At 71.2% G+C, this 56252-nt stretch carries 54 protein-coding genes and 1 riboswitch (2 of these 55 running past the window's edge); of the genes, 17 read left to right on the forward strand and 37 right to left on the reverse strand.

Annotated elements, in window-relative coordinates; translation table 11 throughout:
• The 3 genes from Acy02nite_RS26035 to Acy02nite_RS26045 all read left to right on the forward strand — a co-directional run.
• Window positions 1-1063 carry the 3' portion of a thiolase family protein gene (locus tag Acy02nite_RS26035; RefSeq protein WP_203745033.1) on the forward strand. It extends 134 nt beyond the left edge of the window, so the window shows 1063 of its 1197 coding nt (coding positions 135-1197); its start codon lies off the left edge, out of view; it ends in the stop codon at window positions 1061-1063.
• Window positions 1060-3123: a 3-hydroxyacyl-CoA dehydrogenase NAD-binding domain-containing protein gene (locus Acy02nite_RS26040; RefSeq protein ID WP_203745034.1), complete on the forward strand. Its 2064-nt coding sequence runs from the start codon at window positions 1060-1062 to the stop codon at window positions 3121-3123. Before Acy02nite_RS26035 ends, Acy02nite_RS26040 begins: the two co-directional genes overlap by 4 nt.
• Before the next feature lie 107 nt (window positions 3124-3230).
• Window positions 3231-4166: a hypothetical protein gene (locus Acy02nite_RS26045; RefSeq protein ID WP_203745035.1), complete on the forward strand. Its 936-nt coding sequence runs from the start codon at window positions 3231-3233 to the stop codon at window positions 4164-4166.
• Here the strand turns inward: Acy02nite_RS26045 and Acy02nite_RS26050 are convergent.
• From Acy02nite_RS26050 to dxs, 6 genes are all read right to left on the reverse strand, one after another.
• A complete protein-coding gene (locus Acy02nite_RS26050; protein ID WP_203745036.1) occupies window positions 4159-5391 on the reverse strand; it encodes a sensor histidine kinase in 1233 nt (410 codons plus the stop codon). The two genes, Acy02nite_RS26045 and Acy02nite_RS26050, sit on opposite strands and share 8 nt — an antisense overlap.
• A complete protein-coding gene (locus tag Acy02nite_RS26055) occupies window positions 5388-6050 on the reverse strand; it encodes a response regulator transcription factor (RefSeq protein ID WP_203745037.1) in 663 nt (220 codons plus the stop codon). The genes Acy02nite_RS26050 and Acy02nite_RS26055 overlap by 4 nt, the downstream gene beginning before the upstream one ends.
• Window positions 6051-6100: 50 nt before the next feature.
• A complete protein-coding gene (locus tag Acy02nite_RS26060; RefSeq protein ID WP_203745038.1) occupies window positions 6101-7390 on the reverse strand; it encodes a hypothetical protein in 1290 nt (429 codons plus the stop codon).
• Window positions 7391-7400: 10 nt separating this feature from the next.
• Window positions 7401-8744 (reverse strand): outer membrane protein assembly factor BamB family protein, encoded by a 1344-nt coding sequence (locus Acy02nite_RS26065; RefSeq protein WP_203745040.1) that lies wholly within the window; start codon window positions 8742-8744, stop codon window positions 7401-7403.
• Between the two features lie 23 nt (window positions 8745-8767).
• Window positions 8768-10090 (reverse strand): outer membrane protein assembly factor BamB family protein, encoded by a 1323-nt coding sequence (locus Acy02nite_RS26070; RefSeq protein WP_203745042.1) that lies wholly within the window; start codon window positions 10088-10090, stop codon window positions 8768-8770.
• 70 nt (window positions 10091-10160) lie between these two features.
• Window positions 10161-12086, reverse strand: a complete 1926-nt coding sequence (gene dxs, locus Acy02nite_RS26075) for a 1-deoxy-D-xylulose-5-phosphate synthase (RefSeq protein ID WP_239175215.1) — start codon at window positions 12084-12086, stop codon at window positions 10161-10163.
• A 138-nt stretch (window positions 12087-12224) separates the two neighbouring features.
• Here dxs and Acy02nite_RS26080 point away from each other — a divergent pair, with 138 nt between their 5' ends.
• Together Acy02nite_RS26080 and Acy02nite_RS26085 are read left to right on the forward strand one after the other, a co-directional pair.
• Window positions 12225-13607, forward strand: a complete 1383-nt coding sequence (locus Acy02nite_RS26080; protein ID WP_203745046.1) for a cation:dicarboxylate symporter family transporter — start codon at window positions 12225-12227, stop codon at window positions 13605-13607.
• 636 nt (window positions 13608-14243) lie between these two features.
• Window positions 14244-14326: riboswitch (ZMP/ZTP riboswitch) on the forward strand.
• 14 nt (window positions 14327-14340) lie between these two features.
• A complete protein-coding gene (locus Acy02nite_RS26085; protein WP_203745048.1) occupies window positions 14341-15210 on the forward strand; it encodes a bifunctional 5,10-methylenetetrahydrofolate dehydrogenase/5,10-methenyltetrahydrofolate cyclohydrolase in 870 nt (289 codons plus the stop codon).
• A gap of 63 nt (window positions 15211-15273) precedes the next feature.
• Here the strand turns inward: Acy02nite_RS26085 and Acy02nite_RS26090 are convergent, their stop codons facing one another.
• A complete protein-coding gene (locus Acy02nite_RS26090; RefSeq protein WP_203745050.1) occupies window positions 15274-16347 on the reverse strand; it encodes an alkene reductase in 1074 nt (357 codons plus the stop codon).
• A 98-nt stretch (window positions 16348-16445) separates the two neighbouring features.
• On the opposite strand from Acy02nite_RS26090, the gene Acy02nite_RS26095 reads away from it, so the two are divergent.
• On the forward strand, window positions 16446-16805 hold the full coding sequence (locus Acy02nite_RS26095) for a MerR family transcriptional regulator (protein WP_203745052.1): 360 nt from the start codon (window positions 16446-16448) through the stop codon (window positions 16803-16805).
• A gap of 810 nt (window positions 16806-17615) precedes the next feature.
• On the opposite strand, the gene Acy02nite_RS26100 is transcribed toward Acy02nite_RS26095, so the two are convergent.
• On the reverse strand, window positions 17616-18851 hold the full coding sequence (locus Acy02nite_RS26100) for a class I SAM-dependent RNA methyltransferase (RefSeq protein WP_239175232.1): 1236 nt from the start codon (window positions 18849-18851) through the stop codon (window positions 17616-17618).
• Window positions 18852-18994: 143 nt separating this feature from the next.
• Complete coding sequence (locus tag Acy02nite_RS26105; RefSeq protein ID WP_239175216.1) at window positions 18995-21040, reverse strand: APC family permease; 2046 nt, start codon at window positions 21038-21040, stop codon at window positions 18995-18997.
• A 114-nt stretch (window positions 21041-21154) separates the two neighbouring features.
• On the opposite strand from Acy02nite_RS26105, the gene Acy02nite_RS26110 reads away from it, so the two are divergent.
• Both Acy02nite_RS26110 and Acy02nite_RS26115 read left to right on the forward strand, forming a co-directional pair.
• Window positions 21155-21820, forward strand: coding sequence for a potassium channel family protein (locus Acy02nite_RS26110; protein ID WP_203745054.1), 666 nt, complete (start codon window positions 21155-21157; stop codon window positions 21818-21820).
• 1 nt (window position 21821) lies between these two features.
• Window positions 21822-22505 (forward strand): potassium channel family protein, encoded by a 684-nt coding sequence (locus tag Acy02nite_RS26115; protein WP_203745056.1) that lies wholly within the window; start codon window positions 21822-21824, stop codon window positions 22503-22505.
• Here Acy02nite_RS26115 and Acy02nite_RS26120 read toward each other — a convergent pair.
• From Acy02nite_RS26120 to dut, 4 genes are read right to left on the reverse strand one after another with little or no spacing between them, the layout of a single operon-like run.
• Window positions 22502-23275, reverse strand: coding sequence for a DUF3159 domain-containing protein (locus Acy02nite_RS26120; protein WP_203745058.1), 774 nt, complete (start codon window positions 23273-23275; stop codon window positions 22502-22504). The two genes, Acy02nite_RS26115 and Acy02nite_RS26120, sit on opposite strands and share 4 nt — an antisense overlap.
• Window positions 23272-23649 carry an OB-fold nucleic acid binding domain-containing protein gene (locus Acy02nite_RS26125; protein WP_203745060.1) on the reverse strand — a complete coding sequence of 126 codons (378 nt, stop codon included), beginning with the start codon at window positions 23647-23649 and terminating at the stop codon, window positions 23272-23274. Before Acy02nite_RS26125 ends, Acy02nite_RS26120 begins: the two co-directional genes overlap by 4 nt.
• Window positions 23650-23674: 25 nt before the next feature.
• A complete protein-coding gene (locus Acy02nite_RS26130; RefSeq protein ID WP_203745062.1) occupies window positions 23675-24322 on the reverse strand; it encodes a DUF3710 domain-containing protein in 648 nt (215 codons plus the stop codon).
• 29 nt (window positions 24323-24351) lie between these two features.
• On the reverse strand, window positions 24352-24804 hold the full coding sequence (gene dut, locus Acy02nite_RS26135; protein WP_203745064.1) for a dUTP diphosphatase: 453 nt from the start codon (window positions 24802-24804) through the stop codon (window positions 24352-24354).
• Between the two features lie 91 nt (window positions 24805-24895).
• Between dut and Acy02nite_RS26140 the strand changes: the two genes are divergently transcribed.
• Window positions 24896-25393: a DUF3093 domain-containing protein gene (locus Acy02nite_RS26140; RefSeq protein WP_239175217.1), complete on the forward strand. Its 498-nt coding sequence runs from the start codon at window positions 24896-24898 to the stop codon at window positions 25391-25393.
• Here Acy02nite_RS26140 and Acy02nite_RS26145 read toward each other — a convergent pair.
• Window positions 25359-26189 (reverse strand): hypothetical protein, encoded by an 831-nt coding sequence (locus tag Acy02nite_RS26145; RefSeq protein WP_239175218.1) that lies wholly within the window; start codon window positions 26187-26189, stop codon window positions 25359-25361. The genes Acy02nite_RS26140 and Acy02nite_RS26145 overlap by 35 nt on opposite strands.
• 108 nt (window positions 26190-26297) lie before the next feature.
• Entirely contained in the window at window positions 26298-26594 is a 297-nt protein-coding gene (locus Acy02nite_RS26150) for a DUF4193 domain-containing protein (protein ID WP_067689470.1), read from the reverse strand.
• 402 nt (window positions 26595-26996) lie between these two features.
• Between Acy02nite_RS26150 and Acy02nite_RS26155 the strand changes: the two genes are divergently transcribed.
• On the forward strand, window positions 26997-27545 hold the full coding sequence (locus tag Acy02nite_RS26155) for a LytR C-terminal domain-containing protein (protein ID WP_203745068.1): 549 nt from the start codon (window positions 26997-26999) through the stop codon (window positions 27543-27545).
• A gap of 106 nt (window positions 27546-27651) precedes the next feature.
• Here the strand turns inward: Acy02nite_RS26155 and Acy02nite_RS26160 are convergent, their stop codons facing one another.
• On the reverse strand, window positions 27652-28473 hold the full coding sequence (locus Acy02nite_RS26160) for an inositol monophosphatase family protein (RefSeq protein WP_203745070.1): 822 nt from the start codon (window positions 28471-28473) through the stop codon (window positions 27652-27654).
• Between the two features lie 276 nt (window positions 28474-28749).
• On the opposite strand from Acy02nite_RS26160, the gene Acy02nite_RS26165 reads away from it, so the two are divergent.
• Both Acy02nite_RS26165 and Acy02nite_RS26170 read left to right on the forward strand, forming a co-directional pair.
• Window positions 28750-30315 carry an RNA polymerase sigma factor gene (locus Acy02nite_RS26165; RefSeq protein WP_203745072.1) on the forward strand — a complete coding sequence of 522 codons (1566 nt, stop codon included), beginning with the start codon at window positions 28750-28752 and terminating at the stop codon, window positions 30313-30315.
• Between the two features lie 244 nt (window positions 30316-30559).
• Complete coding sequence (locus tag Acy02nite_RS26170; protein ID WP_014694059.1) at window positions 30560-30802, forward strand: DUF7455 domain-containing protein; 243 nt, start codon at window positions 30560-30562, stop codon at window positions 30800-30802.
• 431 nt (window positions 30803-31233) lie between these two features.
• On the opposite strand, the gene Acy02nite_RS26175 is transcribed toward Acy02nite_RS26170, so the two are convergent.
• From Acy02nite_RS26175 to Acy02nite_RS26190, 4 genes are all read right to left on the reverse strand, one after another.
• Window positions 31234-32817, reverse strand: a complete 1584-nt coding sequence (locus tag Acy02nite_RS26175) for a GGDEF domain-containing protein (RefSeq protein WP_203745074.1) — start codon at window positions 32815-32817, stop codon at window positions 31234-31236.
• A gap of 141 nt (window positions 32818-32958) precedes the next feature.
• Window positions 32959-34689, reverse strand: a complete 1731-nt coding sequence (locus tag Acy02nite_RS26180) for a DEAD/DEAH box helicase (protein ID WP_203745077.1) — start codon at window positions 34687-34689, stop codon at window positions 32959-32961.
• A gap of 94 nt (window positions 34690-34783) precedes the next feature.
• Window positions 34784-35398, reverse strand: a complete 615-nt coding sequence (locus Acy02nite_RS26185; RefSeq protein ID WP_203745079.1) for a trimeric intracellular cation channel family protein — start codon at window positions 35396-35398, stop codon at window positions 34784-34786.
• 7 nt (window positions 35399-35405) lie between these two features.
• Complete coding sequence (locus tag Acy02nite_RS26190; RefSeq protein ID WP_203745276.1) at window positions 35406-35630, reverse strand: DUF3039 domain-containing protein; 225 nt, start codon at window positions 35628-35630, stop codon at window positions 35406-35408.
• Window positions 35631-35746: 116 nt separating this feature from the next.
• On the opposite strand from Acy02nite_RS26190, the gene Acy02nite_RS26195 reads away from it, so the two are divergent.
• Window positions 35747-36697: a pseudouridine-5'-phosphate glycosidase gene (locus Acy02nite_RS26195; RefSeq protein WP_203745081.1), complete on the forward strand. Its 951-nt coding sequence runs from the start codon at window positions 35747-35749 to the stop codon at window positions 36695-36697.
• Window positions 36698-36700: 3 nt separating this feature from the next.
• Window positions 36701-37708, forward strand: a complete 1008-nt coding sequence (locus Acy02nite_RS26205; protein ID WP_239175219.1) for a carbohydrate kinase family protein — start codon at window positions 36701-36703, stop codon at window positions 37706-37708.
• 232 nt (window positions 37709-37940) lie between these two features.
• Here Acy02nite_RS26205 and Acy02nite_RS26210 read toward each other — a convergent pair whose 3' ends face one another.
• The 14 genes from Acy02nite_RS26210 to Acy02nite_RS26275 form a co-directional block, all read right to left on the reverse strand.
• Window positions 37941-38312, reverse strand: coding sequence for a DUF3099 domain-containing protein (locus Acy02nite_RS26210; RefSeq protein WP_203745083.1), 372 nt, complete (start codon window positions 38310-38312; stop codon window positions 37941-37943).
• Between the two features lie 59 nt (window positions 38313-38371).
• The gene (locus tag Acy02nite_RS26215; protein WP_203745085.1) at window positions 38372-38947 is read right to left on the reverse strand and encodes an HhH-GPD-type base excision DNA repair protein; all 576 of its coding nucleotides are present in this window, start codon (window positions 38945-38947) and stop codon (window positions 38372-38374) included.
• A 4-nt stretch (window positions 38948-38951) separates the two neighbouring features.
• Window positions 38952-39470, reverse strand: coding sequence for a GAF domain-containing protein (locus tag Acy02nite_RS26220; protein ID WP_203745087.1), 519 nt, complete (start codon window positions 39468-39470; stop codon window positions 38952-38954).
• Window positions 39467-39739, reverse strand: a complete 273-nt coding sequence (locus Acy02nite_RS26225; RefSeq protein WP_203745089.1) for a hypothetical protein — start codon at window positions 39737-39739, stop codon at window positions 39467-39469. The genes Acy02nite_RS26220 and Acy02nite_RS26225 overlap by 4 nt, the downstream gene beginning before the upstream one ends.
• A 20-nt stretch (window positions 39740-39759) precedes the next feature.
• On the reverse strand, window positions 39760-40806 hold the full coding sequence (locus tag Acy02nite_RS26230) for a methyl-accepting chemotaxis protein (protein WP_203745091.1): 1047 nt from the start codon (window positions 40804-40806) through the stop codon (window positions 39760-39762).
• Between the two features lie 33 nt (window positions 40807-40839).
• The gene (locus Acy02nite_RS26235; protein WP_203745093.1) at window positions 40840-41211 is read right to left on the reverse strand and encodes a response regulator; all 372 of its coding nucleotides are present in this window, start codon (window positions 41209-41211) and stop codon (window positions 40840-40842) included.
• Entirely contained in the window at window positions 41208-41483 is a 276-nt protein-coding gene (locus tag Acy02nite_RS26240; protein WP_203745095.1) for a hypothetical protein, read from the reverse strand. The genes Acy02nite_RS26235 and Acy02nite_RS26240 overlap by 4 nt, the downstream gene beginning before the upstream one ends.
• A complete protein-coding gene (locus Acy02nite_RS26245) occupies window positions 41464-43851 on the reverse strand; it encodes a chemotaxis protein CheA (protein ID WP_203745097.1) in 2388 nt (795 codons plus the stop codon). Before Acy02nite_RS26245 ends, Acy02nite_RS26240 begins: the two co-directional genes overlap by 20 nt.
• Entirely contained in the window at window positions 43848-44228 is a 381-nt protein-coding gene (locus tag Acy02nite_RS26250) for a response regulator (RefSeq protein ID WP_203745099.1), read from the reverse strand. Before Acy02nite_RS26250 ends, Acy02nite_RS26245 begins: the two co-directional genes overlap by 4 nt.
• Window positions 44228-45097, reverse strand: coding sequence for a CheR family methyltransferase (locus tag Acy02nite_RS26255; protein ID WP_203745101.1), 870 nt, complete (start codon window positions 45095-45097; stop codon window positions 44228-44230). Before Acy02nite_RS26255 ends, Acy02nite_RS26250 begins: the two co-directional genes overlap by 1 nt.
• Window positions 45097-45657, reverse strand: coding sequence for a HEAT repeat domain-containing protein (locus tag Acy02nite_RS26260; RefSeq protein ID WP_239175220.1), 561 nt, complete (start codon window positions 45655-45657; stop codon window positions 45097-45099). Before Acy02nite_RS26260 ends, Acy02nite_RS26255 begins: the two co-directional genes overlap by 1 nt.
• 85 nt (window positions 45658-45742) lie before the next feature.
• Window positions 45743-46789 (reverse strand): chemotaxis-specific protein-glutamate methyltransferase CheB, encoded by a 1047-nt coding sequence (cheB, locus tag Acy02nite_RS26265; RefSeq protein WP_203745105.1) that lies wholly within the window; start codon window positions 46787-46789, stop codon window positions 45743-45745.
• A gap of 13 nt (window positions 46790-46802) precedes the next feature.
• Window positions 46803-48386, reverse strand: a complete 1584-nt coding sequence (locus Acy02nite_RS26270) for a chemotaxis protein CheW (RefSeq protein ID WP_203745107.1) — start codon at window positions 48384-48386, stop codon at window positions 46803-46805.
• Between the two features lie 21 nt (window positions 48387-48407).
• Entirely contained in the window at window positions 48408-50345 is a 1938-nt protein-coding gene (locus tag Acy02nite_RS26275) for a methyl-accepting chemotaxis protein (RefSeq protein ID WP_203745109.1), read from the reverse strand.
• Between the two features lie 253 nt (window positions 50346-50598).
• Here Acy02nite_RS26275 and Acy02nite_RS26280 point away from each other — a divergent pair, with 253 nt between their 5' ends.
• Entirely contained in the window at window positions 50599-50928 is a 330-nt protein-coding gene (locus tag Acy02nite_RS26280; protein WP_203745111.1) for a hypothetical protein, read from the forward strand.
• A 68-nt stretch (window positions 50929-50996) separates the two neighbouring features.
• Window positions 50997-51419 carry a D-aminoacyl-tRNA deacylase gene (gene dtd / locus Acy02nite_RS26285; RefSeq protein WP_203745113.1) on the forward strand — a complete coding sequence of 141 codons (423 nt, stop codon included), beginning with the start codon at window positions 50997-50999 and terminating at the stop codon, window positions 51417-51419.
• Window position 51420: 1 nt separating this feature from the next.
• On the opposite strand, the gene Acy02nite_RS26290 is transcribed toward dtd, so the two are convergent.
• Together Acy02nite_RS26290 and Acy02nite_RS26295 are read right to left on the reverse strand one after the other, a co-directional pair.
• Entirely contained in the window at window positions 51421-52728 is a 1308-nt protein-coding gene (locus Acy02nite_RS26290) for a phospholipase D-like domain-containing protein (protein ID WP_203745115.1), read from the reverse strand.
• A 46-nt stretch (window positions 52729-52774) separates the two neighbouring features.
• Window positions 52775-53563 carry a sporulation protein gene (locus tag Acy02nite_RS26295; protein WP_203745117.1) on the reverse strand — a complete coding sequence of 263 codons (789 nt, stop codon included), beginning with the start codon at window positions 53561-53563 and terminating at the stop codon, window positions 52775-52777.
• Window positions 53564-53836: 273 nt separating this feature from the next.
• On the opposite strand from Acy02nite_RS26295, the gene sigB reads away from it, so the two are divergent.
• Window positions 53837-54769, forward strand: coding sequence for an RNA polymerase sigma factor SigB (gene sigB, locus Acy02nite_RS26300; RefSeq protein WP_203745279.1), 933 nt, complete (start codon window positions 53837-53839; stop codon window positions 54767-54769).
• A 46-nt stretch (window positions 54770-54815) separates the two neighbouring features.
• On the opposite strand, the gene Acy02nite_RS26305 is transcribed toward sigB, so the two are convergent.
• On the reverse strand, window positions 54816-56252 hold the 3' portion of the coding sequence (locus Acy02nite_RS26305) for a bifunctional acetate--CoA ligase family protein/GNAT family N-acetyltransferase (RefSeq protein WP_203745119.1). 1110 nt of this gene lie beyond the right edge of the window; 1437 of the gene's 2547 nt are visible here — the last part of the coding sequence; its start codon lies off the right edge, out of view; its stop codon occupies window positions 54816-54818.

Here is a 56252-nt window from a genome sequence, read left to right on the forward strand (position 1 = left end):
CCCGCAGCTCCCGACGGATCGGGTGGACGAGGTCGCGATCGCGGCCACCACCCAGACCGGCGACCAGGGCCTGACCATCGGCCGGACCGCGGCCCTGCTGGCCGGGCTGCCGAAGACGGTGCCCGGCTACGCCGTGGACCGGATGTGCGCCGGCGCCATGACCGCGGTGACCAACGTCGCCGGCGGCATCGCGATGGGGGCCTACGACCTGGCGATCGCCGGTGGTGTCGAGCACATGGGCCGGCACCCGATGGGCGAGGGCGCCGACCCGAACCCGCGGATCCTCACCGAGAAGCTGGTCGACCCGTCCGCCCTGGTGATGGGCGCGACCGCGGAGAACCTGCACGACCGGCTCCCGCACATCACCAAGGAGCGCACCGACCGTTTCGGGCTGAACTCGCAGCTGAAGACGGCGAAGGCGTATGCCGACGGCAAGCTCCAGCCGGACCTGGTGCCGGTCGCGATCCGCAGCGCCGAGCTGGGCTGGGGTCTGGCCACCGCCGACGAGGCGCCGCGCGAGACCTCGATGGAGAAGCTCGCCACGCTGAAGACCCCGTTCCGCCCGCACGGCCGGGTCACCGCGGGCAACGCGGCCGGCCTGAACGACGGCGCCACCGCGGCCCTGATCGCCGACGAGGCGACCGCCCGTGAGCTGGGCCTGCCGGTCGCGATGCGGCTGGTGTCGTTCGCCTACGCCGGCGTCGAGCCGGAGATCATGGGTTACGGCCCGATCCCGTCGACCGAGAAGGCGCTGAAGAAGGCCGGCCTGACGATCGACGACATCGGCCTGTTCGAGCTGAACGAGGCCTTCGCGGTCCAGGTCCTGGCCCTGCTGGACCACTACGGCATCGCCGACGACGACCCGCGGGTCAACCCGTGGGGCGGCGCGATCGCCATCGGCCACCCCCTCGCGTCCTCCGGCGTGCGCCTCATGACGCAGCTCGCCCGGCACTTCGCGGAGCACCCCGAGGTGCGGTACGGCATCAACGCCATGTGCATCGGTATCGGCATGGGTGGCACCGTGATCTGGGAGAACCCGAACTGGGAAGGCTTCGCGAAGTGATCGAGAACCCGAACGAGGTCGTCACCAAGGCCCTGCTGCGCTCGGTCCGGGTGCCCGGGCTGGACAAGCCGGTCGCCCTGATCACGCTGGACAACGGCTTCGACCACAAGAAGCCGAACAGCTTCGGCCCGGCCGGGCTCAAGTCGCTGGACGACGCGATCACCGCGGCCACCGAGGCGGACCCGGCGTTCATCGCGATCACCGGCAAGCCCTACATCTTCTGCGTCGGCGCCGACATCACCGGCATGCCGCTGCTCTCCTCCCGGGAGCAGGCGGTCGAGCTCGGCGAGCTGGGCCACCGGGTCTTCGCCCGCCTCAAGAACAGCACCATCCCGACCTTCGCGTTCGTGAACGGCGCTGCCCTCGGCGGCGGCCTCGAGGTCGCCCTGCACTGCCACTACCGCACGGTCTCCACCGGCGCGGCCGCGCTCGGCCTGCCCGAGGTCGCGATCGGCCTGATCCCCGGCTGGGGCGGCTCCCAGCTGCTGCCGAACCTGATCGGCATCCCCGGCGCGGCCCAGGTGATCCTGCAGAACCCGCTGACCCAGAAGACCCTTCGCCCGAAGCAGGCCAAGGAGCTGGGCGTCGCCGACGCGCTGTTCGAGGCGGCCGACTTCCTGGAGGACTCGCTGGCCTGGGCGGCCGGCGTGGTCAAGGGTGACGTCACGGTGGAGCGGCCGGAGATTGACCGCGACATGTGGGACGGCGTGCTCTGGTTCGCCAAGAACCAGCTGGACGAGAAGCTGCACGGCGCGGTCCCGTCGGCCAACAAGGCGCTGGAGCTGCTGGCCCTGGCCAAGGAGGCGTCCTTCTCCGACGGCACCGCGGCCGAGACCGAGGCACTCGCCGACCTGATCATGGGTGACGAGGCCCGGGCCAGCCTGTACGCGTTCGACCTGGTCCAGCGTCGCGCCAAGCGCCCGGTCGGCGTGCCGGACAAGTCCCTCGCGCGCAAGGTCACCAAGGTCGGCATCGTCGGCGCCGGTCTGATGGCCTCCCAGCTGGCCCTGCTCTTCCTGCGCCGCCTGCAGGTCCCGGTCGTGCTGACCGACCTGGACCAGGAGCGGGTCGACAAGGGCGTCGCCTATGTGACCGGCGAGATCGACAAGCTGGTCGGCAAGCGCCGCCTGGACGAGGGCACCGCGGCCAAGCTGCGCGGCCTGATCAGCGGCTCGGTCGACAAGTCGGTCTTCGCCGACGCCGACTTCGTGATCGAGGCGGTCTTCGAGAACCTCGACCTCAAGAAGAAGATCTGGGCCGAGTTCGAGACGATCGTCAAGCCGGAGGCGATCCTCGCCACCAACACCAGCTCGCTGTCGATCACCGAGATGGCGGCCGAGCTGCAGCACCCCGAGCGGGTGGTCGGCTTCCACTTCTTCAACCCGGTCGCCGTCCTGCCGCTGCTGGAGATCATCCGCGGGGAGAAGACCGACGACGCCACGCTGGCCACCGCGTTCGCGGTCGGCAAGGAGCTGAAGAAGTCCTCGGTCCTGGTCAAGGACGCCCCGGCGTTCGTGGTCAACCGGGTGCTGACCCGCTTCACCAGCGAGGTGTTCAAGGCGATCGACGCCGGCACCCCGCTGGACGTGGTGAACGAGGCGTTCGACCCGATGGGCCTGCCGATGCGCCCGATCGCGCTGCTGCAGCTGGTCGGCCCCGCCGTGGCGTACCACGTGGGCGAGACGCTGCACCGCGCGTTCCCCGAGCGGTACGTGGACAGCCCCAACCTCAAGCGCATCGTCGACGCCGGCCTGCCGCTGCTGGTCGACGACGAGATCAACGCCGAGGTGGTCAAGCTGCTCGAGGTCGGTGACACCGTGCTCACCGGCGACGAGGTGCGGGCCAGGGCTCTCGCGGCGCTGGCCGAGGAGATCCGGATCATGCTCGACGAGGGTGTGGTCGCGGAGGCGCAGGACATCGACCTGTGCATGATCCTCGGCGCGGGTTACCCGTTCCACCTCGGCGGCATCACGCCGTACCTGGACCGCAGCGGGGTCGCCGAGCAGGTCACCGGAAAGCGCTTCCTGCCCCCGGGCCTGGCGAACGTACGCCGCTCCTGAGCGTGATTCACCCGACGCCCCCGCCTGTCATGCTGGTGGGGGCGTCGCTTTTTGTCACACCGCGCGGATAGGCTGCGGCGCGTTACCCCTGATCCTGGAGTCCGTCGATGTCGCAAGACCCGTACTCGGGCCCGCCCTTCTCCGGCGCGCCGAATCCGAACGTGCCCGGGCCCGATCCGGCCCCGGCGCTTCCCCCGACCCAGCCCTTCCCACCGGCGTACGGCCAGCAGCCCGGTTACCCGCCGCAGCAATCCGGTTACCCGCCGCAGCAGCCGGGTTACCCGCCGCAGCAACCCGGCGCCTACCCCCAGCAGCCGTACGGGCAGCCTTACGAGCAGCCCCAGCAGCCGTACGGGCAGCCCGCCTACGGTCAGCCGGTCTTCCCGCAGCAGCCGCAGTTCCCGCCGATCCCCCCGGCCGCGCCGAAGAAGAAGTGGACGGTGCCGATCGTCCTGGTCTCGATCGCCATCGTCCTGGTCCTCTGCATCGGCGGCCTGGCCGTGATCGGCATGGTCAGCGACGACAAGGACGCGACCCCGACCGCCGGCGGCGGGACGGAGAGCACGCAGGCCCCGGCCGCCGCCGACATCACCGTGGTCGAGCCGGTGACGCTCGGCGGCCGGGCGAAGCTGGACACCAAGGAGTTCAACGCCGTCACCGAGACGATGGAGGACGGCCTGCTGACCTCCTACCCGGGCGCGACCAAGTCGTTCGGCGCGTTCTACGGCGCCCCGGCGAAGAAGAACATGGTGATGGCGATCGCGGTCGCCGCCCCGATCCCCAACCCGAAGCTGGAGCTCGACAAGAACTTCACCAACATGAGCCTGACCGGGCTCTCGGTGGACAATGTGGCCGAGGTCGACGCCGGCTCGCTGGGCGGCTCGGCCAAGTGCGGCAACAGTGAGACGTCCGGGATCGATCTGGCCGTCTGCGTCTGGTCCGACAAGGGCAGCGTCGGCATGCTGGTGTGGTACTACTCCTCGGCCGCCAAGGCGAAGGCGGAGTTCCCCGAGCTGCGCGCCCAGATGGAGCAGGTCAAGTAATCGCCCGCGGGACGCTGGCGGTCGCGGCCACCACCGGTGTGGTGTCCGCGGCCGGCAGCGAGACCGTGACCTCCAGCCCGCCGTCGGCCAGCGCGATCGCCGAGACCGTGCCGCCGTGCGCGTCGCACACCGCCCGGACGATGGAGAGCCCCAGCCCGGAGCCCCGCGACCCGGTCCGTTCCCAGCCGCCCCGGCGGAACGGCTCGAACAGCCCCGGCACCTCGGCCTGCTCCACCTCGTGACCGGTGTTGCCCACGATCAGCCGGGCCTGGCCGTCCACCGACGCGGTGCGCAGCCACAGCCGCCCGAGCAGGTGGTTGTAACGGATCGCGTTCTCGATGAGGTTGCCGGCGAGCCGGTCCAGCAGGCTCGGGTCGCCGACCACGGGCGCCGCCGCGAGATCGGTGGTGATCTCCAGCCGCATCCGCTCGGCCTCGTCCTTGACCGCCGACAGCGCGTTGGCGGCGCTGACCGCCAGGTCGGCCGGCACCTTGCGGACCAGCCGCCGGCCGGACTGCGCCTCCGAGCGGGCCAGCACCAGCAGCGCGTCGACCAGCCCGTTCGCCCGGGCCGAGGCGTCCCGGACGACCCGCGCCATCCGCCGGTACTCCGCGAGGTCGGCATCGGGGTCGCTGAGCGTCACGTCGATCTCGGTGCGCATCACGGCGAGCGGGGTGCGCAGCTCGTGCGACGCGTTCGCGACGAACCGTTTCTGCGACTCGAACGCCTCGGCCAGCCGGTCCAGCATCGCGTCGAACGTCCGGGCCAGCTCGGCCACCTCGTCGTCCGCCCCGGCATAGCGGATCCGCTGGTCGAGCGTCTCCTCGCCGAGCCGCTGCGCGGTCTGCGTGACGGTGTGCAGCGGCCGCAGCGCCCGGCGGGTCACCAGGTATCCTCCGGCGACGCCGATGATGCCGATCGCCACGAGCGCGCTCAGCCCCTTGATCAGCAGCTGGTCGGAGGCCGCGTCGATCGTCCTGGTCTGCCAGGCGCGCGCCTCCCGGACACTGCCGTCGTTGAGTGTCACCGTCGAGCCGGGCCGCAGCTCGTCGGCCGGGTGCAGCGACTCGTCGACCAGCAGCCAGGCCAGCACCACCAGCACCGCACCGGCCGCGACGAGCAGGATCCCGTTCAGCAGGGTGAGCCGCAGCCGCAGGGTGGGCCGGGCCAGCCGGCGCAGCAAGCTCGGCCGCTGCGCCTGTTGCTGGCCCTGGTAGACGGTCAATTGGTCACGACCCGGTAGCCCGCGCCGACGACCGTCTCGATGAGCGGCGGGTCCCCCAGCTTCTTGCGCAGGGTCATCACGGTCACCCGGACCGTGGTGGTGAACGGGTCGGTGTTCGCGTCCCACACCCGCTCCAGCAGCTCCTCGCTGGACACCACCGCGCCGCTCGCCTTGAGCAGCACCTCCAGGACGCCGAACTCCTTGTTGGTGAGGTCCACCGGCGACTCGCCGCGGGTCACCGCGCGGCGGCCGGGGTCGAGCACCAGGTTCCCGACGCTGAAGACGGGCGGGGCGGGCGGCGTGGCGCGCCGGCCCAGCGCCTGGACCCGGGCCACCAGCTCGTCGAAGGCGAACGGTTTCGGCAGGTAGTCGTCGGCGCCCAGTTGCAGGCCCTCGACCCGGTCGGCGACCGAGGCGCTGGCGGTCAGCATCAGGACCCGGGTGAGCGCGCCGGACTCGACCAGCGCGGCGCAGATCTCGTCACCGTGCATGCCGGGCAGGTCACGGTCGAGCACCACCACGTCGTACCGCGTGACGTAGGCCATCTCATGACCTTCGAGGCCGTCGTACGCCACGTCGACCGCCATCCCGTGACGACGCAACCCCCGGGCGATCGCGTCGGCCATCGTCCGCTCGTCCTCCACCACCAGCACGCGCATCGCAGACCTCCGTACCACCACCGCCCGGCCCCGGCGGCCGTAGCTGCAGGCTACCGAAGCCGCCAAACCCCGACGCCGGCATCGATCTTGCGGCAGATCAGCGAATCGTCCTCGATCAGGCACTCGTCGGTGACGCCCTCGGCCGCCACGAGCGGACGGACCCGCAGACGGCCCGGGTCGAGCACCCCGAACCAGACCCGGCCGTCCTCCCGGCGCCGCACGTAGAACGTCTCGCCGTCGCCGATGGTGAGCTGCCAGCCGTCGAGCTGACCGGCGGCCCGGCCGGTCACCGGGTCGGAGCGCCGGATCCGGGGTCCGGTGGCGGTCGGGTCGGTGGCGAACACGTAACCGTCGACCCACATCGAGTACGCCGCGTCCTTCACCGACCAGACCGGCGCCAGCGTCCGCCGGTCGAGCCCGGTGAGGCCGCCACCGGTGGCGTACGCGCAGATCAGGTCCCCGCAGTCGTACCCGGTCACGTAGTCGTCGAGGTCACGGTCGGCGTGCACCACCGGGACCAGGCCGCTCGCGGTGTCGAAGAGCGTCGTGCCGGTCGCGTCGCTGCCGACCAGGAGTTGCCCCTCGAGCGGCCACAGCGCCGACGCGCCCGGCCGCAGCCCGGGTTGCGCCACCTCGGCCGCCTTGCGCCCGTCCCGCGTGTCGTAGGCGGTCAGCCGCCCGGCCCCGAGCACGAACAGCCACCGCGGCTCGCCGCTGTAGCTGTCAGTGACGGCCTGCTCGCCGCGCGCCTTCCGGACGGTCCACCGGGTCGTCCCCGTCGCCAGGTCCACGCCGCGCCACTCGACCGGCGTCTCCAGGTCGTCGCCGAGGTAGGCGTCCGATCCGAACACCGCAGGACCACCGGGGGCGACACCGATCAGGACGCCGTCCTGCTTCCAGAGCGGCTCGGCGGCACCCGGCCGGACCGCGATGATTCTCGCCGCCGCGCCGGTGTAGCCACGCTCCTCGACGAGCACCAGGTCGTCGGCGACCGGCCGGACGTCGACGACCTCCCCGGTGACGGTCACCGCCTGCTCGAAGAGCGGTCGCACGTCCGGCAGCGCGTAGGCACGGATCATCTGCCGCTTCCCCGGCCCGCCGACCGGCCGCCCGGGATCGACCACGAAGAGCTTGTCCTCCCGGACCATCATCCGGCCGTCGATCGCGGCCGGCACGATCACCGGCGGCGCCGTCTCCGGAGGCGGCGCGGCCCCGCCGGGAAGCGCGGCCAGCACGACCGCCGCGACGACCAGCAGCGGACGAAGCCCGCGCCGCGGCGGGGGTGGGATCGCCACCGGCTCGTCGCGCACCACACCGAGGTCGATCATTGCCTCAGACACAAAGACAAAACTAGATGCGGTACGCCCACACGCGTAGCCCTCCGGACGACCGGCACACCAGATACCGGCCGTCCGAGTCGCACTCCCCCAACCCGGCGGCGGCCGCGCCGAGCCGGTGGATCTCGGCGTGACCGGGGACCACCGCCGCGAACGCCAGCCCGCCCTTCTCCCGGCGGCGCAGCACCAGCGGCTCGTCGGCCGCCCCGGCCACGTCCTGCGTCCAGCCGGTCAGGTCGACCCGGGTCACGCCGGTGCGCGGATCGGTCAGCCGCACCGGCTCACCGGACGCCGCGTCGGTCTCCAGCACGTACCCCGCGCGGACCGCCAGATCGACGTCCTCCTGCACCCGCCACCGGGCCGCCCCCGTGCCCGGGTCGAGAACCCGCAGGTCACCGTGCTCGCCGTCGCAGAGCACGCCCTGGCAGTCGGCCGGGTCGGCGACCAGCTCCGGCACCGTGCGCGTCCACAACCGCCGCAAGGTGCGGGCGTCGAAGGCGACCTGCCGGCCGGGGCTCTGATAGCTGATCAGCGCGACGTCGCCGAGCAGCGAGCCACTGGCCGGCCCGCGTCCGGCGAACTGCGGCAGCTCCACCTCCCGCAGCGTCCTCCCGGTGTCGCCGCCGACCAGGGTGAGCTTGCGGGACGAGGTGATCAGCACGGCCGGGCGGTCGCCGCGCACCTGATCGACGGTGACCGAACCGCCCGGCGCGACCGTCCACCGGGTCCGCCCGTCGCTCAGGTCCAGGCCGCGCACGTCGGTGCGCAGCGGCGGCTCCGTGTGCGGCTCACCGGTGGCCGAGAAGTAGAGCGGGCCCGGGGCGCCGGACTCCTGGTCATACTCCGTGCCGGGGCGGAACACCCGGTCGACGGCGACCCCGATGCCGCTGCCCGGCAGCACCGTCACCGCGATCGGTGAGGACCAGCGCACCTGCCCGGTGGCCGTGTCGACAGCGGTGGTCGCGACCCCGGCGGTCAGCAGCGTCACCTCGCCGGCCTGCCGGATCGTCACCGACGCGGCCGGGACGACGCCGCCCCGCGTGCCCGGCAGCCGGGTCGTCCACAGCTTGGCCGGCGGCGTCCGCGGGCTCCACGCGGTGACCGCCGGCTCCGTCCCGCCCGTGTCGACGGTGAACACCTGGCCACCGGCCAGCTCGACCGGCGCGTCCGCGCTCAGGGCAGAGGTGATCGCACCGAGGTAACGCCAGCGGATGCCGGCCGCGGGCGCGGCACCACCCAGCACCGCGAGCAGGACCACGACGAGCGCGAGACCCGTGCGACGGTAGGCGGAGATCGGGGGACGCGAGGCCGGCGGCGGGTCGAGGAAGGCGTCGCGATCCAGCTCGATCACCGTCACCCGGCACCCTTTCCCGTACGAGGTCAGCCCGCGCCCGCCGCCTCGTCGTAGGCCCACACCACGAGCTCGCCGGTCATCGACCGGCAGACCAGCCGCCCCGGCGCCGCCTCGCACTCCCCGGTGGCGGCGGGCAACTGGGCGATCGGGCGCAGCCGGCCGGACTCCCGGTCGGCGACGGCGACCATGGTACGCGCGCCGGGCGGCACCTCCCGGGTGACCAGCAGGTCGCCGGCACCGTTTGCCCCGGGCAGCGGCAGCCACCCGCGCAGGCCGACCAGCACCCGGCCGGTCGCGCCGTCCACCAGGCCGACCGGCCGGCTGATGTCGGTGTCCGGGTAGGCCAGCAGTGCCGGGCCACGCTCCGTGACGGTCTGCCAGCCGGGCCGGTCCCAGCGTTTGTCGCCGGTCGCCGGCTCGAACGCGTGCACGCCGTCCTGCCCGAGCAGACAGGCGAGCAGCCCGCAGGGGCGGACCTCGAACGTGCCGTCGGCGGCCTTGGTCCACAGTTCACGCAGGGTGACCGGGTCGTACGCGGAGACCTCCATGCCGGACGGGCCGGGATGCCGCAGCAGCACCACCCCGCCGGCGACCACCGGGTTCTCCGGGCCGTAGTTGGCGGCCGGCAACTCCCTGACGTTCAGCTCCCGCCCGTCGGCAAGGTCGAAGAGGCGGGCGGTGCGGTCGTCGCGGACCATCAGCATCCGCGGACCCGAGCCGGACGGGCCGGGCACGCCGAGCACCACGGCGGTGGACGGCACCCGGACCTGCCAGCGGCCGACGCCGTTCGCCGGGTCGAGCACCTCGATCAGGCCCTGCACCCGGCGGTTGGTGCCGGAGAGGCTGCGTGTCCCGGTCACCGCGAGCAGCGTGTCGCTGCCGGCGATGGTGATAACGCTGCGCGGGTTGTCCCACACCCGGGCGCCGGTGGCCATCGAGATCGCGGTGGTCCCGTCCGCGGCGCCGGCGACGGTCCACGGCTGCATCAGCACCAGTCCGTCACCGGTGCGCAGCCGGTAGACCGGGGTGGACCGGCCGGCCTGCCAGCGCAGCGTGCCACTGCCCAGGTCGTACGCGGTGATCTGGCCGTTGGTCTGGGTCAGCAGCCACCCGGTGGCGGTGATCAGATACGGGTCGGCCGGACCGAGCGGGATCCGCAGGAGCGCGGTGAACGGCGGCCGCGCCGGGGCCGCCGACGCCGCCGAGCTGATCAGCAGCAGGACGGCGAGCAGCACCGGCGTGAACCAGCGCGGCACAGTGGACCGCAACGGCCGGTCGTAGCTCTCCAGGGCACCGTGACCGGTCCCGAGGTCGATGACGACGGGCTCGGCGAACGCCTCCGCACCCATCCGTCAAAACTAACGGTTGGATAACAGAAGCGCTCGTCCAGCTTTTGTCAGAGTGCCGGCTTCCCTTCGGTCAGAGCGCGGGCTCCTCGACGGAGCTGCCGGCGTCGAGCCGGGACATCCGCTCGGTCACGTCCCGCGCGATGTCCTGCGCGGTCAGGCCCAGCGAGGTGAGGATCTCCGCGCGGGTGCCGTGCGGGTGGAAACCGGCCGGCACCCCGAAGTCGCGCAGCGGCACGTGCACCCCGGCGTCGCGCAGCGCGGCGGCCACCGCGTCGCCGACCCCACCGGCACGGATGCCGTCCTCACAGGTCACCACCAGCCGGTGCCCGGCGGCCAGGGCGGTCAGCTCGGCCGGGACCGGGCGGACCCAGCGCGGGTCTGCGACGGTCACGCCGTAACCCTGCTCGGCCAGGCGCTCGGCGGTCTCCAGGCCCAGGCCCGCGAACGAGCCGACCGCGACCAGCAGGATGTCCTTGCGCTCCGACTCGCGCAGCACGTCGACCGGGCCGACCCGGCGCACGGCCGGGGTGTCCGGGGCGACCGCGCCGGTCGGGAAGCGCAGGATCGTCGGGCCGTCGCCGACCGCGACCGCCTCGCGCAGCTCCTCGCGCAGGGTGGCGGCGTCACGCGGCGCCGCGATCCGCAGGCCGGGCACGGCGCCGAAGACGCTCATGTCCCAGATGCCGTAGTGGCTCGGCCCGTCCGGCCCGGTGATGCCGGCCCGGTCCAGCACGAACGTGACCGGCAGCTTGTGCATCGCCACGTCCAGCAGGACCTGGTCGAAGGCACGGTTCAGGAACGTGGCGTAGACCGCGACGACCGGGTGCAGCCCGCCCATCGCCAGGCCGGCCGCGCTGGTCGCCGCGTGCTGCTCGGCGATGCCCACGTCATAGGCCCGCTCGGGATACTTCTTCGCCAGCGTGGCGATGCCGGTCGGCTCCGCCATGGCGGCCGTGATGCCGACGATGTCTGGGCGCTCGTCTGCGATCGACACCAGCTCGTCGGCGAAGACCTTGGTCCACTTCAGCGACGAGGCGGCCAGCAGCTTGCCGGTCTCCACGTCGAAGGCGCTGCTGGGGCCGTGCAGGCGGTCGGCCTCGTCCTGCTCGGCGGGACGGTAGCCGTAGCCCTTGCGGGTGACCGCGTGCACGATGACCGGGGCGTTGAAACCCTTCGCCCGGCGCAGCGCGGACTCCATCGCCTGCTGGTCGTGGCCGTCGACCGGCCCGATGTACTTCAGGCCCAGATCCTCGAACATCGGCTGCGGGCTGACCGCGTCCTTGATGCCGCGCTTGACCGCGTGCAGCACCTCGAAGACCGGCTTGCCGACCACCGGGGTCTGGCCGAGCGCGTCCTTGACCAGGTCGAGCACCTTCTCGTAGCCCGGGTTGAGCCGCAGGGTGGAGAGGTGGTCGGCCAGGCCGCCGATCGTCGGCGCGTACGACCGGCCGTTGTCGTTGACCACGATGACCAGCTTGTTCTTCGTGGCCGCGATGTTGTTGAGCGCCTCCCAGCACATGCCGCCGGTCAGCGCGCCGTCGCCGACCACCGCCACCACGTGCCGGTCCTCGCCGCGCAGCGCGAACGCCTTGGCCAGGCCGTCGGCGTAGGAGAGCGCGGTGGAGGCGTGCGAGTTCTCCACGAGGTCGTGCTCGCTCTCGGCCTGGCTCGGGTAACCCGTCAGGCCGCCGCGGCGGCGCAGCAGGTCGAAGCCCTCCTGGCGGCCGGTGACGATCTTGTGCACATACGCCTGGTGGCCGGTGTCGAAGAGGATCTTGTCGCGCGGCGAGTCGAAGACCCGGTGCAGCGCGAGGGTCATCTCGACGACGCCCAGGTTCGGACCGAGGTGCCCCCCGGTCTTCGACACCTTGGCCACCAGGAAGTCACGGATCTCGGCCGCGAGCAGGGTCAGCTGCTCAGCGGTCAGTCGCTTGAGGGCACCGGGGTCGGTGACGCTCGTCAGCAGGCCGGCCGGGGTCGAGGGGGAGTCGCTCATGAGGCACGAGTCTATCGGGGTGACGCGCGGGCGCGACCTGGAGCAAACGGACAGGCCGCCATCCTCCACAGCACCTCCACAATCCCCGAACCGGCGGATGCATGTGATTTGCTTCACAGGTATGGGTAAGCGGTGCTCATGTCTGTCGATGCCCAGCCGTCCCGCCGCCGGGACCGCAGCGCCTATCTCTACCTCGCCGTGCTCGTCGCGATGGCCCTCGGGATCGCGGTGGGCTTCGCCTTCCCGGACTTCGCGGTCGAGTTGAAGCCGCTCGGCACCGGGTTCGTCAACCTGATCCGGATGATGATCGCCCCGGTGATCTTCTGCACCCTGGTGCTCGGGGTCGGTTCGATCCGGCGCGCGGCCCAGGTCGGCCGGGTCGGCGGGCTGGCGCTCGGCTACTTCCTGATCATGTCGACCGTCGCGCTGGCGATCGGGCTCGTCGTCGGCAACATCCTGCACCCCGGCTCGGGCCTGCACCTGAGCCAGGAGGTGGCCAAGACGGGCACGGCCCAGGTGAGCAAGACCGCCGAGGGCGGCGTGGACTTCGTGCTCGGGATCATCCCGGACACCCTGATCTCCGCGCTGACCAGCACCCAGGTGCTGCAGACACTGCTGGTGGCGCTGCTGGTCGGGTTCGCGGTGCAGTCGCTCGGCGAGCGCGGCGAGCCGGTGATCGCCGCGGTCGCCCTGGCCCAGCGGGTGGTCTTCAAGATCCTGGCCATGATCATGTGGCTCGCGCCGATCGGGGCGTTCGGGGCGATGGCCGCGCTCGTCGGCGCGACCGGCTTCGACGCGCTGAAGAGCCTGGCCGCGATCATGGTCGGGTTCTACGTCACCTGCGCAATCTTCGTGTTCGTGGTGCTCGGGCTGCTGCTGCGGCTCGTCGCCGGGATGTCGATCTTCCGGCTGCTCCGGTACCTGGCCCGCGAGTTCCTGCTGATCCTGTCGACGTCGTCGTCCGAGTCGGCGCTGCCCCGGCTGATCGCCAAGATGGGCCACCTGGGCGTGAGCCGGCCGGTGGTCGGGATCGTCGTCCCGACCGGGTACTCGTTCAACCTGGACGGGACCGCGATCTACCTCACCATGGCGTCGCTGTTCATCGCGGACGCGCTCGACCAGCCGCTCTCCATCGGCCAGCAGATCGGGCTGCTGCTCTTCATGATCGTGGCGTCCAAGGGCGCGGCCGGGGTCACCGGAGCAGGCCTGGCCACCCTCGCCGGCGGCTTGCAGAGCCACCGGCCCGACCTCGTCCCCGGCGTCGGGCTGATCGTCGGGATCGACCGGCTGATGTCCGAGGCGCGGGCCCTGACCAACTTCGCCGGCAACGCTGTCGCGACCGTCCTGGTCGGCACATGGACCCGGGAGATCGACCGCGAGCAGGCGGCGCGGGTGCTGACCGGGGAGGCGCCGTTCGACGAGGCCAGCTTCAACGACGACCCGCACGGGGACAGCTCCCCCGCCGCGGTGACCACCTCCGGCCAAGGACCGTCCCCGGCCCGCTCCGCCGAGCCCACCTGACCACCCCTCCACTGACCCCCTGCCCGCCGGCCTCACCCTTCGCCGGTCCCACGCCTTCCGCCGACCCCGCCCACCGGCCCCACTCGCCCGCCTCCCCCGCGCGCACCGCCCACTTGCACAGCGTGCCGGCACCACCACGGCCGGCACCGCCCGCCGACACCACTCCGACGGCACCGCCTGACGCCCGGGAGCAGCGCGCCGCCACCTCGCCGGCTGGTGCTCATGGGCGTTATTCGGGCCGAATAACGCCCATGAGCACCAGCCGGAACCTCGCGGCGCGCCGCCACCCGGACCACCGCCGGACCTCGCGACCTTCGGCTGGTGCTCACGGTCGTCATGAGGCCCGAATGACGACCGTGAGCACCAGCCGGCGGGGGTGAGCCGCGGAGCCTCCCGGCACGGGCGCGGGCTCGCGTGGGTCCTTGTAACCGTGCCCATCCATGGAGATCGCCCTTGTGGGTTTCGCGTTCTGGGCCGGCCACGGCCCTGCGAAGCCCGCAAGGGTCCCCGCGGGAGCAGCGAAGGGCGACCACAGCGGACCTGGGACATGAAGATCTTGAACTTGATGATCTTGAATTCGATCTTGATCGGTCCGGACCCCGATCGCTCGGCGGGCGGTCGCGTCGGGCATCCTGGAGGGCAAGCAGCGACTGGCGGCTCGGGGATGGTCGAACCATCGGGGAGCTCGTTCACGGGAGTCGACCGCCTGGGCTCCCGGCCGAGGAGCAGAGATATGACCAGCGAGAACACCGCGCGCCTCCTGCCCGGCGCGCCCGTCGCCGAGGCCGTCCTGGCCGACGTCCGTGAGCGGGTCGCCAAGCTCAAGGCCCGTGGCGTCCAGCCGAGCCTCGCCACGATCCTGGTCGGCGACGACGACGCCAGCGCCGGATACATCCGGATCAAGCAGAAGCAGGCCGCCGAGCTCGGTTTCGCGTCGCCGCACGAGCACCTCAGCGGCGACGTCACCCAGGCGGACCTGCTCAAGGTGATCGCCGGCTTCAACGACGACAAGAATGTGCACGGGGTGCTGATTCAGTACCCGATCCCGGCCCACCTGGACTACGACGCGGCGCTGCAGACCCTCGACCCGGACAAGGACGTCGACGGGATGCACCCGCTCAACATGGGCCGGCTCGCCGTCGGGCTGCCCGGGCCGCTGCCCTGCACGCCGGCCGGCATCGAGGCGCTGCTCGCCCACCACGGGATCGAGATCTCCGGGCGTGAGGTGGTCATTCTCGGTCGCGGCGCGACGCTCGGCCGGCCGCTCGCGATGCTGCTGGCGCAGAAGCGGCCGACCGCGAACGCCGCCGTGACCGTCGTGCACACCGGGGTGAAGGACTGGCCCCGGTACACGCAGCGGGCCGAGATCCTGATCGCAGCGGCCGGCGTTCCCGGGATCATCCAGCCGGAACACGTCAAGCCCGGCGCCACCGTGATCGGGGCGGGCGTGCGCTACGAGGGGCGCCGTCTGCTTCCGGACGTCGACGAGTCCTGCGCCGAGGTGGCCGGGGCGATCACGCCCCGGGTCGGCGGCGTCGGGCCGACCACTGTCGCGATGCTGTTCCGGAACGCGGTGGTGGCGGCGGAGCGCGCCAACCCGTAGCCCGCGGGCGGCTCGCGCGGCAGTCCCTTCCCGGGGGTCGGCCGCGCGAGCCCTGCCCGGATCTCAGGCGCCGTGCTGATACGTGGGGTACGTCAGGTAGCCCGCGTCCCCGCCCTGGTAGTACGTCGCCTCGTCGACCGGCGCCAGCGGCGCACCGAGGCGCAGCCGCTCCACCAGATCCGGGTTCGCGATGAACGCGCGGCCGAAACTGATCAGATCCGCCCCGAGTCCGAGCCACTCCCGCGCCTCGGTGGGCCCGGTCTGCTTCGGTCCCATCGGCAGCACCGGGTTCATGATCAGCGCTCCGGGCCAGGCGCGACGCAGGGCGGTCAGCACCTCGTGGCCGGCTGTCGCTTCCAGATGGACGTACGCGATGCCGATCCTGCCGAGCTCCCGCAGCAGAGCCGCGTACAGCTCGGGCACGTCGCGCTCCTCGATCCCCCAGAACCCGCCGCTCGGAGAGAGCCGGATCCCGGTCCGCTCGGCGCCGACCGCGTCCACGGTGGCCTCGACCGCCTCCACGGCGAACCGGATCCGTCCGGCGATCGAGCCGCCGTACCCGTCGGTCCGCAGGTTCGCGTTGGAGCTGAGGAACTGCGAGATCAGGTAGCCGTTCGCCCCGTGCAGCTCCACCCCGTCGAAGCCGGCCTCGATCGCCCGCCGGCCGGCCGCGCCATAGGCTCCGGCGTGCTCGGCCACCTCACCCGTCGGCAGTTCCCGGGGCACCGGCGCCGGCTGCGGCCCGGTCGGCGTGAAGACGTCCCCGGTCGCCGGGACCGCCGACGGCCCCACCGGCTGATGCCCGGTCGTGTCCGGATGTGACACCCGCCCACCGTGCATCAGCTGCGCGAAGATCCGTCCGCCGTTGGTGTGCACGGCACCGGTCACCGCCCGCCAGGAGGCGACCTGCTCGTCGGTGTGCAACCCCGGCGTGCCGGGGTTCGACTGCCCGATCAGGCTCGGCTGCACCCCCTCGCTGACGATCAGCCCGGCCGTGGCCCGCTGCGCGTAGTACGTCGCCATCGACGCCGTCGCCAGCCCACCGGCCGCAGCACGCACCCTGGTCATCGGCGCCATCACGACCCGGTTGGGCAGGCTCAGCGCACCGAGCCGGAAACCGCTGAACAAGTCGGTCATGTCAGGTCCTCCGTTGTCCGTTCCTGCTGAGGGGGCTAAGCTAAAACCTGACATTGACGTCAGAGGCAAGCTGTGAAAGCTGCGTCACAGGAGGCGGTATGCGCATCGGGGATCTCGCGGCACGGGCCGGCGTGAGCGTCCGCTCCGTCCGCTACTACGAGGAGCAGGGCCTGCTCAGCAGCGTGCGCAGTCCCAGCGGCCAGCGGCACTACACCGACTACGAGGTCGAGCGGGTCGGCTTCATCCAGCGGCTCTACGCGGCCGGGCTCTCCAGTCGCACCATCGCCGAGCTGCTCCCCTGCGTCGAAGCTCCCAGCCAGGAGAACTCCGACGCGGCGATGACCCGGATGGCCCAGGAACGGGATCGGCTCTCGGCACACATCGAGGATTTGGTCCGTACGAGGGATGCCCTCGACCACTTGATGAAAGTCGCCGCCGACTATCGCGCGCAGCTCTGAGCCGGCGGGCGGTCAGCCCCGTCCGCGTTCAGCTTCGGACCGCAGCTGCCCAGCCACAGCCCGCCCAGCCTGGAGCCCGCCCAGCCCGGCCAGCTGACCCGCCCAGTCTCGCCCCGCACCGCCAGCGGACCCGCCCACCCAGCGGGCCACGGGTTTACGCCCAACCCGTGCGCCATGCCCAGCCAGCAACCCTCGCCCAGCACGTGCCACGCTCCGCCAGCAGCCGCGTTCAGCCGGTTGGTCCATCCAACCTGCGGGTCCACGCGCAGCCAGCGGGACATGCAGCTTGCGGACATGCAGCTTGCGGGCGGGTCATGCCCAGCCAGCAGCCCCGTCGAGCTGGCTAGCCACGCCAGCCAGAGAACGGCCGCGCCCAGCCTGCCGGCGGGTTCCCGGCCCGGAATCCGACCGTCAGCACCAGCCGACTCGTTCGAGCTGGCGCTGAGGGTTGTTTCGAGCCCGTTTTGGAACCCTCAGCACCAGCCGAGCCGGCCGAGCTGGCACTCACGGCTGCATCCGGGCCCACGTTCCAACCGTGAGCGCCAGCCGAGGGCGATCACGCCGCGGAGCACAGTCCGCAGGGGAGCAAGGTCGCCGGTGAGCGAACAGAGGGCTTTGAACGGAGGCAAATCAGCCGAGCAGTCAAAGCCGTGACCTGCACAAACTCGAGCAACCGCAGCTCGGAACGCCAACAAAACAGCCCCCACCCTCCTCGGGGGCGACCCCGATGCCATTGTCCCGTAGTGGGCAAGATCGTGGTGAGGCCCTGTGGACAGCCCAACAATGTGGATAACTCGGCAGCCCCGGGACCTACGCCGGCAGCAGCAACGCCACGCATTCCACATGCTGCGTCATCGGGAAGCAGTCGAAGGCCCGCAACTCCGCCAGTTCCCAGCCGAGCGACCGGAACGTCTTCACGTCCCGCGCCAGCGCCGCCGGGTCGCACGCCACATAGGCCACTGCCCGCGGCGAGGCGGCCACGATCCCGCGGACGACCCGGGCGCCCGCCCCGGCGCGTGGCGGGTCGAGCACGATCAGGTCGACGGGGGCGGTGATCCGGCGGCGGCTCAGGGCTGTTTCGACCGCGGCCTGCACGACTTCGACGTGGGGCAGGTCGACCAGGTTGGCCCGGGCCGCGGTGACGCCGGCCGTGGAGGACTCGACGACAGTGGTCCGTGCCCCGGTGGCTGTGGCGAGGGCGGCGGCGAAGAGGCCGGCTCCGCCGTACAGGTCCCAGGAGACTTCGCCTTCGGCGGGCCGCAACATCTGCAGCACCGCGGCGGTCAGTGTGGCCGCGGCTTCCGGGTGCACCTGCCAGAAGGTTTCCGGTGACGTCTCCCACGTGCGGTCGCCGACGACTTCGGTGATCTGGGCCGGGCCGGTGAGCCGGACGAGCCCGGCCCCGCCCGGTTCGTCGGTGGGGTCGCCGCCGGCGGAGCCTGTCGTTCCGGCGGGGCGTTCGAACGCGACGACGTCGCCGTTGCCCGCGGCGACGGCTTGCAGCGCGGCGGATTCGGGCCAGGTACGTGACAGCAGGTCGAGTTCCTGGATGGCGGGGTGCGCGATGAGGCAGCGATCGATCGGGACGACCTCGTGCGACCGGTGCTGGAGCAGGCCGGGACGGCCGAGCGCGTCCACGGCGTACCGCACCCGGGTCCGCCAGTTCAGGAGACCGCCGGGGAGGGGCTCCGTGCGTACGAAAACCTTGTCCTGATCTTCGGGGGTGAGGCCCGCCAGCCGGCCGAGCTGTTCCCGGACCACCTGCGTCTTCCAGCGCAACTGCGCGTCGGCGTGGACGTGTTGCAGGTCGCAGCCTCCACAGCCGCCCGGGTGGGCGTAGCGGCAGGGCGCCTCGACGCGGTCCGGTGACGCCTCGTGGATCTCGATCGCGTCGGCGCGCAGGTATCCGCGGTGCCGTTCGGTGATCTGCGCGGTGACGCGTTCGCCGGGCAGGGCGTGACGGACGAAGACGACGCGGCCGTGCTGGCCGCCGAACCGGGCGACGCAGTGCCCGCCGTGCGCCGGAGCGCCGATCGTCAGCTCGATCCGGTCCCCTTCGACGAGGTCCTCTTCGCGAGGAACCGGAAGGTCAGAGGCTTGCGGCGGTACGGCCGGCCGCTCCCCGGCGTCGTTCACCGGAGAAAACGGCGAGGACGACGAATCGGGCGAGGCGGGAAAGTCAGCGGAAGTCACGAATCCTCGTTGTCATTCTGGTCAGGGTCGGTCCGCGCCTCCACCGGGTGGAACCGGGGTCCCCGCGCCGGCGCCCGGCTCAGTCCCCGGTCGAGCCGGTCGAGGTCGCGATCCTGGCTGGACCGCAGCTGCCACGGAACACTGGTGACCATCACCCCGGGCTCGAACAGCAGCCGTCCCTTGATCCGCAGCGCGCTCTGGTTGTGCAGCAGATTCTCCCACCAGCGGCCGACCACGTACTCCGGGACGAAGACCGTCACCACGTCACGCGGCGACGCGCGGCGCACGCTCTTGACGTAGTCGATGATCGGCTTGGTGATCTCCCGGTACGGCGAGTCGATGACGGTCAGCGGGACCGGCAGCTCGCGCCGCTCCCACTCGGTCTGGATGGCGCGGGTGTCCTTGTCGTCGACGTTCACGGTCACCGCGGTGATCGTGTCCGGCCGGGTCGCCTGGGCGTAGGCGGCGGCCCGCAGGGTCGGCTGGTGCACCTTGCTGACCAGGATGACCGCGTGGTTGCGGGACGGCAGGACCGGCCGCTCCTCGGTGGGCTGCAGCTCTTCGGCGACCCGGGTGTAGTGCTTGTGGATGGCCAGCATCAGGCCGTAGATCACGACCATCGCGGCGATCGCGATCCACGCGCCGAGCAGGAACTTGGTGATCAGCACGACGATCAGGACCGCGCCGGTCAGGCCCATGCCGAACGCGTTGATAGCCCGGGAGCGGATCATCCGCCGCCGTCGCTCGGGGTCGCGCTGGATCTTGAGCAGCCGGTTCCAGTGCCGGATCATGCCGCCCTGGGACAGCGTGAACGACACGAAGACGCCGACGATGTAGAGCTGGATCAGCCGGGTGGTCTCCGCCTGGAACGCCACGATCAGCACGATCGCGGCGCCGGCCAGGAAGACGATGCCGTTGCTGAACGCCAGCCGGTCGCCCCGGGTGTGGAACTGCCGGGGCAGGTAACGGTCCTGCGCGAGGATCGAGCCGAGCACCGGGAAGCCGTTGAACGCGGTGTTCGCGGCGAGGAAGAGGATCAGCGCGGTGATCCCGCCGACCAGGACGACCAGCCACGAGCCATGTCCGAAAACGGTCTCCGCGAGCTGCGCGGTCACGGTCTTCTGCTCGTACGCCACGGGGCCGGCCAGGATCTGCGTGGTGGGATCCTCGACGTACTGCAGGTGGGTCAGCCTCGCCAGCGCGATGATCCCGAACAGCATCACGATCGCGATGCCGCCGAGCAGCAGCAGCGTGGTCGCCGCGTTCTTGCTCTTCGGCGGCTTGAACGCGGGCACGCCGTTGGAGATCGCCTCGACCCCGGTCAGCGCGGCGCAGCCGGAGGAGAACGTCCGCAACAGCAGGAACACGAAGGCGAAGCTGGTGAGGTGGCTCTCCTCGGCGGTGATCGTCAGCCCGGCGCTGGGCGCCCGCAGGTCGGTGCCGAGCACGAACACCCGGAACAGACCGGTCAGGATCATCCCGACCATGACGACGATGAAGAGGTACGTCGGCACGGCGAACGCGGTGCCCGACTCGCGCAGGCCGCGCAGGTTGAGCGCGGTGAGCAGCAGCACCGCCCCGACCGCGATCTCCACCTTGTGGGTGCCGATCGAGTCCCACGGCAGCACCGAGGCGAGGTTGCTGACCCCGGACGAGATCGACACGGCGACCGTGAGGATGTAGTCGACGAGCAGCGCGCTGGCCACGCCGAGCCCGGCGCGGGGGCCGATGTTGACCGTGGCCACCTCGTAGTCGCCACCGCCGGAGGGGTAGGCGTGCACGTTCTGCCGGTAGCTGGCGACGACGGTCACCATCACCACCGCGACCGCGAGCGTCACCCAGGGGGAGATCGCGAAGGCGCTGGCCCCGGCGATCGACAGGGTCAGCAGGATCTCGTCCGGCGCGTAGGCCACGCTGGAGAGAGCGTCGCTCGCGAACACCGGCAGGGCGATCCGCTTGGGCAACAGCGTGTGCTGGAGCTTGTCCGAGCGGAACGGCCGGCCGAGGAGCAGCCGCTTGGCTAGGGAGGTGGTACTTGCCACGGTTGCCAAGGGTACGGCCGCACGCCCGGGCCCGTTGCCCGCCCCGGACACCGTGCGCCAGAGCGGCATGGGACGCTCATCTTCGACGGTTGGCGATCGGGGAGGGCACGAAGCGTGCACGTGGTCATCATGGGGTGCGGCCGGCTCGGCTCCACGCTGGCACAGAGCCTCGACGGGCGCGGCCACCAGGTGGCCGTGATCGATCAGAACGCCGACGCGTTCCGGCGGCTGGGCCCGAACTTCGGCGGCATCACGGTGAACGGCATCGGCTTCGACCGGGACGTGCTGCGGGCGGCCGGCATCGAGCGTGCGGATGCCTTCGCCGCGGTCTCCAGCGGGGACAACTCCAACATCATCTCGGCCCGGCTGGCCCGCGAGACGTTCGGCGTCTCCCGCGTGGTCGCCCGCATCTACGACGCCAAACGCGCCCAGGTGTACGAGCGTCTCGGCATCCCGACGATCGCCACGATCCGCTGGGCCGCCGACCGGATGTTCCGTTTCCTGGTGCCCGAGAGCCACAACGAGGTCTTCCGCGACCCGACGAGCGTGGTCAGCATCATCGAGGTGCCGCTGCACTCCGACTGGGTCGGCCGGCCGGTGAAGTCGCTGGAGGACGGGACCGGCGCCCGCGTGGCGTACCTGATGCGTTTCGGGGTGGGCGCGCTCGCTCAGCCGTCCACCGTGCTGCAGGACGGTGACCAGGTGTTCATGCTGGTCACCGACGAGACCGTGGGCAGGGTCATGGACATCGCCGGGCGCGCCGGGAACGAGGGGCACTGACATGCGCATCGCCATCGCGGGAGCCGGCAACGTGGGCCGCTCCATCGCTCAGGAACTGATCGGCAACGGTCACGAGGTGATGCTGATCGAGCGGCAGCCCCGCCAGCTCTGCCCGGAGCGGGTGCCCCAGGCGCAGTGGATCCTGGCCGACGCCTGCGAGGTGAGCAGCCTGGAGCAGGCCGATGTCGCGTCGTGCGACGTGGTGGTCGCCGCGACCGGTGACGACAAGGCGAACCTGGTGGTCTCACTGCTGGCCAAGACCGAGTTCGCGGTCGGCCGGGTGGTGGCCCGGGTGAACCGCGCGGAGAACGAGTGGCTCTTCACCGAGCAGTGGGGCGTCGACGTCTCGGTCAGCAAGCCGCGCCTGATGGCCGCCCTGGTCGAGGAGGCCGTGACGGTCGGCGACCTGGTCCGGTTGATGACGTTCCGGCAGGGTGAGGCGAACCTGGTGGAGATCACCCTGCCGCGGAACGCGCCGTACGAGGGCAAGCCGCTGCGCTCGGTGCCGATGCCGCGGGACGCCGCGCTGGTCGCCATCCTGCGCGGCAAGCGCGTGGTGGTGCCGACGCCGGACGACCCGCTGGAGGCGGGCGACGAGCTGATCTTCGTGTGCACCGCCGAGGTCGAGGACCAGGTCCGCGCGGTGGTGCTGGGCAGCACCCCGCCGGACCAGGAAACTGCCTAGACCGCTTCCTCGCCCGTCTTCTGGGTGGAGGTGATGCGGTGGATGATCCAGGCGGTGAAGGCGAACGTCGCGGCGTAGATCGGCCAGCTGATCAGGATCCGGACGACCCCCAGCGCGTTCGCCTCGCCGAGCTTCCACAGGTAGAACTGGATGCCGGCGCGCAGGGCCAGCGACACCACCCAGAGCAGGGTGAGCCACTGGAAGGCGCGGAACAGCCGGCTGTTGCCGAACCAGTCCTGCCGGCCCTTGTTGGCCATGATGCCCCAGGCGTAACCGATCAGCGGCTTGCGGAACGCCACCGAGATCAGCAGCACCGCGGCCTGCCCGAAGGTGAGCAGGATGCCGGGCAGGTAGAAGTTCTTCGCGTCGCCGCTGCGCCAGGCCAGCCAGGCGCCGAGCGCGATGCCGAACAGCCCGTTCACCGCGTGCCGGACGGGCTGCTTGCGGGCCAGCCGGACGGCGCCGATGGCGACCGCCGAGCCGACCGAGCCGATGATCGCCCAGAGCAGCGCGGTGCGCTTCTCCAGACCGATCACCGACTCGCCGAACAGCACGTTGAAGAGCACGAACGCGAGCACCGGGACGCTGGACTCGATCAGCCCGCGCACCCCGCCGAGCTGCTCCGCGATCTGCTCGCTGAGCGGCGGGAGCGGCTCCTCCCCGTCGTCCTGAGGGACCGGATGCAGGTCCAGCTCCTCGACGACGTCCTCGGCGAGCCGCTCCTCGACGGTTTCGTGCGCCACGTGGCGCGGCTCGTTGCCGGGTGTCACCGCGGCGCCTCCAGCTCGTAGTACGGGTTGTAGATGACCTTGCGGTCGTCGCGGATGGCGACCCGGCCCCGCGCGGTGAGCTGGCGCCCGGGCTCGATGCCGGCGATCGACCGGCGGCCCAGGAAGACCAGCGTGACCACGTCACTGCCGTCCCAGAGGTCGGCCTCCAGGGTGGGCAGGTTGGTGCGAGGAGTGTACGCCACGGTGCGCAGTCGCCCGGACACCGAAACGACCTGACCCCGCCGGCACTGGCCGGCGGGCATGGCGCCGCACTTGGCCACGTCACGCTGCAGTTCCTGAGCGTCGAGCTCGGAATCCGTCGCGGTCAGCCGGTCAAGGAACCGGCGCAGGCCGGTGCGCTCGTCGGTGGTCATGACTTCACGGTAACCCGATCGGGGGTCAAACCTGCTGTGCGGGGTTCTGCTCGGCCATTTCCTTGGGCAGTCGCAGCGGCAGCGGCTCACGGACCGGCCGCGGCTCGTCGTCCCGGACCACGACCAGGCCCTCCAGCGCCACGCCGAGCACGCCCTCGGCGGACGGGTCGGCCGCCGCCGCGCCCTGGAACAGCGCCCGGACCATCCAGCGCGGGCCGTCGACGCCGACGAACCGCACGTCGGCCGGGCCGTCCGGGGTGTTCACCCGGGCGATCAGCTCGGTCCCGTACCGCCCGGTGACCTCGCGGGGCTGAACCCCGTCGGAGCCCATCGCGGTGGCGATCTCCTCGCGCACCTCGTCCCAGATGCCCTCGGTCCGCGGCGCCGCGAACACCCCGAGCTGCAGGGCGCTCTCGCCGTCCACCAGGACGACCTGTTCGATACCGCCGTCCGGGTTCGCCTGCACCCGCACCTCGACGCCCTCGATCGCCGGGATCTGCAGGCTGCCCAGGTCGAGCCGCTGCACGTCGCCCGGGGCGTGCTTGACGTCCCACGGGCCGAACTCGGGCGCCGGGGCGTCCCCGTCGGCCGCCAGGCTCTGGGCGAGCGCCGTGGAGGGCGGCGCGTCGGCCGCGCGTACGTGCTTGGCGCCACCGCGCTTACGGGAGAACATCACTGCCAGCCTTTCCTACGTTTCAGGGTTCAGAGGGCCTGGTGGCCGCCGGTCGAACCGTGCCCGCCCGCGCCTCGCGAGGTGTCGCCGAGGGTGTCCACAGCGTGGAACACCGCCCGCTCCACCCGCTGGACGACGAACTGGGCGATCCGGTCACCACGGGAGATCTTCACGGTCCGTTCCCGGTCGTGGTTGATCAGATTGACGAGGATCTCGCCACGGTAACCGGCGTCGACCGTACCGGGCGCGTTGAGCACCGTCACGCCCAGTCGAGCGGCCAGTCCGGAACGGGGGTGGACCAGTCCGACGTGTCCCTCCGGGATGGCGACCGCGATGCCCGTACGGACCTTGGCCCAGGCCCCCGGGGCGATCTCCGCGTCCTCCGCGGCGACCAGGTCGGCGCCGGCGTCGCCCGGGTGCGCGTAGGCCGGCAGCGGCAGATCCGGGTCGAGCCGCCGGACCTCGATGACTACGTCGGTCAAGAAAACTTCCTCACATCGGTACGGCCTGAGTCGGTGCCTACCCTGCCATCCTGCCGCGCCCCGTAGCGAAGGCACGCCGTACCCTTCGAGGGTGACACCCGAGCCCGCGGACCGCACCGCGCACAACTATCGGGAACGCCTCGGCCTTCCGTGGTGGGCGTGGCCGCTGAGCCTCGTGACCGGCGCGATCGTGGCCACCGAGCTGACCCTGGGCGTGCCCGGCCTCCCCGCCTGGTTGCCGTACGTGGTGCTGCTGCCGCTCTCCCTGCTGCTGATCCTCCCGCTCGGGCGGCTGCGTGTCGCCGTACAGGATGGGGAGTTCCTGGTCGACGACGCGCGTCTGCCGGTCTCGGTGATCTCCGGCGTGGTCGCTCTGGACGCGGCCGGCAAGCGTGAGGCGCTGGGCGTCGGCGCGCACCCGCACTCCTTCGTCGTCCAGCGCCCGTGGATCGGCACGGCGGTGCAGGTGCTCCTCGACGATCCGGCCGACCCGACGCCGTTCTGGGTGGTCAGCACGCGGCGGCCGGTCGAGCTGGCCACCACGCTGCTCGAGGTCAGTCGTCGAGAGCGCGCCGCTCGGGCTTCTTGAGCGCTCGTTTGCGCAGGTCGTCGCGCACCTTCTCGCCGACCGAGCGGGTCGCCCGCCGGTTCAGGTAACCGGCGACAGCGGCGCCGGTCAGCATCGGCCCCATCGAGGTGAGGTTGCGCCCGAAGCGGCGCAACAGCATCTTCTGCAGCTCGCCGCGCGCGGCGGTGCCCAGCACGTTGCCCACGCCCGTCCCGGGCACCAGCGGGTTGATCCCGCGCCGGCCGGCCCAGGCCTGGATCAGGGCGAAGGCCCGCTCGGTGCCGTTGCCGGGGACCGGCGTGCCATAGACCTCGTGCAGCTCGCCCATCAGCTTCATCTCGATCGCGACGACGGCGATCGTCTCGGCGGAGAGCAGCACCGGGGCGGAGAGCAGGGTCGGCGCCGCGGCCCACTCGACGGCGGCGACACCGCCGCCGGCCGCGCCCACCCCGGCCGTCGCCCGGGCGGCGTTCCGGATCAGGCGGTCCGCGAGGGCGTCGTCGTCCATTCCCGGGAAGTGGCGGCGCAGCGTCTCCGCGGAACGCACCGGGATGTGCGGGGCCACGTCGGCGACCACGTCGGCCATCCAGCGCAGGGCTGCCCTCGGCTTGAACAGTTGCCCCACGCCACGACGGCGCACGTCGCCGACCAGCCGGCCGAGCAGGCGCCGGCGACCGGACGGCTCGAGGTCGTCGGCCGTGAGGGCCGCGACGGTGCGGCCCAGGTCCTCGTCGGTGGCGGCCTCGGCGGGTGTCTCCTGCGGGTCGGCGCCGATCGCGGGCGGCTCGGAGCCGATCACGCGGTCCGGTTCACTCATCGTCGTCCTCCCCGTCGTCGTCACCGGTACAGTGCCCGGTTCCGCATCAGGGTCAAACCCCCGTGCCCATCCCCGTGTGGTGATGATTCGCGCGCGAGCGCGCCCGGATCAGGCGCACTCGCGGCAGATCAGCTCCCCGTTCCGTTCGGTCGCCAGCTGGCTGCGGTGGTGCACGAGGAAGCACCGCGAGCATCGGAACTCGTCGGTCTGCATCGGCAGGACCTTGACGGTCAGCTCCTCGTCGGCGAGGTCGGCGCCGGGCAGCTCGAAGCTCTCCGCCACCTCGACCTCGTCCACGTCCACCGAACCGGACTGGGAGTCAGCACGACGGGACTTCAGCTCCTCGAGGCTGTCCTCGCCGAGGTCGACCTCATCGCGACGCGGGGCGTCGTAGTCGGTGGCCATCGGTCTTCACTCTCCTGTATCGATGTGTCACTTGGCGTTAGTAACGCCAAGGGCATGGTTTCGGTTCCCGGTTCCGCCAGACGATTTCTGACAATCGCTCAAACATCGAGCACCGGCCTGGCGAGCGCGGAACCTTACCGCTGTTGCGGCAGAGTTGTACGCCCACTGGCGGCACATTGTTCCCGATGTGACTGAGGCGACATCAAAGTAGGGGTACCAGCCTCTGGATCATCGTCGGCACGCCGGAAGCATTCCCTGTTTCCGCGCACTTGACGGACAGACGTTAACCTCTCGGCAGGCCCGGCGACCGCACCGGGACCTACCGCACCGGGACCTACCTTCGATCCTGAGTCAACCCTGTTCGATCCTGAGCCAACCCCGTCCGATCCTGGAGCCAACCCTATGAGCTTTGCGCGCGTCCGTGCGCTTGTCGTCGTCGGCGTGCTCGCCGTGGCCGCGATCGTCTTCGTCGTCGTCGCGCTGGTCCGTGACAAGCAGAGCGACATAGCGAGCGGCGCCGACTGCCCCGACGGCGCCCCGCTCGCTGACGTCCAGCTGCCGGACGATCCCGCCGAGGTGACGCTCAAGGTTCTCAACGGCACCGCCCAGCAGGGTCTGGCGGACAGTGTGTCCACGGAGTTCAAGAACCGGCGGTTCGGCGTGCAGGACCCCGGTGTCAGCAAGACGAAGTTCAAGGGTGTCGCGGAGATCCGTTTCGGCCCGGACGCGGTCGGCAAGGCCCAGCTCGTCCAGGCTTACTTCCTCGCCCAGTCGGACATGGTCTACAACGCCAAGCGTAAGGGCGCGGTGGTCGAGATCGTGATCGGAAGCAAGTTCCAGTCGCTGGCCACCACCACCGAGGTCAACCAGTCGCTGGTCGAGATCGGCGAGCCGACCGTCCCGCCCGGCGCCTGCCTCAAGCCGGCCACCGAGAAGCCCCAGGACGATTGAGGGGTACGGGCGGCCCGCCGTGATCCCGGGCCGTTCCCGCCCCTCAGCGGGCCGCCCGCCGTGATTCAGGGCCGCTCCCGCCCCTCAGAGGGCCGCTGAGCGGCTTTTACGGCCCGCCCGCCGCGTCCACCCCGACCAGCAGGTCGTGCAGCTCCTGATGCAGCGCGGGCGGCGCGACCAGGACCATCGTGGGCCCCGCCGGTGCGCCGTTCAGCCCGGTGACGACCATCCCGGCCTCCGCCGCGATCAGCCCACCCGCCGCATGGTCCCACAGATTGAGACCTTTCTCGTAGTACGCGTCGAGCTTGCCCTCCGCGGTCAGGCAGAGGTCGAGGGACGCCGCGCCGAAGCGGCGGATGTCCCGCACCCGGGTGATCAACTGGGTGAAGACCCGGGCCTGATGCGCCCGCCGGCGAGGGTCGTAGCCGAAACCGGTGCCGATCAGCGCCTGACCCAGTGACGTCTCGGTGGAGCAGGCCAGCCGCCGCCCGTCCCGCCACGCGCCGCCGCCCCGGGTCGCGGTCCACTCGTCGCCGGTCGCGGCGTTGCGCACCACACCGGCCACCACCTCGCCGCCGACCTCGGCCGCCAGGGAGACGGCGTACTGCGGGAGGCCGTAGAGGTAATTGACCGTGCCGTCGATCGGGTCGAGGATCCAGCGGACAGCGCCCGGCGCGGCGTCCTGAGCGCCGCCGTACTCCTCACCGAGCACCGTGTCGCCCGGCCGCCCGGCCAGCAACGCCTCTGCCACCTGACGCTCGACAGCCTTGTCCGCCGCGGTCACGACGTCCGTGTCGGTGCTCTTGGTCTGCACGTCGCCGATCGCCTCGTCACGCATCCGGCGCGCGGTGTCCGCCGCGTCCCGGGCCACCCGGACGGCGATCGACAACAGCTCCTCGGGCGACGAGCCCGGAGAAATCTCGCTCACGTTTGAGTCCTTTCCGCCGATACGATTCTCGCCCGGAGCGTCTGGCGACGAGGTCGTCGGCCCCCGGCGGCGTGCTGCGGGGGGAGGATCTCGTAAGACGGCGCTACAATTCACCCCTGCCCACGCTTCACGGACACTCACTGTGCTTCATCAGACACGCACAGGGGGGCTGGTTCGTGACCCGAGGGCTCCCAAATCGACTCCGGCGAGACTCGCCCCCGCGTGCTGCGCTGGACCATGGCCGTGCCCAAACTCATCGCCTCCGGAAGGTCATTCGTGACAGAAGCCCACCAGAACGGTGCCGACGTTCGCTCTCTCACCGAGGCTTTGATCACCCATGCTCAGGGTGCGGGCGGGCAGCTCACGTCGGCCCAGGTCGCGCACACGCTGGAGTCCGCCGCCGTCAACCCGGCCCAGGCCAAGAAGATCCTGCGCGGTCTCGTCGACGCCGGCATCACCGTCGTGGTCGACGGCTCGGCCAGCACCCGCCGCCCGAAGGTCTCTGCGGCCCGCTCAGCCACCCCGGCGTCGAAGGCGACCACCGCCAAGGCCGCCCCGGTGAAGAAGACCACGCCCGCCCCGAAACAGGCCGCCCCGGCGTCGGACGCGGCCGGCAAGCCCGCCCCGGTCCGCAAGGCCACCGCGGCGGCCGCCAAGGCCGTGCCCGGCAAGAAGGCCGCGGCCACCGCCAAGGCCGGGCCGGCCAAGGCCGCCAAGCCCGGCGAGGAGGGCCCCGAGGGCGAGGAGATCGACCCCGAGGAGCTCGCCGCCGAGATCGAGGACGTGGTCGTCGAGGAGCCGGCTGCCGTGGTCGCGGCCGCCGCCGCCGACGCCGCCAGCTCGGCCACCGACGGCGACTTCGAGTGGGACGACGAGGAGTCCGAGGCCCTCAAGCAGGCCCGCCGCGACGCGGAGCTGACTGCCTCGGCCGACTCGGTCCGCGCCTACCTCAAGCAGATCGGCAAGGTTCCGCTGCTCAACGCGGAGCAGGAGGTCGAGCTCGCCAAGCGGATCGAGGCCGGCCTCTACGCCGCCGAGCGCCTGCGCGCCGCCGAGGAGGGTGAGGAGGCGCTCGAGCGCAACTTCGAGCGCGACCTCAAGTGGATCAACCGGGACGGCGACCGGGCGAAGAACCACCTGCTCGAGGCGAACCTGCGGCTCGTGGTCTCCCTCGCCAAGCGTTACACCGGCCGCGGCATGGCCTTCCTGGACCTGATCCAGGAGGGCAACCTGGGCCTGATCCGCGCCGTCGAGAAGTTCGACTACACCAAGGGCTACAAGTTCTCGACGTACGCGACGTGGTGGATCCGCCAGGCCATCACCCGCGCGATGGCCGACCAGGCCCGCACCATCCGCATCCCGGTGCACATGGTCGAGGTCATCAACAAGCTCGGCCGCATCCAGCGTGAGCTGCTCCAGGACCTGGGCCGTGAGCCCACCCCGGAGGAGCTGGCCAAGGAAATGGACATCACGCCCGAGAAGGTGCTGGAGATCCAGCAGTACGCGCGTGAGCCCATCTCGCTGGACCAGACGATCGGTGACGAGGGCGACAGCCAGCTCGGTGACTTCATCGAGGACTCCGAGGCGGTCGTCGCGGTCGACGCGGTGTCGTTCTCGCTGCTGCAGGACCAGCTCCAGCAGGTGCTGCAGACGCTCTCCGAGCGCGAGGCGGGCGTCGTCCGGCTGCGGTTCGGCCTGACCGACGGTCAGCCGCGCACGCTGGACGAGATCGGTCAGGTCTACGGCGTGACCCGCGAGCGGATCCGCCAGATCGAGTCCAAGACGATGTCGAAGTTGCGGCATCCGTCGCGGTCCCAGGTTCTGCGCGACTACCTGGACTAAGACGTTCAGTCAACATTACGTGTCCGTTTGGTCACCACCCGTACATCAACGGGTGGTGATCAGACCGTTGTGCAGAAGTGATCGTTGACGTGGCACCCTGGGATCAAGGCACACTTGTCGGAACCGGTGTGACCTCGGTCCCCCCGGGGCACTTCGGGAAGGTCGCAAGGGTGCAGGGTGTTGCACCATGTGTCAGCAGTAGCCGAGGAACATGTTCATCGGTGACGAACAGAGGAGGAAGGCGATGACCCCGACTCTCACGCCGCCAGCGGGAAGCCTGGCCGGCACAGCAGCCGATGAACGGTGCGACCGCTGCAATGCAGCAGGGAAGCTCCGTTTGACCCTGGCTGGTGGTGGTGACCTCGTCTTCTGTGGCCACCACGCCAACCGTTACGCCGAGGACCTGGTGAAGATCGCGGTGCAGTTCTCCGCCGATCCGGAATTCACCTGGCGTGGCGCGAACATGATGTCGAACTCCAGCAACTAACGGCAATCAGCGGTCCCCCAAAACTGAAGACGCGTGACCGGGGGCGCCTCCTGTGGAGGCGCCCTTCGCCGTGCCCGCCCACGGTCAGGCGCAGATAAGCTTTCCCAGACGCGGTCAGGCGCAGATGAGCTCTCCCGGACGCGGTCAGGCGGCAGATCAACTTCAAGATCTTCATGTCCCCTCTCCGCTGTGGTCCTTCATCGTTGCTCCCGCGGGGACCCTTCCGGGCTTCGCAGGGCCGTGACCGGCCCAGAACGCAAAGCCCTCCAGGGCGATCTCCATGGGTGGTCCCGCTCAAAAGAACCCACGCCACGTCCCAGGCTGACCCGGCATGCGGCGCGCCCGCGGGTGGCCGGGCATCGCGCAACCCGGCCGGCGCTCACAGCCGGGAACAGCGCAGGCAGCCGTCATACGGGTTCGCGGCGTGGTGGTCAGGCGGCTCGGGCGTGTGGGGGGTGGCCGGCGTCGTGGAAGCCGTCACCGCCGCGGCGCTTGATGCGGTACATGGCTTCGTCGGCACGGTCCAGCAGGCATTTCAGGTCGGTGGACAGGCCCAGGGCGATGCCTACGCTGACCGTGGCGATGCAGTCCGGGATGTCACGGACCGCCTGGACCATCCGGGCCGCGATCGTCGCCGCGCCCGCCGCGTCCACGTCCGGGAGCAGCGCGGCGAACTCGTCCCCGCCGAGTCGCGCGACCAGGTCACAAGGACCCACCTGAGCGGCCAGCGCCCCGGCGATCGCCCGCAGCGCCTCGTCCCCCGCCGCGTGCCCCCGGGTGTCGTTGATCACCTTGAACTTGTCGGTGTCCACCAGCAGGACCGCGACCGGGCCGAGCCGGCCGGCGGCCGCCTCGACCGCCCGGTCGAAGGCGCGCCGGTTCGCGATGCCGGTCAGCGGGTCCAGGTCGGCGGCCCGCGCGACCTGCTCGTGCTGGCGCCGCAGCGCTGCCAGGTCGTGCATGGTCCGGGCGGCGTGCAGGGTGTTGAGCCGCTGACGCCAGAGCGCCGCGGCCAGGCTGTCCCCGTAGGCGAGGGTCGCCACGGCATCCGCCGACCCGAGGTGGACCAGGAGCACCGCCCGGGTCCGGTGGGTGCTCGCGGCGACGAGCCAGTCCGCGTCCGGCGGCAGTTCCGCGGCCGCGTCGGCCAGAACGGCGAGAGCCGCCTCCGGGTGACCCGAGCGCTTCAGCGCCACCCCGTGGAACGGTGGGCTCAGCGCCAGCGCCTCCGACGCGAAGCCACGTTCGCGCAGGCGCCCGCGGTACCGCTCGATGTCGACAGCGGCACCGGCCGGATCGTGCCGGTCGGCGCGGGCGCACGCGGCGTAGAGCAGCGCGTTGTCCCGCCACACGGCCGCGTCGGCGCCGGAGACCTCGGCAGCGGCCCGGACGGCGTACCGCTCCGCCTCGGCCGTGTGCGACTCCGCCTCGGCCACCCGGTCGATCTGGTAGAGCTCGAGCGCCCAGCGCAGGTGCAGCTCGGCCAGGTTGATGAGCCACATGGCGCGGTTGCCGTTCTGCTCGCAGTCCGCGGCGCTCATCTCGTAGGCGCTGCGGAACTGCGGTTCCACCAGCTCGTACAACCGGAGCTCGTAATAGCCGATGGCGACCGCGACCCGCGAGTTGACCGCGGCCACCGGATCCGCCTCGCCGGCGGCGAGCAGCTCCGCGGCGACCAGGTCGTGCAGGACGCCGTCCAGGTCGTGCTCGGTAGCGTCCAGCTCGCCCAGCCGCAGCCGCTGCCAGGCTCGGCTGGCCAGGGCGCAGGCCTGCCACCCGCCGCTGCCCTCGCGCGCCGCCGCGGCCAGCATCGGCTCGACGGCGGCGATCGCGCCGCGCGGGTCGGACTGCGCGATGTGCGCGACGACCCGGACGAAGTGCATGCAGGCGGGCCCGTCCACGAGGTCGCCGGTGGCGGCCCGCAGGACGGTCTCGGCCTCGGCCAGCGCGCCGGCCGGGTCACCGGTCTGCGCGCGCTCCATCAGGCGTACCGCGTGCTGTGTGATCTCCCGCATCAGCACCTCCCCGGCAACCTATCGACCGGCGGAGAGGCGAGGCGAGGAAACCGGCTTCGCTTTGTGGATCACGTGGGTCCGCGGCGAGGCCGAGGTGGTGGCTGACGCCGGCGCAGCCCCGCGGGATCACCAGAACAGGAGCTACAGCGTCTGGATCGTGGCGATCCGCTCCTCGAGCTGCTCGATGGTGGCCTGCGCGCTGGGCGGGCCGCCGCAGAGCCGGCGCAACTCGGCGTGGATCTTGCCGTGCGGCAGGTTGGTCCGGTGGTGGTGCGCGGCGACCAGGGTGTTCAGCTGACGCCGCAGGGTGGCCCGCCGCTCCCCCGCGCTCATCGGCACGATCTTCTCGACCGGGGGCGGCTCGGGCGCGTTCCTCGCCGTCTCCGCCTCCTGCCGTTTCTGCGCGGCCAGCTGCTCGGACTGCCGCTTGTTCAGCAGCATCGAGACCTCGTCCGGGGTGAGCAGCCCGGGCAGGCCCAGGTAGTCGGCCTCCTCGGCGGTGCCGGTCCGGGCCGGCAGGCCGAACGCCGTGCCGTCGTAGATGACTTGCTCCAGCTCGGCGGTCGCGGAGAGCGCCTCGAACTGCTTGTCCAGGTCGCCGAGCGCGTCCTCGGACTTCTGCGCCCGCTCCAGGACGTCGTCGTCGAGCCCGTCCTTCTCCTTGGGCGCGCCGAGGACGTGATTGCGTTCCGCCTCCATCTCGCTGGCCAGCCCGAGCAGGTGCGGCACGCTGGGCAGGAAGACGGTGGCGGTCTCGCCGGGCTGACGGGACCGGACGAACCGGCCGATCGCCTGCGCGAAGTAGAGCGGCGTGGAGGCGCTGGTGGCGTAGACGCCGACGGCCAGGCGCGGGATGTCGACGCCCTCGGACACCATCCGGACGGCGACCATCCACAACTTGTCGGAGGCGGCGAACTCGGCGATCCGGCCGGACGCGCCGTCGTCGTCGGAGAGGACCACCGTCGGGGACTCGCCGGTGAGGTCGTGGAGCAGCTTCGCGTACGCCCGGGCGGCGGTCTGGTCGCTCGCGATGACCAGGCCACCCGCGTCCGGCATGCCCTCGCGGACCCGCAGGAGCCGGTTGTGCGCGGCGCCCATCACCTGGGGCATCCACTCGCCGCGGTGGTCCAGGGCGGTCCGCCACGCCTGCGCGATCAGGTCCTTGGTCATCGGCTCGCCGAGACGGGCGGCCAGCTCGTCGCCGGCGTTGGTGCGCCAGCGGGTCTCCCCCGAGTACGCCATGAACATGACCGGCCGCACGACCCGGTCCTTCAGCGCGTCCGCGTACCCGTAGACGGAGTCGGCCTTCGACCGCTGGATCCCGTCCGGGCCCCGTTCGTACTGCACGAAGGGGATCGGGTTCTCGTCCGAGCGGAACGGGGTCCCGGTGAGCAGCAGGCGCCGCTCGGCCGGCTCGAACGCGTCCTTGACCCCGTCACCCCAGGTCCGCGCGTCACCCGCGTGGTGGATCTCGTCCAGGATGACGAACGTGCGGCGGGTGATCGTGCGGCGCTTGTGCACCTGAGGCGCCATGCCGACCTGCGCGTACGTCACGACGGCGCCGTGGAAGTCGCGCGCGGAGTGGATGTCCGCGTTGCGGAACTTCGGGTCGAGCTGGATGCCGACCCGGGCCGCGGCCTGGGCCCACTGGGTCTTCAGGTGCTCGGTCGGGCAGACCACCGTCACCGCGTCGACCGTGCCGTCGTTCAGCATCTCCGCGGCCAGGCGCAGCGCGAACGTGGTCTTGCCGGCGCCGGGCGTCGCCACGGCCATGAAGTCCTCGGAACGGCGGCGCAGGTATTCCACCATCGCCTTGCGCTGCCACGCCCGCAGCGGCGGGAAGATCTCCAGGTTCGGCACAGACGGGCTCAAGCTCCGGTGATCCCTTCAATCCATGGAAAAACCTCCGCGGCAGAGCTCGCGGAGGCGAGGTTCCAGCATAGCCGTGGCCGGGTGCGATCGGCGGCTACGGCACCGCCACCGGTGCCGACCAGCGACGGTAGAGCGCCAGCAGGCGCACCCCGGTCATCAATGCCGCGGCGCCGGCCAGCGCGATCAGACCGGTGTGGCCGAGCCGCTGCAGAATGGTGACGAGAATCGCCCCGCCAAGGGCGACGCTCGCGTAGATGTCACGTTGGAGCACCGTCGGGATCTCTCCGGTGAGCAGGTCGCGCGTCAGGCCACCGCCGATCGCGGTGAGCATGCCCAGCAGGCACGCGCCGACCGGCGGCACTCCCGCCGTCAGCGCCTTCAAGGTGCCGGTCGCGGTGAACAGACCGAGGCCGGCGGCGTCCAGCACGAGCACCGTCCGCCGCACCCGGTTCAGTCTCGGGTGCAGCCAGAACACCGCGACCGAGGCGAGCACCGCGGTCACCGCGTACCGCCAGTCCGCGAAGGCCAGCGGTGGGACCGCGCCGATCGTCAAGTCGCGCAGGATGCCCTCGCCCAGCGCCGAGGCGAAGCCCACGAACGCCACCCCGAACAGGTCGAGGCGCTTCGCGACGCCGGCCGAGGCGCCGGAGGCGGCGAACACCGCCACCCCGATCAGATCCGCGACGAGCAGGCCGAATCCGCCCGTCACGCCCCGGTCAGGCCTTCATGGCTTCGTAGATCTCCTTGCACTGCGGGCAGACCGGCGAGCCCTTCTTCGGGGTCTTCGTCACCGGGAACGTCTCCCCGCAGAGGGCGACCACGAAGCTGCCCATGACCGCGCTCTCGGCGATCTTTTCCTTGCGCACGTAGTGGAACATCTCCGGACCGGTGTCGGCGTCCTTGGTCTCCGGACGCTCCAGAATCTGGGTGCTCACGGGTATCTGCCCTTCAGGAGAAAAAGTCAGTCTTGGAGCAAGCTCCAGCCGACAAGTCTTGCACCTCACGCCTGACCGGTCCAACGACAACGTCGCTGCCCAGGCCCGTAACGTTGGTCAGCGTGACTGACTTCGCTATTCGCTACGGCGAGCACGTGACCCGTGCCCGCCGGGACGGCCGCCCCGTCGTGGCCCTGGAGAGCACCATCATCTCGCACGGCCTGCCGCACCCGGACAATCTGCGGGTCGCGCGGGAGATCGAGCAGACCGTCCGGGACAACGGCGCGGTGCCCGCCACCATCGGCATGATCGGCGGCGAGCTGATCGTGGGCCTGGACGACGCCCAGATCGAGCACCTGGCGCTCGCCGGCGACGTGGCCAAGCTCTCCGTGCGGGATCTGGCCATCGCCGCCGCCAAGCGGGCCGACGGCGCCACCACGGTCGCCGCGACCAGCGCGGTCGCCGCCGCGGCCGGGGTCGGGGTGTTCGCCACCGGCGGGCTGGGCGGGGTGCACCGCGAGGCGAACCTCACGTTCGACGAGTCGGCCGACCTGACCGCGCTCGCCCGGACCCCGATCGTGGTGGTCTGCGCCGGGGTCAAGTCGATTCTCGACGTCGGCGCCACGCTGGAGCGGCTGGAGACCCTGGGCGTGTCGGTGGCCGGTTACGGCACGAAGCGCTTCCCCGGCTTCTTCATCACCGACGGCGGCTTCGACGTGGACTGGCAGCTCGACACCCCCGAGCAGGTGGCCGACTTCATCCGGGCCCGCCGCGACCAGGAGGTGACGACCGGCGCGCTGGTGCTGGCCAACCCGCTGCCCATCGACGAGCAGCTGGACCCGGCGCTGCACGACCGGACCCTGGAGTCCGGCCTGGCGCTGCTGGCCGAGCAGGGCGTCACCGGCAAGGCGGTCACCCCGTTCCTGCTGGCGCACTTCCACTCCAGCACCGACGGGCAGAGCCTGGCGACCAACGTCCGGATCATCCTGCGCAACGCCGCCCTGGCCGCCAGGATCGCGGTGGCCGAGAGCACCGGGCCGGCCGCGCCGGTGGGCTTCTCCGTGCCGGCCTGAGCCGTGGGGGCCGTGATCGTCGTCGGTGACCTGGTCACCGACGTGCTGGTCGAGCACGACGGGCCGATCCGGCCCGGCTCGGACACCGCCGCCGCCATCCGGGTGAGCGGCGGCGGTCAGGCGGCCAACACGGCCGCCTGGCTGGCCCGTGCCGCGCAGCCCACGACGCCGGCCACCCGAGCGCCGGACAGCCCAGCCCCGGACGGGCAGGAACCGCGCAGGCGCGTGCTGGACGGTCGAGCACCGGCCGGTCCAGGGCTGGAAGGTTCAGGGCTGGACGGTGTGTACCTGGTGGCCGCGGTCGGGGACGACCCAGCCGGCCGGGATCGCGTCGCCGAACTGGTCGCGGCCGGGGTGGGCGACGCGATCCAGGTCCACGCGGGCGCGGTGACCGGCAGCGTCGTCGTGCTGACCGGCGACGGCGAGCGCACCATGATCACCGATCGGGGCGCCTGCCTGCTGCTCGACCCCGCGCACGTCACCGCGATCGTCTCGGCCGCGCCGCCCGGCAGCCACCTGCACCTCTCCGGGTACCCGTTGCTGCACGCCGGGTCCAGGCCCGCCGGCCTGGCGGCCCTCACAGCCGCCAAGGACCGGGGACTCACAGTGAGCGTCGACGCGGCCTCCGCTGCCCCCTTGCGCGATGCGGGGGCCGAGCTCTTCCTGGCTTGGGTACGCGAGGCAGACCTGCTCCTGTGCAACGCCGACGAGGCCGACGTGCTGGCCGGGCCGGGCTCGCCGTCGTCGCAGGCCGCCCGCCTGACCTCGGTCGTCCGGCACGCCGTGGTGAAGCGGGGAGCGGCCGGCGCGGTCTGGGCCTCCCGGGACGGGTCCTCGTGGTCCGCCCCGGCCCCGGCGGTCCCGGTCAAGGACTCGACCGGCGCGGGTGACGCCTTCGCGGCCGGGCTGCTCGCCGCCTGGCTCACCGGAGCCGCCCCTCAAGCGGCCCTGACCGCCGGCGCGGCCCTGGGCGCGGCCGCGGTCCAGCGCATGGGCGCCCGCCCCGCCTGACCGCCACACGCCCGAGCCGCAGCGCGGCCCCCGTGCGTCCGGCACGCGAGACCGTCACACCTCCCGGCCGCAGCGCGACCCACGGTTTCCGGCTGGTGCTCATGGGCGTTATTCGTTCCTCATAACGCCCATGAGCACCAGCCGAGAGCTCGAGCCGCGCGCCTGCCGTGACCACCAGCGACCTCGCGAGCGTCCGGCGCAGGGCGCCGCGGGCTCGTGGAAGCCGGGCGTGCTAATGGGTCTTGTCGGGATCCACGATCTCCGAGTCGATCGTGACCGGCTCGCCGGACGCCACGGGGGTGTCGGCCAGCGCGTTCTGACGGTGCTCCCGGGCGGCGGCGTCGGCGGCGCGCTCCGCCTTGGTCTTGGGCGCGCGGTCGTTGGCGATCAGGACCGCCATCCACGGCAGGAGCACCATGCCGGCCACGCACAGGGTCAGCCAGATCGGCAGCAACGGCACGTCGAGGCTGACCAGGACCCCGCCGACGATGAGGCAGGCGACGCGGGCGCCCATCATCGTGACGTAGCGGATCTCCCGGCTGTGCAGCTGGTCGCCGGGGCTCCGCGCGGCGTCGGTGATCACCACCGAGGGCGGCTTCTTCACAGGGGTCTCCGTCCGACCCCGCCATCCTTGCACCGGTCCGGGCCCATCGGCCACCCGGACTAACCTTTTGCGGCTTTGGCCTCTGCCTTCGCGGCCTTCTTGTACTCCCGGACCTTGGTCAGCGATTCATCGTCGACGATGTCGGCAACCGAGCGGTACGCGCCCTCGTCGCCGTAACCACCGGCGGCCTCGCGCCAGCCGGCAGGCCGCACGCCGATCTGCTTGCCGAGCAGCGCCACCAGGATCTGCGCCTTCTGCTTGCCGAACCCGGGCAGCGCGAAGATCCGTTTGTACAGCTCGGCGCCGCTCGGCGCGTCCCGCCAGAGAGCTTCGACGTCACCGTCGTACTGATCGGCGATGACCCGGCAGACCTCCTGGACCCGGGCGGCCATCGCCTTCGGGAAGCGGTGCAGCGCGGGCGGGGTCGCGAAGTGCGCGAGCAGCGCCTCGGGGTCGAAGTCGGCGAGCTCGGTGGCGGTCGGCTCGTGACCCAGTCGCTGGGCCAGCACCAGTGGCGAGGTGAACGCCTTCTCCATGGTGATCTGCTGGTCCAGGACGAGGCCCAGCAGCACGGCCAGCGGGCTCCGGTCCAGCAGCGCGTTGGCCTCGGCCGGAATGGGCAGCGAAAACGTCATGCCGTCATGATGCCGCCTTGGCCTGGTCCTCGATGCGGCGGACCGTCCTGGCCGCCATGTCGGTGAGGTATTCCAGGTCGCGGTCGTCGAACTGGCGGCGGCGCAGGTCCAGCGCGCACAGGCCGCCGAGGACGAAGCCCTCCGAGGAGATGAGCGGCGCGCCGATGTACGACCGCAGCCCCTCGACCGCGACAAGGGGGTTCTGCCGGTGGACCGGGTCCAGGGTGAAGTCCTCGACGGCGTGCGGCACCCGGTGCTCGAGCATCGGCGTGCAGAACGCCCACTCGATCGGCGTGCCGCCCACCTCGGCGAGCCAGCCGGGGATCGGGCCGCACCCGGCCAGGAACACCTGGGCGTCGTCGAGCAGGACGTCGACGACCGCGAACGGGGTGCCGAGCCGGTCCGCCACCTGCTCGACCACCTCGGTCAGGTAGGGGCGGTGTTCCTCCCGGTCGAGGCCGAGCCGGGCGATCTCGCGCAGGCGGCCGTGGTCGGCCAGCTGCGGATAGTGCGTCAGCCTCACGACGTGACCGTCCGGGCCAGCGCCTCGTAGGTGATCAGCCGGACCTTCAGCGAGCGGCCGGCCACCCGGCTCAGCTCGCCGACCTCCATCACGTGCTCGGCCACCCGGCGCAGGTCGGCGGGGGTGGTGACCGGCCGCTGCATGCCGAGCGACTGCACGGCCAGGGTCCACAGCCCTTCGGCCATCTTCGGTCCGACCAGGTCAGCGAAGGCCTTGACGGCGTCCTGCTCGGTCGGCGCCTCGTGGCCGTAGTCCTCGATGCGAGCCATCGTGAGGCCCTCTTCCCCTGTCAGAACAGCTCGATTAACGGTTCGTTCGCGTCCTGCTCCGCGATGCCGGTCTGCGCGGCATGGGTGAACCGCTGCCGGGCCATCACGTGCTTGGCGCGCAGATCCTCGACGTTGATGGCCCCGTCCCGGATCGCCTCGGCGCTGATCTCGCCCCGTGCGTACCCGGAGACGGCCTCGGCCTGCCGGCGCACGTCGGCGACCGCCTCAGCCACATGCTCCAGCATCTGACGGCTGATGTCCTGGAACTGGACATGACCGACCGCCTGGGTGGTCTCCGAGACCAGCGTGTCGGAGCTCTGCTGGACCTGCCGGGCGGCTGCGATGGTGTCCCGCAGGATGCCGCTGACCATCTCCGACATCTCCCGCTGGGCGTTGGCGATGCCGCCCAGCCGGCGCGTCATCGCGGTGTCCTCGTCGTTGGCCGGGAACTCCTGCGCCCGGTCGAACTGGGTGTCGTCGGAGAGGACCCCGTCGAGCTTGGCGGTCAGGTCGGCGATGCTGCTGCCGATTCCGTGCGCCGCCTCCGACGAGCGGTGCGCCAGCTTGCGCACCTCGTCGGCGACGACCGAGAAGCCCTCACCGGCCTCACCGGCCCGGACCGCCTCGATCATGGCGTTCAGGGCGAGGATGTTGGTGGCCCGGCTGACCTGCTCGATCTGGGTGACGTGCTCGTTGAGGTCGCGCATCTGGTCGACCAGGGCGCGGATCTGGTGGTCACGGTAGAGGAAGTACGAGATCAGACGGCCGACCAACTGGTCGTTGGAGGAGCTGACCTGACTCAGCTCCTTCTCGGTACGGGTCAGCGTGCCGGCGAGCTGGGACACGTCGCCGGCCATCACCTCGGCGAGCGAGTCGACTTTCACCATCTGCTGGACGATCGCGTGCGCGGCCTCGCCGGTCTGGTCGATGACGTCCTTCACGTGGCCGTCGATCACCTCGCAGAACGCGGGGATCGGCTCCAGTGCCTCGGCCACGACGTCTCCCCGTACGCCCCGCTGCTCCGATTCCTCCGGAGCCTGCGAGTGCCTGCGGAGAAGGCTGGCCATGCGATACCTCCGAAACGATGCGGGAAGGGGCGCTCAGGCGCCGGGCAGAACCTGCTTGATCACGCCGAGCAGCTGGTCCGGTCCGACCGGCTTGACCAGCCAGCCGGTGGCTCCGGCGGTCTTCGCCTCGGCCCGCTTGGACTGCTCCGACTCGGTGGTCAGCATCAGCATCGGCGTGAACCGCATGCCCGGGGACTTGCGGGCCTCACGGACGAAGGTGATTCCGTCCATCTGCGGCATGTTGACGTCACTGATGATCAGGTTCGGCTTGAGCCCCTTGCCGAGCTTGTCCAGTGCCTCCTTGCCGTGGCCGGCCGTCTCAACGGTGTAACCGGCCTTGGTCAGGATCGACTTCAGGCTCATCAGCATGGTGGCGGAGTCGTCGACGAGCATCACGGTGGTCATGGCGGTTCGTTCCCCTGTCGGCTGGTGTCCCCGCCGGCTCCGGTGAGCAGCGGCAGCACCTGGGCCGCCAGGAAGGCGTCTTTCGGTGCTGCTGAAATCTTCGGCCGGAAAAGCAGCAGGGCTTGGAGTGCGCCGGTGTGCAGATGGTTGCATCGGCGAAGGCTGACCCGGGGTCGCTGGCTGGATCGCAGCCAGCCGACGAGCTGCTCCACCTCGTCGACCGTCACCACCCCGATCAGGCTGGCATTCTCGTCATGCAGCTCGAGCGGCAAGTCCGAGCACCTCCTTCAGGTTCAGGACCAGGAGCACCAGGCCGTCGCCGAGCAGGGCGGTGCCGGAGAACTCGTCGGCGTAGGCGAGCAGACCCTCCATCGGCTTGAGGATCACGTCGACCTCGCGGTGGAACTGCTCGACCAGCAGGCCGACCCGCTGCCCGTTCACGGAGACGATCAGCACCGCGCGGTCCCGGCTGTCGTCCGGCGCCCAGGGCATCTGCAGCGCCCGGGCCAGGTCGATCACCGGCACCACCTCGCCGCGCATGACCACGACGTCCTGGTGCAGGACCCGGCCCATCTCGGCGGCCGGCACCCGGACCGTCTCCACGACCAGGTCGACCGGGACGCCGAAGCGCTGGCCGGCCACGCTGACCACCATCACCTGGGTGACCGCCATGGACAGTGGCAGCCGCAGCCGGGTGACGGTTCCGCTGCCCAGTTCGGAGCGCATGGTCACGGTGCCGCCGAGCTTCTCCACGCTGGCCCGGACGGCGTCCATCCCGACACCGCGCCCGGACAGGTCGGAGATCTGGTCGGCGGTGGAGAAGCCGGCGCGGAAGACCAGGTCCACGGCCTCGGTGTCGCTGAGGGACTCCAGTTCTTCCTCGGAGATCAGGCCTTTCTCGTACGCCTTCCGCTTGACCCGCATCGGGTCCACGCCCCGGCCGTCGTCCGAGACCTCGACCAGCACCGCGTCCCCGTCGGCGACCGCCGCGAGGGTGAGCCGCGCGGTGCCCGGCTTGCCGGCGGCGATCCGCTCGTCGGAGGTCTCGATCCCGTGGTCGAGGCTGTTGCGGACCAGGTGGACGAGCGGGTCGCCGAGCGCCTCGATGACGTCCTTGTCGGCCATCGTGTCGTCGCCCTCGGTGACCAGCTCGATGGTCTTGCCGAGGCGCCGGCTCAGGTCCCGGACCAGCCGCGGGAAGCGGCCGAAGGCCACCGAGAGCGGCAGCATCCGGACGTCCATGACGGCCGCCTGCAACTCCTCGGCGATCCGGTGCATGCCGGAGTACTGGTCCTTGATGCGGCGGCTGAGCGCCCGGCTGCCGAACTCCTCCTCGGCCGCGGCGGCCAGGAACGTGAGCCCGTTCTTGGCCACGTTCAGCTCGCCGACCAGCTCCATCAGCCGGTCCACCTTCTCCTGGTCGACCTTGAGGACCCGGGTGCCGACCTGCCCGCCGGGGTCGTCGGCCCGGGCCGCCGGCAGGTCGGCCGGAGCCCCGGCCGGGGTCGCCGCGGGCGGGGCGGCCAGCGCGGCCAGCACCGGATGGTCGACCGCCGGCGGGGTGGCGGCCGGCTCGATCGGGGCGCGGCCCAGCACGCCCTCGACGGCGGCGTTCACCGCTTCCCGGTCGGCGCCGGTCAGGTCCAGCGGGACGCCGAGTGCCAGCGCCGCCGAGGTGACCGAGCCGATCAGGGCGAGCAGCTGGGTGCCGGTCGGCTCGCCGACGGCGAGGGTGCGGTGGGCGGCGGTGAGCACGGCCCGGGCGTCGGCGGCCAGCCGGGCGTCGACGTGCAGCGCGTCCGGGGCGGCCGCCGGGACCGTTTCGAGGTCCTCGGCCTCCTCGCCCTCCAGGTGACGGTTGATCGCGGCGCCGTCCAGCTCGACGATGCTGATCTGGTCGGGGACGTAGCGGAACAGGTACTCCAGCTCGCCGGTGGAGGCGCGGGTGGCGACGACGAAGGAGAGCAGGCAGGCATACTCGTCGTACTCCTCGCGCGGCGGCCACTGCTCGGGGCGGATCACCGTCATCCGGTCCAGGCCGGGCACCTGACGAACCAGGTGCAGCGGGTCCTCGGCGCGGAAGAAGCAGTCCTGGTCCGGCAGGTACCGCACGAAGCGCAGGGTCGACGCGGTGGTGCTCAGCCAGGCGGCGGTCTCGATCAGCCACTCCGTGCCGAGAGGCGCGAGCCACTCCGGGGGTGGATCTATCCGGCGTACGGCGGAAGGCTCTTGACCTTGATCGGTTGCCACGGTCTCGCCGCCCAGCGGGGCCCGCAGCTTGGTGATCAGGCCGGCCGCGTCCTGGCCGGCCGTGGCGGGCAGGCGCTCGTGCGCGGTGACGTGCGCGAGCCAGCCGCGGATCAGGTCGAACGCGGCCAGCAGGTCGTCGGCCATCCCGGAGTCCAGCGCCAGCCGGCCGCCGCGGACCGCGTCCAGCAGGTCCTCGGCGGCGTGGGTGAGCCGGGTCAGCTCCGGGAAGTCGAAGAGGCCGGACGAGCCCTTGAACGTGTGCGCGGCCCGGAACACCTCGTTGACCAGCTCCGGGTCGCCGGGGTTGCGCTCCAGCTGGAGCAGGCCGTCGTCGACCGAGGCGAGCAGGTCGTTCGCCTCCGCCAGGAACTGCGCGAGCAGCGGATTCATGCCGCTGGGCCCTTTCCGGAGGTCAGCATGGTCGCCACCCGGACCAGGCGTTCAGCGTCGACCGGCTTGACCATGTAGAGGTTCGCCCCGGCCTGGTACGCCCGGTCGGCGTCACCGGGCCGGTCCTCGGTGCTGATCATCAGGACCGGCGCGGCCGTCCCGACGGTCTCCGAGCGCAGCGTCTCCACGCACGCGTAGCCGTTCATCTTCGGCATGTTGACGTCGACCACGAACAGGTCGAAGGGCGTGGTCATAGCCGCCTCGACGGCTTCCAGGCCGTTCGCCGCCTCGGCCACCTCGAAGCCGGCTTCCTGGAGCAGGCTGGTGTGATAGAGCCGCACGGTCGCGGCGTCGTCCACTACCAAAACTCGGGTCATCACTTCGCTCCGGTCGGTCGCTGGTAGACGATGCCCTCCGGCAGGCGGGTCGGCGTGAAGATCGGCGAGATCCGGCTCATCGACTCGGAGTGCCCGAGGAAGAGATAGCCGCCGGGACGCAGCGCGCCGTAGAGGTTCTCGGCGGCCCGGCGGCTGGACAGCTCGTCGAAGTAGATCAGCACGTTGCGGCAGAAGATCACGTCGAAGTCGCGGAAGGCCTTCATCGCCGCGGTGTCGCAGATGTTCATCTTGTGCAGGGTGACCGCGCTGCGGATCCCCTCGTCGACCTGGTAGCGGCCGGCCCCCACCGCGGTGAAGTACTTGTTCACCCAGCTCTTCGGCACCCGCTGCAGGGAGCGCTCGCCGTAACTGGCATGGGCCGCTTTGGCCAGCACCTCGCTGTCGATGTCGGCCCCGTGGATCTCCACGTCGACATGGTCGATCTGCTCCCACTCCTCGAGCAGGCGCAGCGCGATCGAGTACGGCTCCTCGCCGGTCGAGCAGGGCAGGGAGAGGATCTTGACCGGCCCGACGATCCGGGACACCCCGCCGCGGGCCGCCAGCGTGGCCGGCAGGACCGTGCTGAGCATCGCGTCGAACTGGTAGTCCTCGCGCAGGAAGTACGTCTCGTTGACGGTCAGCTCGTTGATCACCTGCTGGAGCATGTCCGTCTTGTCGGCCATGCGCAGAGCGGCGAACCAGGTCAGGAACGTCTCGTAGGACGAGTTGCGGATGCAGGTGTCGATGCGCTTGTCGACGAAGTACCGCTTGGCCGACGTGAAGTGGATGCCGGTGCGTTTGTAGAAGTACTCGGTGAACCGCTCGAAGTCGGCGTCGGAGAGCGCGCTGCCGGTGGACGTGCTGGTCATCACGCCGTCCCGGTCAGCCGGGGCAGTGCCGCCTGCACGGTGAAGCGCAGGAACGGGTCGTCCGGGAAACGCTGCACGGCGGCCTGGAGAACCGGCGCGTCGCCGGCGTCAGCGGCCGGCAGCAGGGCGTCGATGGCGCCGGTGACCACGTTCGGATGCGGGTCGTCCGCAATCATCCGGAGCAGCCAGGTCTTCGCGTCCGGGTGCGGCAGGTCGGCCAGGATCATCGCGGTCATCACCCGGACGTCGTGGTCCGGTGCGGCGAGCAGGTCCGGCATCAGGTCCAGAGCCGAACCGGGCATGGTGGCCAGGGCCTCCGCCACCGCCGTCCGCAGGGACGCCTCGTCACTGGCGAGGTGCACGGCCAGGCCCGCCGCCACCGTGGCGGTGTCGTGCGCGGCCAGGGTGGTCAGCACCGCGTCGCGGACCCGGGCCTCGGTCTCCACCCCCACCCGGGCCAGCAGGACCGGCACCGCCTCGGTGACCTCGACCAGGCTCAGCGCGGCTTCCCGCCGCAGCTCCGGGTCGTCGTCGTGCACCTGTTGGAGGAGCGTCTGCACCGATGGCTTCTCCGGAACGGCCTCCTCCGGTGGGGCGGAGGCCGGTTTGCGGACGAGTCCCATGGTGATCTACCTTCCCGCGCGCTCAGCGCACCCAGTCGGCCAGTCGTGCGGCGATCTCGTACGCGGGCAGCACCTCGGTGGCCCCGCCCCGGCGGGCCAGTTCGCCGGGCATGCCCCAGACCACCGCCGTCTCCTCGGACTCGGCGATGGTGCGGCCGCCGCCGTCCTTGACGGCGGCCATCTCGGTCGCCCCGTCGTCACCCATCCCGGTCAGCAACGCGCAGACGAGCCGCTGCGGGTCGATGTAGCGCCGGGCGGAGCCGACCAGACGGTCCACACTCGGATGCCAGCGGTACTCGGCGGCCGCCGGCACGGATTTCACGATCAGTCCATCGCCGCGCCGGGCCACCACCACGTCGGCGTTGCCGCGGCCGATGTAGATACAGCCCCGCTGCAGTGTCATGATCCGGTCCACCTCGACCACCCGCAGGGCACAGGCGTCGTCGAGACGGCGGGCCAGCGCCGCGGTGAAGGAGGCCGGAATGTGCTGGGCCAGCACCACCGGCGCGCCGAGCGTGGCCGGCAGTCCCGGAAGCAGCTCGGAGAGCAGCGCCGGACCACCGGTCGACGACCCGATCAGCACGAGGTCGACCGCGCCGACCGCGCTCTTGCGCTCGGCGGGCGGCCTCGGGGCGGCCCGGATCCGGGCGGTCAGCCCGCCGGCCCGCTTCAGTTTCGCCCGTGCGGCATCCCGGACCTTGTCGACCAGTTCCTTGGCGACCTCATCGATGTTGAGCGAGACGGTGCCGCCGGGTTTGGCAACATAGTCCACCGCGCCCAACTGCAGCGCCTCCAACGTCACCAGAGCGTTGTGCTCGGTCAGCGAGGAGACCATGACCACCGGCGTGGGCTGCTTCTCCATGATCTTCGCCAGGCAGGTGAGCCCGTCCATCTCCGGCATGTTCACGTCCAGGGTGACCACGTCGGGGTGGACCCGATCCAGTTGCTCCAGCGCATCCACCCCGTTGCGGGCGGTGTGCACCTCGAAATCGCCGGCATCGGCGAGCATGCCCTTCAGCGCCCGGCGCATCAGCGCCGAGTCGTCGACGACCAGAACGGAGGTAGACATGCCTGAGATCCCGTCAGACGCCGGCGAGAGCCTCGTCGCAGACGGCCTCGCAGAGCTCGGCCGCCTCCGCCGCCTGCTCCGCCGCGAGCAGCTGATCCACCTGCACGAGCAACAACATCCGTTGCTGATCCGGCAGGTTGGCCACCCGGGAGACCAGCCGTGCCTGCTCGGCGGAGAGCTCCGGGGCCGGCTCCAGCACGTTGCGCCCGACCCGGGCCACCTCGGCCACCGAATCGACGATGAAGCCGGTGCGCACCCCGCCGATGATCAGCACCACGATCCGCTGGCGCTCGTCACGTTCGACGCGTTCCAGCCCGAGCCGGGTCCGCAGGTCGACCACCGGCAGAACGGTGCCGCGCAGGTTGACCAGACCCTCCACGAAGCTGAAGGACTTGGGCACCCGTATCAGGGCCTCCGGCACCCGGATGATCTCCTGCACGGTGTCGACGTCGACCGCATACTCCTCGTCGTCGAGCCGGAACACGACGAACAGCTCCTCGTCGCCCCGCCCGTCGTCACCGGCCGTCGCGCTCTGCTGTTGCGGCATCATCGCGTCGCCCTCCTGATAGTCGGCGATCTCGTTGCGTACCTCGGGCGAGTCGAACATCCGGTTCACGCTGAGCACCGACACCAGCCGCTTGCCGTCCTCGAGCCGGCACACCGACTCCACCTCGGTCTTGCGGCCGTCGCCGGCCACCACCGAGGGCAGCGGCGCGACCAGTTGGTGCGGCACCCGGAGGACCTCGCGAACGGTGTCCATCACCACCCCCACCACGCCGCCCTCCAGCGAGACGACGACGATGCGGTTCTTCGGCTCCAGCGGCGTCACCGGCAGCCCGAAGACCCGCCGCATGCTCACCACCGGGAGAAGCCGGCCGCGCAGGTCGATCACGCCCAGCACCCGGCTGCCCGCGTTCGGGACATGGCTGACCGATTCCGGTGCCTGCACGATCTCCTGCACCTGGTCGAGGGGGAGCGCGTACTCCTGGCCCTCGACCGCGAAGCTGACCAGTTCCAGGGTGTCGTCCGACTCGGCGTCGGCGTCCGGCTCGGCCGGGATCCGGCCCGCGGCGCTGCTCTCCCGGACGCCACGTTCGGCGAGCCGGGCGAACTGGGCGCCGATCAGCCGGTCCACGTCCAGGACGGTGGTCATGTCGCCGTCGTCCGCCTTGATCACGCCGACCAGGACGTCGGACTGGACCGTCGACTGCACCGCGTCGGCCGCCTCCAGCGCCGACGGGTCGATGCTGATGACACTGGCGACCCGGTCCACCACGAAGCCCAGCGGCACGCCGCCGTCCACCACGATCACCCTGGTGGTCTCGTCGTGCCCGGTCTGGCTCATGTCGCAGCATCGGCGCAGGCTGACCACCGGCAGCACCCGGCCGCGCAGGTTGGCCAGACCCTCCAGCGAGGGTGGGCCGAGCGGCACCTTGACCACGGCCGGCATGCGGATGATCTCCTGCACGCGGCGCATCGGGAAGGCGTACCGTTCGTCGGCCATGTCGAACGTGACGTAGTCGGTGTTGTCCTCATCGGCCTCGGCCGCCAGGTCGTCGTCCGGAATGGGCGTACGGGTCACCGTTGCGGTGCTCATTGGTGTTCCTCCCCGCGCGGGTCAGCCCGCGTTCTGCAGTTCGTCGGCGAGCGCGGCGATCTCCTCGACCGCGGCGGCCAGTTCCTCGGCGCCCTGCGCCTGCTCCCGGGCGGCGGTGGAGCACTGCGCGGCCAGTTGCTCCGCCTGGTTGGCCGACGAGGAGATCTGCTCCAGGCCGACCTTGACCTCGCCGAGCACCCCCACGATCTGCTGGGCCGACTCGCGCACCTCCGCGTTGCCGCTGCGGACCTGCTGCATGTCGCGCTCGATCTCCTCCAGCCGGGCGGTGATGGCCTTGGCCGACTCCACCTCGGCGAGCGACATCCGGCTGGTCGCCTCCAGGTCGCCACGAACCTCGACGATCCGGTCCTGCACCGACTTGACCAGATCCTTGATCCGGTCGGCGTTGTCGGCGGAGTCGCGGGCCAGGTTGCGGATGTCGGTCGAGACGACGGCGAAGCCCTTGCCGAACTCCCCGGCCCGCGCGGACTCCACCGAGCCGTTGACGGCCAGCATGTTGGTCTGGATGGAGACGTTCGCGATGGCGTCGACGATCTTGTCGATCCGCCGGGAGATCTGCTCCAGTTCGGTGACCTTGCGGACGTTCTCGATACCGCTCTGCGCCGCGGTCCCGATCGCGCTGATCATCGAGTCGACGGCGGTCTTGTTCGTGGCGAGCAACTCCAGGATGACTTCCGACCGCTCCACCGCCGCGCCACCGCGTTCCTGTGAGAGCTGGGCGCCCTGCTCGATCGCGGCGACCGCCTCGGCGGTCTGCTGGCCCTTCTCGGCCGCGGTGCGAGCGCCGGTGTTGATCTCGTTGATCGCCACGTTGATCTGGGTCGCGGCCCGGTTGATCTCCTCCACCGCGGCGGAGAGCTGCTCGGCGGCCGACGCGACCTCCTCGGCGCTCTTGGAGATGTCCGTGCTGCTGCGCAACGTGTCGGAAACCTCGGCGAGCATCTCGGCCGCCTGCTCGCTCTGCCGCAGCGCCTGGGTCTGCTGCCCGACGGTCTGCAGCGACTCCTCGCACGCGGCCGACTGCTGCTCGGCCGCCGCGGCGATCTCCTCGGACCGCTGCTTGGCCGCATCCGCAGCCCGCTGCGCGGCCTGGGCGGCGGTGGCCATCTCCGTCGCGCCCACCATGATGGTGCCCATGTCGGCCCGGATGGTCTCGAGCTGCGACGTGATCGTCTTGCCCTTCTCGACCTCGCCACGCGCCGTCTCGGCGGAGGTCTGCACCGCCCCGGCGATCTCGGTGACGCTGTTGCGCACCTCGTCGATCAGGTCGCGGATCTGCCGGGCGCTGCGCTCGCTCGTCTCGGCGAGGGTGCGGACCTCGTCGGCCACCACGGCGAAACCCTTGCCGTGCTGCCGGGCCCGGGCCGCCTCGATCGCGGCGTTCAGGGCCAGCAGATTCGTCTGGTCGGCGATGTGTGCGACCGTCTTGACGATCTCGCCGATCTCGTCGGCCTGCTTCTCCAGCTCGGTGATCGTCACGACCGAGGCGGTCTGCCGGGTCGAGGCGCTGTCGACGTTGGCCAGCAGGGTGTTGATGCCGGTGCGGGTCTCGTTCAGCAACGCCTGGAGCGCCTGGCTCAGGTCGGCAACCTGCCGGGTGGTCTGCTCCTGCTGACCCACCCGCTCGCCGATCTGGTTCATCGCGGCAAGGCTCTGCTGGGTCGCGCCGGACGCCTCCTCGGAGCCGGCCGCGATCTGCTGCATCGAGTCGGTCAGCTGGCGGGAGGCCTCCGCGGCCTCGGCGTTCTGGGCGGAGATCTCCGCGGTGGCCGCGGCGATCCGCTCGGCCGCCTGCTGCTGTTTGGCCACCGACCGGGCCTGTTTGCGGCTGGCGTCGGTATCCGGGCCGCGGGCCGACCGGGCCGGAGCCGCCGGGGCGGCTGCGCGGGCCGGTCTGCTCTGGTCGGTGCTGCGCCCGGTGGTACTGGTGAGGGGCATAGGTGGTTCTCCCGTCTCGATCGGTCGTCCAGCACACGCTGTGCGTGGGTCCCAGGTCCGAGTCCGCCGTGATCCCGGCGCGCCGTCCGGCCGATGCCGTCGCGATTGGTCGACGCCGCCTCCGACCAGGCAAATCGTGGCATTCGATCGGGCCTCGGCGATGGCCTATTGACGCACTTCAGTTCGCGTGCCACGGGTTTGCCCGGCCCGTGGTGGGGCACTCCGGGACGACCGCACACACCGGAGGTGGAAGATGAGCGAAACACCCGTCGAGGCCGAGATCGCCGGCGCCGACTACGCGCCCGAGGCCCTGCGCGAGCCGAACTCGTACCGGCCGGAGAAGGGCGCCGGCGAGGACCCCGGTCTCTCCAGCACGGTGGACGCCGGCACCGACCCGGAGGCGCTGCGCAACGGTGGCCCCGCCGGTGAGGGGATCATGACGACGACCGGCGGCACCGCCGGACCGGCCAGCTTCCCGAACCGGCCGCGCACCGGACCGGGCGTGGCCAACACGACCACCGGCGACGCCACCACCGGGGCGCTGCGCACCGAGGACGAGTACACCAGCGACAACGCCGGCTGAGTCGTCCGATACCGTCCGAACCCGGATCGCGGCGCACCGGCGCGGCGACCGGGACGGCCGGGGGCGGCATGCGGGCACTGGTACAGACGGTCAGCCGGGCGAGCGTCCGCGTCGACGACACGGTCACCGGCGAGATCACCGACGGTCTGCTGGTGCTGGTCGGGGTCACCCACGACGACACCCCGGCGACCGCGGCCGAGCTGGCGCGCAAGACCTACGAACTGCGCATTCTCGACGGTGACCGGTCCGCTTCCGACGCCGGCGCGCCGCTGCTGGTCGTCAGTCAGTTCACTCTGTACGGCGACGCGCGCAAGGGCCGGCGTCCGACCTGGAACGCGGCCGCGCCCGCCGAGGTCGCCGAGCCGCTGGTCACGGCGTACGTGGAAGCACTGCGCGCCCGGGGAGCGACGGTCGAGACCGGTCGCTTCCGGGCGCACATGCTGGTGGAAAGCGTCAACGTAGGACCGCGGACGATCCTGCTGGAGCTGTGAGTCAGGACGGCGGGATCTTGCCGCTGCAGGTGTCGCGCACCTTGTAGAAGTTCGTCAGATACTGGCGGTGGATGTCCGCGCTGCGCACCCGCACGATCGTCTCGTCAGCGCCCCGCAGCGAGGAGAACGTGTAGTTGGCGCTGCCGGTGAAGACCCGCGGGATCTGGTCGTCGTCGTACTGGCCGTCGATCAGCGTGTACTTGCTGTGCGGCTTGAGGGCCCGTCCGTTGAACGACACGGCGCAACTGTGCAGCCCGACGTTGGCGCCACCGGCCTTCAACGCGTTCACCACGTTCTCGCTGGTGTATTTGTAAGGGTCGTCCGAGGGGCCGCCGGCGTACACGACATCCACCCAGCACCCGGCCTTGGCCAGGGAAGCCAGCTTCTTGGCCAGCTCGGTGCGGGAGAAGCCCCAGATCACGACGCGGACGTCGGTCTGGTGGGTGAGGCCGTCCGAGGCGCCCTTGTAGGAGCACGTCACCGAGTTCAGCACCGAGATCATCGTGTCGGTGGACGTCTGTCCCGGGTTCCCGTCGGTCGCCGCCCGCGGGAAGAAGTGGGTCTTGTACATGTCGTTCGTCGAGCCGACGTGGTAGTAGTCCTCGTCACCGGTCGCCAGCGGCCCGTACCTCTTCTGGTCGTTGAAGTAGGTGACGTAGTTCGCGTACGAGCTCGCCTCGCTCCAGGTGATCGAGTTGTTGAACGCGGTCTCCGCGTCCCAGACCGTCAGGTTGCCGGACGACTGGAACGTCACGTTGCTCACCGAGGCGCCGCCGTTGAGCACGACCCGGGACGCGAGCAGGAACTTGTTGTGGTTGTACGCCAGCACTCCGTAGGACGGCTGCTTGGCGATGCATCCTGTCTTGTCCCGGCAGAACATCAGGAAGGACGACGCCGCGACGTCGGTGCCCAGTTCGCCGGCGAGGGCCAGGCCCGGGTAGAACCGCTTGCCGGCGTCGTCGTCGTACGACCCGTAGTTCAGGATGATCTGCACGTTGACCCCGCGCTGATGAGCGGCCTTGAGCCGCTCGACCAGGTTGGGCCGCTCCGCCGTGTCGGCCTCGCCGGCCGCGACCGGGTTGGAGAAGTCCAGCCACGACATGCGGATCGTCTCACCCGCCGGCACCCGGTCGATGATCCGGGCGAGTTGCTGGTAGATCGCATACTGCGCGGTCACGGCCCCGGCGGGATTGTTGAAGACGGCGCCACCGATCACCGGGTCGGGCTCGGCGGCGGTCGCCGGGGACGGCACGAACGCGGCCACCCCGGCGACCGCCAGCGACACGAGCGCGGTCCATAATCTGCGCATGTAAATATTCCCCCCTGTGGATGAACAGCGAGGGAATGTTAGACGATCAGAGGAAGAGGCCCCGGCGGGACGCGGACTGGCGCAGCCAGTTGTCCAGCTGCGCGGTCCAGTCGACCTGGTCCACCGTCGCGTAGTCGACGTCGAAGCTGCCGAACGCGTCGTGCCCCTCGGTGAACAGGCCGCCGCGCTTGTCCAGCTCCAGCACCACCTGCAGCTTGCGGGGCGTGGGCAGGAACGTCAGCTCCAGCTGGTTGATGCCGCTCGCGTAACGCGCCGGCGGGTGGAACTCGATCTCCTGGTAGAACGGCAGCTCCTGCTCCACCCCATAGACCCGGCCACGCTCCACATCGGCCTTGTGGAACCGGAAACCGAGCCGCAGCAGCGCCTCCAGGATGCGCTCCTGAGCCGGCAACGGATGCACTTGCACCGCGTCCAGATCGGACTTGTCGACCGCGCGGGCCACCTCCAGCTCGGTGGCCAGGCCCATCGTCATGCCGTGCAGGCGCTGCCCGTACAGCTCGGTGATCGGCGTCTGCCAGGGCACCTCGAACCGGAACGGGACGTCGTGCCGCGCGCCCGGCTCCAGCCGGAACGAGCCGGTCAGCCGCTGGCGGTGGAACTCCTGATTCGTCTGGTACTCGTTGTCGCCGCTCTCCACCTCGACCCGGGTCATCAGGCCGATAGCGACGTATTCCACGTCGACCGCGTGGTCGCCCCCGACGACGTGGACCTGCCCGTCCAGGAACCCACCGGGAAGGCAGTTCGAATTCGTCAGCACGGTGTCGACGGACGGCCCGCCCACCCCGAACGCCTGCAACATCTTCTTGAAGACCACGATGTCAACCCTTCTTCGGCCCAAGACATTATCCCGGCGTAGCAAGGGTGATCGTCCGATTCGACCAAGGTTGTCGGCTTGCCGACGTCAGGGTTCTCCCTGATTCATGCCACCTGGACGCTGGCCTCACCTCCGCTTAACGCGCCTGCGACGAAGCTTCTCGTCACCGGCACGGAAGTGGCTGGCAGGCACGACAAAACGGGGAGGCTTCCAGTGGGTCTGGAGACGACGAAGGCGACGGTTGAGGACATCGTGACCGATGAGGTCGAGCCGATGGCGGATCTCGACGCGACGGACGAGCGGGGCGTCTCCGCCGACCTGGTCCGGGCGTACCTCAACGGCATCGGCCGCACCCGCCTGCTCACCGCGGTGGAGGAGGTCACCCTCTCCAAGCGGATCGAGGCCGGCCTCTACGCCGAGGAGAAGCTCCCGACGGCCGGCGCCGAGCTGGCGCCGCTGCTCCAGATCGTGATCACCGAGGGGCGGTCGGCGAAGAACCACCTGCTCGAGGCGAACCTGCGGCTGGTGGTCAGCATCGCGAAGCGCTACACCGGCCGCGGCATGGCGTTCCTGGACCTGATCCAGGAGGGCAACCTGGGCCTGATCCGCGCCGTCGAGAAGTTCGACTACACCAAGGGCTACAAGTTCTCGACGTACGCGACGTGGTGGATCCGCCAGGCCATAACCCGCGCGATGGCCGACCAGGCCCGCACCATCCGCATCCCGGTGCACATGGTCGAGCAGGTCAACCGCATGGTGCGAGCCCGGCGCGACCTGGCCACCCAGCTCGGCCGCGAGCCCGGCATCGCGGAGATCGCCCAGGCGATGGGCGTCCCCGAGTTCCAGGTCATCGAGCTCATCTCGTACGACCGTGAGCCGGTCAGCCTCGACCAGGCCGTCGGCGAGGACGGGGAGAGCGCGCTCGGTGACTTCGTCGCCGCCGTCGACCCGAACCAGCCCGGTGAGGGCGTCTCGCACGGCGAGCTGCGCAGCGAGGTGGAGATCGTCCTGGCCACCCTCTCCGAGCGGGAGTCCGCGGTGATCCGGCTGCGCTTCGGCCTGGACGACGGCCGCCAGCGCACCCTCGACGAGGTGGGCCGCGAGTTCGGTCTGAGCCGCGAGCGCATCCGCCAGATCGAGAAGGTGACGATGCTGAAGCTGCGTGACCCGGAGCGGGCGTCCCGCCTCGAGGCGTACGCGGTCTGACAGTTCTTCGGAGAAGCCCCGGCGAGTGCCGGGGCTTCTCCGTTTCCTAGTGCAGGCGGCGGGGCCCGGTGTCCGGACGGATGCCGGGCTCGCCGATCTCTGCTGTCGCGTGCAGGACCGAGAAACCGTCCGGCCGCGCCAGCACCGGATTGAGCAGTAGCGATCGCACCCGCGGGTGCTCGTCGGCGAGCCGGCCGACCCGCAGGAGCAGATCGATCAGCGCGGCCCGGTCGACCGGCGTCGAGCCGCGGTAACCGTGCAGGAGCGGCGCCGCGCGCGGCTCGTCGACCAGCGCCTCGGCGGCCCGGTCGGTCAGCGGGGCGGCGCGCCAGGCGAGGTCGCCGAGCAGCTCACTGGCGACCCCGCCGAGACCGAAGCCGACGACCGGGCCGAACGCGGGATCCTCGACCACCTCGACGACGCAGGCGACGCCGGGCGCGACCATCGTCTGCACCAGGACCTCGGGGCCGAACGTGGTCTCGAGCTCGCGGTACGCCGTCCGCACGTCGTCCTGGTCCTGCAGTGCCAGGCGGACCGCCCCGAGGTCGATGCGATGGCGCAGCCCACCACCCGCGGCCTTCAGCGCGACCGGGTAGCCCAGCTCGCCGGCGGCGGCGACCGCCTCGTCGGCCGAGCCCGCGAACGTGGACGGGACGACCTCGATGCCGTACGCCGTGAGCAGTTCGGTGGTGGTCGTCGCCGCCTCCGCAGCCGGCGGATCGATGTCGGACAGCGCCGGCAGGTGCCCCGGCGGACGGCGCAGCCACTCCGCGTAGGTGACGACCCGGGCCAGCGCGCGGACCGCCTCCTCGACCGACATGTAGACCGGGACGCGCGGCGGGACGTTGCCGAAGACCAGCGTGGCCACTGTCGGCTTCTCCCCCGCGAGCGCGACGCTGCCCAGCGCGGCCGCGAAGTCCGCGTCCTCCTCGGTGAGCTGCTGGCCGGGGACGACCGGGGCGAAGACGACGACCAGCGCGTCCACCCGGTCGTCGACGGCGGCGTCGGCGAGCGCGTCGGCCAGGTCGTGCGCGGAGGCCATCGGGCTCAGATCGTGCGGGTAACCCTCGGCCACGACCAGGCCGGCCGCGCGGCAGGCCACCTCGGCGAGCGCGGCCAGCGCTGACGAGTTGCCGACCACGGCGACCCGGCGCCCGGCCGGCAGCGGCTGGTGCGCGAGCAGCATGCCGACGTCGAAGAGCTCCTGCACGGTGTCCACCCGGATGACGCCGGACCGGGCGAACAGGGCGGTGACCGCGTGCGCGTCCGGGCCGGGCAGGTCACCGGCCAGCCCGGGCGGGCGGGTCGCCGAGGCCACCGCGACCACCGGCTTGACCCGGCTCATCCGGCGGGCCAGCCGGGCGAACTTGCGCGGGTTGCCGAACGTCTCCAGGTAGAGCAGGACGACGTCGGTGCCGGGGTCGTCCCGCCAGTACTGCAACAGATCGTTTCCGGACACGTCGGCACGGTTGCCGGCCGAGAC

Source organism: Actinoplanes cyaneus (assembly GCF_016862095.1).
Lineage (GTDB): Bacteria > Actinomycetota > Actinomycetes > Mycobacteriales > Micromonosporaceae > Actinoplanes > Actinoplanes cyaneus.

Excerpts from the sequence above, each read along its gene's own strand:
- Acy02nite_RS26175 (WP_203745074.1), bottom strand. The coding sequence starts at position 32,817 with ATGCGGGAGATCACACAGCACGCGGTACGCCTGATGGAGCGCGCGCAG.
- Acy02nite_RS26270 (WP_203745107.1), bottom strand. The coding sequence starts at position 48,386 with ATGAGCACCGCAACGGTGACCCGTACGCCCATTCCGGACGACGACCTG.
- Acy02nite_RS26170 (WP_014694059.1), top strand. The coding sequence starts at position 30,560 with ATGACCCCGACTCTCACGCCGCCAGCGGGAAGCCTGGCCGGCACAGCA.
- Acy02nite_RS26215 (WP_203745085.1), bottom strand. The coding sequence starts at position 38,947 with ATGACGTTTTCGCTGCCCATTCCGGCCGAGGCCAACGCGCTGCTGGAC.
- Acy02nite_RS26115 (WP_203745056.1), top strand. The coding sequence starts at position 21,822 with ATGCGCATCGCCATCGCGGGAGCCGGCAACGTGGGCCGCTCCATCGCT.
- Acy02nite_RS26130 (WP_203745062.1), bottom strand. The coding sequence starts at position 24,322 with ATGTTCTCCCGTAAGCGCGGTGGCGCCAAGCACGTACGCGCGGCCGAC.
- Acy02nite_RS26230 (WP_203745091.1), bottom strand. The coding sequence starts at position 40,806 with ATGGCCAGCCTTCTCCGCAGGCACTCGCAGGCTCCGGAGGAATCGGAG.
- Acy02nite_RS26225 (WP_203745089.1), bottom strand. The coding sequence starts at position 39,739 with ATGGCTCGCATCGAGGACTACGGCCACGAGGCGCCGACCGAGCAGGAC.
- Acy02nite_RS26245 (WP_203745097.1), bottom strand. The coding sequence starts at position 43,851 with ATGAATCCGCTGCTCGCGCAGTTCCTGGCGGAGGCGAACGACCTGCTC.
- Acy02nite_RS26125 (WP_203745060.1), bottom strand. The coding sequence starts at position 23,649 with ATGACCACCGACGAGCGCACCGGCCTGCGCCGGTTCCTTGACCGGCTG.
- dxs (WP_239175215.1), bottom strand. The coding sequence starts at position 12,086 with ATGAGCGACTCCCCCTCGACCCCGGCCGGCCTGCTGACGAGCGTCACC.
- Acy02nite_RS26145 (WP_239175218.1), bottom strand. The coding sequence starts at position 26,189 with ATGAGTGAACCGGACCGCGTGATCGGCTCCGAGCCGCCCGCGATCGGC.
- Acy02nite_RS26255 (WP_203745101.1), bottom strand. The coding sequence starts at position 45,097 with ATGACCAGCACGTCCACCGGCAGCGCGCTCTCCGACGCCGACTTCGAG.
- Acy02nite_RS26150 (WP_067689470.1), bottom strand. The coding sequence starts at position 26,594 with ATGGCCACCGACTACGACGCCCCGCGTCGCGATGAGGTCGACCTCGGC.
- Acy02nite_RS26080 (WP_203745046.1), top strand. The coding sequence starts at position 12,225 with ATGTCTGTCGATGCCCAGCCGTCCCGCCGCCGGGACCGCAGCGCCTAT.
- Acy02nite_RS26155 (WP_203745068.1), top strand. The coding sequence starts at position 26,997 with ATGAGCTTTGCGCGCGTCCGTGCGCTTGTCGTCGTCGGCGTGCTCGCC.
- Acy02nite_RS26280 (WP_203745111.1), top strand. The coding sequence starts at position 50,599 with ATGAGCGAAACACCCGTCGAGGCCGAGATCGCCGGCGCCGACTACGCG.
- Acy02nite_RS26055 (WP_203745037.1), bottom strand. The coding sequence starts at position 6,050 with ATGCGCGTGCTGGTGGTGGAGGACGAGCGGACGATGGCCGACGCGATC.
- cheB (WP_203745105.1), bottom strand. The coding sequence starts at position 46,789 with ATGTCTACCTCCGTTCTGGTCGTCGACGACTCGGCGCTGATGCGCCGG.
- Acy02nite_RS26235 (WP_203745093.1), bottom strand. The coding sequence starts at position 41,211 with ATGACCACCGTGATGCTCGTCGACGACTCCGCCACCATGCTGATGAGC.
- Acy02nite_RS26090 (WP_203745050.1), bottom strand. The coding sequence starts at position 16,347 with ATGACCGACTTGTTCAGCGGTTTCCGGCTCGGTGCGCTGAGCCTGCCC.
- Acy02nite_RS26290 (WP_203745115.1), bottom strand. The coding sequence starts at position 52,728 with ATGCGCAGATTATGGACCGCGCTCGTGTCGCTGGCGGTCGCCGGGGTG.
- Acy02nite_RS26275 (WP_203745109.1), bottom strand. The coding sequence starts at position 50,345 with ATGCCCCTCACCAGTACCACCGGGCGCAGCACCGACCAGAGCAGACCG.
- sigB (WP_203745279.1), top strand. The coding sequence starts at position 53,837 with ATGGCGGATCTCGACGCGACGGACGAGCGGGGCGTCTCCGCCGACCTG.
- Acy02nite_RS26045 (WP_203745035.1), top strand. The coding sequence starts at position 3,231 with ATGTCGCAAGACCCGTACTCGGGCCCGCCCTTCTCCGGCGCGCCGAAT.
- dtd (WP_203745113.1), top strand. The coding sequence starts at position 50,997 with ATGCGGGCACTGGTACAGACGGTCAGCCGGGCGAGCGTCCGCGTCGAC.
- Acy02nite_RS26095 (WP_203745052.1), top strand. The coding sequence starts at position 16,446 with ATGCGCATCGGGGATCTCGCGGCACGGGCCGGCGTGAGCGTCCGCTCC.
- Acy02nite_RS26250 (WP_203745099.1), bottom strand. The coding sequence starts at position 44,228 with ATGACCCGAGTTTTGGTAGTGGACGACGCCGCGACCGTGCGGCTCTAT.
- Acy02nite_RS26070 (WP_203745042.1), bottom strand. The coding sequence starts at position 10,090 with ATGGGTGCGGAGGCGTTCGCCGAGCCCGTCGTCATCGACCTCGGGACC.
- Acy02nite_RS26085 (WP_203745048.1), top strand. The coding sequence starts at position 14,341 with ATGACCAGCGAGAACACCGCGCGCCTCCTGCCCGGCGCGCCCGTCGCC.